The sequence below is a fragment of the Bradyrhizobium sp. 2S1 genome, from assembly GCF_011516625.5.
In the GTDB taxonomy this organism is placed as follows: domain Bacteria; phylum Pseudomonadota; class Alphaproteobacteria; order Rhizobiales; family Xanthobacteraceae; genus Bradyrhizobium; species Bradyrhizobium septentrionale.
The window spans coordinates 2,344,539-2,402,209 of the sequence record NZ_CP147717.1 but is presented as its reverse complement, the minus strand read 5'-3'; the positions used below and the strand labels follow the sequence as shown (position 1 = coordinate 2,402,209).

Annotated in this window: 51 protein-coding genes and 1 pseudogene (2 of these 52 cut by a window edge); 14 read left to right on the top strand and 38 right to left on the bottom strand. The window is 64.7% G+C overall.

Going from position 1 to position 57,671, the window contains the following annotated elements:
* Positions 1-1,658: the 3' portion of a gamma-glutamyltransferase gene (ggt, locus tag HAP54_RS11330; protein WP_166307696.1), read on the top strand. The gene continues 22 nt to the left of window position 1, outside the view; 1,658 of the gene's 1,680 nt are visible here — the last part of the coding sequence; the start codon falls outside the window, past its left edge; its stop codon occupies positions 1,656-1,658.
* 145 nt (positions 1,659-1,803) lie between these two features.
* Here ggt and HAP54_RS11325 read toward each other — a convergent pair whose 3' ends face one another.
* Positions 1,804-3,177: a serine protease gene (locus tag HAP54_RS11325; protein ID WP_166300021.1), complete on the bottom strand. Its 1,374-nt coding sequence runs from the start codon at positions 3,175-3,177 to the stop codon at positions 1,804-1,806.
* 111 nt (positions 3,178-3,288) lie between these two features.
* Here HAP54_RS11325 and HAP54_RS11320 point away from each other — a divergent pair, with 111 nt between their 5' ends.
* Positions 3,289-4,089 carry a HesA/MoeB/ThiF family protein gene (locus HAP54_RS11320; RefSeq protein WP_166300019.1) on the top strand — a complete coding sequence of 267 codons (801 nt, stop codon included), beginning with the start codon at positions 3,289-3,291 and terminating at the stop codon, positions 4,087-4,089.
* Positions 4,090-4,329: 240 nt separating this feature from the next.
* Here HAP54_RS11320 and HAP54_RS11315 read toward each other — a convergent pair whose 3' ends face one another.
* On the bottom strand, positions 4,330-5,337 hold the full coding sequence (locus HAP54_RS11315) for an aldo/keto reductase (protein ID WP_166300017.1): 1,008 nt from the start codon (positions 5,335-5,337) through the stop codon (positions 4,330-4,332).
* Between the two features lie 120 nt (positions 5,338-5,457).
* Here HAP54_RS11315 and HAP54_RS11310 point away from each other — a divergent pair, with 120 nt between their 5' ends.
* A complete protein-coding gene (locus tag HAP54_RS11310; RefSeq protein ID WP_166307693.1) occupies positions 5,458-6,378 on the top strand; it encodes a LysR family transcriptional regulator in 921 nt (306 codons plus the stop codon).
* Positions 6,379-6,823: 445 nt separating this feature from the next.
* Here HAP54_RS11310 and HAP54_RS11305 read toward each other — a convergent pair whose 3' ends face one another.
* Positions 6,824-7,858, bottom strand: a complete 1,035-nt coding sequence (locus HAP54_RS11305) for an IS110 family transposase (RefSeq protein ID WP_166294930.1) — start codon at positions 7,856-7,858, stop codon at positions 6,824-6,826.
* 449 nt (positions 7,859-8,307) lie between these two features.
* A complete protein-coding gene (locus HAP54_RS11300) occupies positions 8,308-9,312 on the bottom strand; it encodes a 2-hydroxyacid dehydrogenase (RefSeq protein WP_166300015.1) in 1,005 nt (334 codons plus the stop codon).
* A gap of 343 nt (positions 9,313-9,655) precedes the next feature.
* Between HAP54_RS11300 and HAP54_RS11295 the strand changes: the two genes are divergently transcribed.
* On the top strand, positions 9,656-10,183 hold the full coding sequence (locus tag HAP54_RS11295; protein ID WP_166307690.1) for an SH3 domain-containing protein: 528 nt from the start codon (positions 9,656-9,658) through the stop codon (positions 10,181-10,183).
* Between the two features lie 75 nt (positions 10,184-10,258).
* On the opposite strand, the gene irrA is transcribed toward HAP54_RS11295, so the two are convergent.
* Positions 10,259-10,750: an iron response transcriptional regulator IrrA gene (irrA, locus tag HAP54_RS11290; RefSeq protein WP_029082448.1), complete on the bottom strand. Its 492-nt coding sequence runs from the start codon at positions 10,748-10,750 to the stop codon at positions 10,259-10,261.
* A 331-nt stretch (positions 10,751-11,081) separates the two neighbouring features.
* Between irrA and fabA the strand changes: the two genes are divergently transcribed.
* The 3 genes from fabA to fabV all read left to right on the top strand — a co-directional run bounded on the left by fabA (position 11,082) and on the right by fabV (position 14,109).
* On the top strand, positions 11,082-11,603 hold the full coding sequence (gene fabA, locus HAP54_RS11285) for a bifunctional 3-hydroxydecanoyl-ACP dehydratase/trans-2-decenoyl-ACP isomerase (RefSeq protein ID WP_166300013.1): 522 nt from the start codon (positions 11,082-11,084) through the stop codon (positions 11,601-11,603).
* Between the two features lie 43 nt (positions 11,604-11,646).
* Positions 11,647-12,870: a beta-ketoacyl-ACP synthase I gene (gene fabB, locus HAP54_RS11280; protein WP_166300011.1), complete on the top strand. Its 1,224-nt coding sequence runs from the start codon at positions 11,647-11,649 to the stop codon at positions 12,868-12,870.
* A 66-nt stretch (positions 12,871-12,936) separates the two neighbouring features.
* On the top strand, positions 12,937-14,109 hold the full coding sequence (gene fabV / locus HAP54_RS11275; protein WP_166300009.1) for an enoyl-ACP reductase FabV: 1,173 nt from the start codon (positions 12,937-12,939) through the stop codon (positions 14,107-14,109).
* A gap of 226 nt (positions 14,110-14,335) precedes the next feature.
* Here the strand turns inward: fabV and HAP54_RS11270 are convergent, their stop codons facing one another.
* The 11 genes from HAP54_RS11270 to rimP form a co-directional block, all read right to left on the bottom strand.
* Complete coding sequence (locus tag HAP54_RS11270) at positions 14,336-14,932, bottom strand: glutathione S-transferase family protein (protein WP_166307687.1); 597 nt, start codon at positions 14,930-14,932, stop codon at positions 14,336-14,338.
* A 174-nt stretch (positions 14,933-15,106) separates the two neighbouring features.
* On the bottom strand, positions 15,107-15,559 hold the full coding sequence (locus HAP54_RS11265; RefSeq protein ID WP_166300007.1) for a GNAT family N-acetyltransferase: 453 nt from the start codon (positions 15,557-15,559) through the stop codon (positions 15,107-15,109).
* A 114-nt stretch (positions 15,560-15,673) separates the two neighbouring features.
* Positions 15,674-16,408 carry a superoxide dismutase gene (locus tag HAP54_RS11260; protein ID WP_166300005.1) on the bottom strand — a complete coding sequence of 245 codons (735 nt, stop codon included), beginning with the start codon at positions 16,406-16,408 and terminating at the stop codon, positions 15,674-15,676.
* Positions 16,409-16,610: 202 nt separating this feature from the next.
* Positions 16,611-18,767, bottom strand: a complete 2,157-nt coding sequence (gene pnp, locus HAP54_RS11255; RefSeq protein ID WP_166300003.1) for a polyribonucleotide nucleotidyltransferase — start codon at positions 18,765-18,767, stop codon at positions 16,611-16,613.
* A 317-nt stretch (positions 18,768-19,084) separates the two neighbouring features.
* Positions 19,085-19,354, bottom strand: a complete 270-nt coding sequence (rpsO, locus tag HAP54_RS11250) for a 30S ribosomal protein S15 (RefSeq protein ID WP_016844725.1) — start codon at positions 19,352-19,354, stop codon at positions 19,085-19,087.
* Positions 19,355-19,356: 2 nt separating this feature from the next.
* Positions 19,357-20,466: a tRNA pseudouridine(55) synthase TruB gene (truB, locus tag HAP54_RS11245; protein ID WP_166300001.1), complete on the bottom strand. Its 1,110-nt coding sequence runs from the start codon at positions 20,464-20,466 to the stop codon at positions 19,357-19,359.
* Positions 20,466-20,876, bottom strand: coding sequence for a 30S ribosome-binding factor RbfA (gene rbfA, locus HAP54_RS11240; protein WP_029082439.1), 411 nt, complete (start codon positions 20,874-20,876; stop codon positions 20,466-20,468). Before rbfA ends, truB begins: the two co-directional genes overlap by 1 nt.
* A gap of 174 nt (positions 20,877-21,050) precedes the next feature.
* Positions 21,051-23,744, bottom strand: a complete 2,694-nt coding sequence (gene infB / locus HAP54_RS11235; protein WP_166299999.1) for a translation initiation factor IF-2 — start codon at positions 23,742-23,744, stop codon at positions 21,051-21,053.
* A 106-nt stretch (positions 23,745-23,850) separates the two neighbouring features.
* Positions 23,851-24,537 (bottom strand): RNA-binding protein, encoded by a 687-nt coding sequence (locus HAP54_RS11230; protein WP_166299997.1) that lies wholly within the window; start codon positions 24,535-24,537, stop codon positions 23,851-23,853.
* A gap of 15 nt (positions 24,538-24,552) precedes the next feature.
* Positions 24,553-26,169: a transcription termination factor NusA gene (nusA, locus tag HAP54_RS11225; RefSeq protein ID WP_166299995.1), complete on the bottom strand. Its 1,617-nt coding sequence runs from the start codon at positions 26,167-26,169 to the stop codon at positions 24,553-24,555.
* A gap of 3 nt (positions 26,170-26,172) precedes the next feature.
* Complete coding sequence (gene rimP / locus HAP54_RS11220) at positions 26,173-26,949, bottom strand: ribosome maturation factor RimP (protein ID WP_166299993.1); 777 nt, start codon at positions 26,947-26,949, stop codon at positions 26,173-26,175.
* 347 nt (positions 26,950-27,296) lie between these two features.
* On the opposite strand from rimP, the gene HAP54_RS11215 reads away from it, so the two are divergent.
* On the top strand, positions 27,297-28,367 hold the full coding sequence (locus HAP54_RS11215) for a DUF2336 domain-containing protein (protein ID WP_166299991.1): 1,071 nt from the start codon (positions 27,297-27,299) through the stop codon (positions 28,365-28,367).
* 239 nt (positions 28,368-28,606) lie between these two features.
* Positions 28,607-29,446, top strand: coding sequence for a phytanoyl-CoA dioxygenase family protein (locus tag HAP54_RS11210; RefSeq protein ID WP_166299989.1), 840 nt, complete (start codon positions 28,607-28,609; stop codon positions 29,444-29,446).
* 6 nt (positions 29,447-29,452) lie between these two features.
* Here the strand turns inward: HAP54_RS11210 and HAP54_RS11205 are convergent, their stop codons facing one another.
* The 18 genes from HAP54_RS11205 to murJ form a co-directional block, all read right to left on the bottom strand.
* Complete coding sequence (locus HAP54_RS11205; RefSeq protein ID WP_166299987.1) at positions 29,453-30,187, bottom strand: tRNA (guanine(46)-N(7))-methyltransferase TrmB; 735 nt, start codon at positions 30,185-30,187, stop codon at positions 29,453-29,455.
* Positions 30,184-31,305, bottom strand: a complete 1,122-nt coding sequence (locus HAP54_RS11200) for a M20 family metallopeptidase (RefSeq protein ID WP_166299985.1) — start codon at positions 31,303-31,305, stop codon at positions 30,184-30,186. Before HAP54_RS11200 ends, HAP54_RS11205 begins: the two co-directional genes overlap by 4 nt.
* Before the next feature lie 189 nt (positions 31,306-31,494).
* On the bottom strand, positions 31,495-31,911 hold the full coding sequence (locus HAP54_RS11195) for a helix-turn-helix domain-containing protein (RefSeq protein WP_029082430.1): 417 nt from the start codon (positions 31,909-31,911) through the stop codon (positions 31,495-31,497).
* Between the two features lie 261 nt (positions 31,912-32,172).
* Entirely contained in the window at positions 32,173-33,786 is a 1,614-nt protein-coding gene (lnt, locus tag HAP54_RS11190) for an apolipoprotein N-acyltransferase (RefSeq protein ID WP_166299983.1), read from the bottom strand.
* Positions 33,783-34,895, bottom strand: a complete 1,113-nt coding sequence (locus HAP54_RS11185; RefSeq protein WP_166299981.1) for a hemolysin family protein — start codon at positions 34,893-34,895, stop codon at positions 33,783-33,785. The genes lnt and HAP54_RS11185 overlap by 4 nt, the downstream gene beginning before the upstream one ends.
* Before the next feature lies 1 nt (position 34,896).
* A complete protein-coding gene (gene ybeY / locus HAP54_RS11180) occupies positions 34,897-35,394 on the bottom strand; it encodes an rRNA maturation RNase YbeY (RefSeq protein ID WP_029082427.1) in 498 nt (165 codons plus the stop codon).
* 68 nt (positions 35,395-35,462) lie between these two features.
* On the bottom strand, positions 35,463-36,458 hold the full coding sequence (locus HAP54_RS11175) for a PhoH family protein (protein WP_224741298.1): 996 nt from the start codon (positions 36,456-36,458) through the stop codon (positions 35,463-35,465).
* Between the two features lie 65 nt (positions 36,459-36,523).
* Positions 36,524-37,912, bottom strand: coding sequence for a tRNA (N6-isopentenyl adenosine(37)-C2)-methylthiotransferase MiaB (gene miaB / locus HAP54_RS11170; RefSeq protein ID WP_166299977.1), 1,389 nt, complete (start codon positions 37,910-37,912; stop codon positions 36,524-36,526).
* A 180-nt stretch (positions 37,913-38,092) separates the two neighbouring features.
* Positions 38,093-38,776 (bottom strand): HAD family hydrolase, encoded by a 684-nt coding sequence (locus HAP54_RS11165; RefSeq protein ID WP_166299975.1) that lies wholly within the window; start codon positions 38,774-38,776, stop codon positions 38,093-38,095.
* A 5-nt stretch (positions 38,777-38,781) separates the two neighbouring features.
* A complete protein-coding gene (locus HAP54_RS11160; RefSeq protein ID WP_029082423.1) occupies positions 38,782-39,234 on the bottom strand; it encodes a Fur family transcriptional regulator in 453 nt (150 codons plus the stop codon).
* A gap of 66 nt (positions 39,235-39,300) precedes the next feature.
* Complete coding sequence (gene rimI, locus HAP54_RS11155) at positions 39,301-39,786, bottom strand: ribosomal protein S18-alanine N-acetyltransferase (protein ID WP_166299973.1); 486 nt, start codon at positions 39,784-39,786, stop codon at positions 39,301-39,303.
* A complete protein-coding gene (gene tsaB / locus HAP54_RS11150; RefSeq protein ID WP_166299971.1) occupies positions 39,783-40,478 on the bottom strand; it encodes a tRNA (adenosine(37)-N6)-threonylcarbamoyltransferase complex dimerization subunit type 1 TsaB in 696 nt (231 codons plus the stop codon). The genes rimI and tsaB overlap by 4 nt, the downstream gene beginning before the upstream one ends.
* A gap of 88 nt (positions 40,479-40,566) precedes the next feature.
* Positions 40,567-41,136, bottom strand: a complete 570-nt coding sequence (locus HAP54_RS11145; RefSeq protein WP_092120642.1) for a NifU family protein — start codon at positions 41,134-41,136, stop codon at positions 40,567-40,569.
* Positions 41,137-41,337: 201 nt separating this feature from the next.
* The gene (locus HAP54_RS11140) at positions 41,338-41,832 is read right to left on the bottom strand and encodes a universal stress protein (protein ID WP_166299970.1); all 495 of its coding nucleotides are present in this window, start codon (positions 41,830-41,832) and stop codon (positions 41,338-41,340) included.
* 329 nt (positions 41,833-42,161) lie between these two features.
* On the bottom strand, positions 42,162-43,505 hold the full coding sequence (locus HAP54_RS11135) for an IS1380-like element ISBdi2 family transposase (protein ID WP_166204320.1): 1,344 nt from the start codon (positions 43,503-43,505) through the stop codon (positions 42,162-42,164).
* A 121-nt stretch (positions 43,506-43,626) separates the two neighbouring features.
* A complete protein-coding gene (locus tag HAP54_RS11130) occupies positions 43,627-44,022 on the bottom strand; it encodes a DUF2314 domain-containing protein (protein WP_175619411.1) in 396 nt (131 codons plus the stop codon).
* A 29-nt stretch (positions 44,023-44,051) separates the two neighbouring features.
* Positions 44,052-45,104 (bottom strand): tryptophan--tRNA ligase, encoded by a 1,053-nt coding sequence (gene trpS / locus HAP54_RS11125; protein WP_166299969.1) that lies wholly within the window; start codon positions 45,102-45,104, stop codon positions 44,052-44,054.
* Between the two features lie 66 nt (positions 45,105-45,170).
* The gene (gene murJ / locus HAP54_RS11120) at positions 45,171-46,706 is read right to left on the bottom strand and encodes a murein biosynthesis integral membrane protein MurJ (protein WP_166299968.1); all 1,536 of its coding nucleotides are present in this window, start codon (positions 46,704-46,706) and stop codon (positions 45,171-45,173) included.
* Positions 46,707-46,948: 242 nt separating this feature from the next.
* Here murJ and HAP54_RS11115 point away from each other — a divergent pair, with 242 nt between their 5' ends.
* Positions 46,949-47,950, top strand: coding sequence for an adenosine kinase (locus HAP54_RS11115; protein WP_166299967.1), 1,002 nt, complete (start codon positions 46,949-46,951; stop codon positions 47,948-47,950).
* A gap of 168 nt (positions 47,951-48,118) precedes the next feature.
* Here the strand turns inward: HAP54_RS11115 and HAP54_RS11110 are convergent, their stop codons facing one another.
* The 3 genes and pseudogenes from HAP54_RS11110 to HAP54_RS11100 form a co-directional block, all read right to left on the bottom strand.
* Positions 48,119-49,813 (bottom strand): AMP-binding protein, encoded by a 1,695-nt coding sequence (locus tag HAP54_RS11110; protein ID WP_166307684.1) that lies wholly within the window; start codon positions 49,811-49,813, stop codon positions 48,119-48,121.
* Positions 49,814-49,970: 157 nt separating this feature from the next.
* Positions 49,971-51,163: pseudogene (locus tag HAP54_RS11105) on the bottom strand (serine hydrolase domain-containing protein).
* Positions 51,164-51,507: 344 nt separating this feature from the next.
* Entirely contained in the window at positions 51,508-52,851 is a 1,344-nt protein-coding gene (locus HAP54_RS11100; RefSeq protein ID WP_166299966.1) for an IS1380-like element ISBdi2 family transposase, read from the bottom strand.
* A 396-nt stretch (positions 52,852-53,247) separates the two neighbouring features.
* Here HAP54_RS11100 and HAP54_RS11095 point away from each other — a divergent pair, with 396 nt between their 5' ends.
* Positions 53,248-53,571: a hypothetical protein gene (locus HAP54_RS11095; RefSeq protein ID WP_166299965.1), complete on the top strand. Its 324-nt coding sequence runs from the start codon at positions 53,248-53,250 to the stop codon at positions 53,569-53,571.
* A gap of 170 nt (positions 53,572-53,741) precedes the next feature.
* Positions 53,742-55,235, top strand: a complete 1,494-nt coding sequence (locus HAP54_RS11090; protein ID WP_166299964.1) for an NAD-dependent succinate-semialdehyde dehydrogenase — start codon at positions 53,742-53,744, stop codon at positions 55,233-55,235.
* A gap of 123 nt (positions 55,236-55,358) precedes the next feature.
* On the opposite strand, the gene HAP54_RS11085 is transcribed toward HAP54_RS11090, so the two are convergent.
* Positions 55,359-56,174 (bottom strand): AraC family transcriptional regulator, encoded by an 816-nt coding sequence (locus HAP54_RS11085; RefSeq protein ID WP_166299963.1) that lies wholly within the window; start codon positions 56,172-56,174, stop codon positions 55,359-55,361.
* Positions 56,175-56,244: 70 nt separating this feature from the next.
* Here HAP54_RS11085 and HAP54_RS11080 point away from each other — a divergent pair, with 70 nt between their 5' ends.
* Positions 56,245-56,670, top strand: coding sequence for a cupin domain-containing protein (locus tag HAP54_RS11080; protein WP_166299962.1), 426 nt, complete (start codon positions 56,245-56,247; stop codon positions 56,668-56,670).
* A gap of 159 nt (positions 56,671-56,829) precedes the next feature.
* Positions 56,830-57,671: the 5' portion of an MFS transporter gene (locus HAP54_RS11075; RefSeq protein ID WP_224741944.1), read on the top strand. 424 nt of this gene lie beyond the right edge of the window; 842 of the gene's 1,266 nt are visible here — the first part of the coding sequence; it begins with the start codon at positions 56,830-56,832; its stop codon lies beyond the right edge, outside the window.

Below are 57,671 nucleotides of genomic sequence, written 5' to 3'. Positions count from 1 at the left end.
GCGCCGCGACGAGTTTTCAATGTCAGAAGCAGCCGGCCAACGGCAGCCGCGGCATGGTGGTGAGCAATCATCCGCTGGCGTCGAGTGCGGGTGCCGAGATGCTCGCGGCCGGCGGCAATGCGATCGATGCGGCGATTGCCACGCTGTTCACGCTGACCGTGGTCGAGCCGATGATGGTCGGCATCATCGGCGGCGGCATGGCGCATATTCGTCTCGCCGACGGCAGCCATCGCTTCATCGACGGCCAGAGCACGGTGCCGAAGGCGGTGAAGCCGGATACCTACACCTCGAAGCCCGGTTCGGCGCATGACGTGTTCGACACCGTCGGCAACGAGAATTTGAACGGGCCGAAGGCGGTCGCGGTGCCGGGCTCGCTGAAGGCGTGGTGCGAAACGCTGCGCCGCTTCGGCACCATGAGCCTGGCCGACGTGATGCAGCCCGCGATCAAACATGCCGAACGCGGCTATGCGGCGACGCCTTATCTGCACGAATGCATCACCGACGGCGCCGCGGAGATGCTGAAGGACAAGCCGATCTCCGCGATCTATCTGCCGGGCGGCGCGCCGCTGAAGCCGGGCGAGCGCGTGGTGCAGGCGGAGTATGCCGAGACGCTGAAATACATCGCCGATCATGGCGACAACGCGCTCTACCAGGGGCCGCTCGGCGACATCCTGGTCGACTACATGAAGAAGCACGGCGGCTTCATCGCGCAGGAGGATCTCGCAACCTACAAGACTGTCGAGCGCCAGCAGATCCGCTGCGACTATCGCGGCTGGGAAATCCTTGGGCCCCCGCCGCCCGCGGCGTCCGGCGTGCACATCACGCAGATGCTCAATATCCTCGAAGGCTACGACATCGCAGGCCTCGGCTTCGGCACGACCGAGACGATCCATTATCTCGCCGAGGTGCTGAAGATCGCCTTTGCCGATCGCGCGGCCGCCAGCGGCGATCCCGCCTATATCAACGTCCCGGTGGAGCGGCTGACCTCGAAGGCCTATGCCGGGGAGCGCCGCCGCGCGATCGATCCCGACCGCGCGCAGGCCTGGAGCGCCGGTGTCACGCAGCTCGAAAGCGCACACACCACGCACATGACCGCGGCCGATGCGATGGGCAATGTGGTCGCGACCACCCAGACCATCAACAATCTGTTCGGGGCCAAGATCCTGATCCCGGGCCTCGGCACCGTGCCGAACAACTATATGAACCTGTTCGATCCGCGGCCGGGGCACGCGCTGTCACTCGCCGCAGGCAAGCGCGTCACCACTTCGATGTCGCCGATGATGGTGCTGCGCGATCGCAAGCTCGCTTACGCACTCGGCCTGCCCGGCGGCAAGCGCATCTTCCCGAGCGCGATGCAGGCGCTGATCAACTTGATCGACCACGGCATGAGCCTGCAGGAAGCGGTCGAGGCGCCGCGGGTCTGGACCGAAGGCAATGCGTTGGAAGTCGAGCGAGCGGTGCCGGAGACCGTCCGCGCCGCGCTGTCAGCGAAAGGCCACAGGGTGCAGGTGGTGCCGACGGTGGCCGGCGGCATGAACGCGATCCAGTTCCACGCTGACGGCACCATGTCGGGCGCGGCCTGCTGGCGCGCCGATGGCACCCCGGTCGGCATCGCCGGCGGCCTCGCCCGCCCAGGGGTGCGGTTTGCGTTGGAGTGAGGGTTTCTCGTGCCCCGGACGCGGCGCAGCACGAAGTGGTGCGCTGCTGAGCCCGGGCCCAATTCTAGACGCGCAATTTGCGGAAATGGGTCCCGGCTCTGCGGAGCAGCGTTGCACGCTGCACCGCGTCCGGGACACCCGAACTCTATTTCCTGACGCAGATCACGCGGACGACGGCGGCCTTGGCGTCCGCCGATTCGCCCGACGCGTTGACGCCGTGCGACTTCAGGAAGTTGCGCACCGTGTCGGCCGGCACCAATGTTGCCTGCGCCGGCGGCGCCGCGTTCGCCGGGCCCGCGACGATGACCGGCTTCAGCACCGCGATGCCGGCAAACTTGCCGCTGCCGTCGAGCGCTGCCGCGCCGGAGAACCCGAGCGCGGGCGGCGGTGACAGCGCGGCATCGCCGCCGCCGAGTTGTGCGACCGAAGCCTTGACGCTGCTCGTCGCCGCGCCGCCTCCCTGGCTTTGCGGATCGGCGATGCCGGTGATGTCGAGGGCGGTCTGCGTCGCCTGGCCTGCGATGTTGAGCGGCTTCAGCCCGTGCGCGCCGTAGATGCGCAGCAATGCGAGATCATGATCCTTGTCCTCGGCGACCCGATCGGCATTGCCGAAACCCGGGATCGTCAGCGCGATGCAGTCGTCGGTTGCCACGCGGTCGGTGACAACAGCGCCGTCGTCGCTGACCACGACGCCGGTGCCATACTCCACGGTCTTGCGCGGCGGCGGGCCGGCCTGCACGCCTGACGGAAATGCGTTGAAAGCACTCGACATCGCGATCACCACCGGCTCGACGGTGGCTTGCGTCGCCTGATCATAGAGGATGGTGAGGATGCGGACCTCGTCGCCCTTGAAGGTGCCACGCAGATAAAACTTCTTCAGCCCCTGCATGCCCGACAGCACGAAGAAGTCCGGCTTCACCACGGTGTAGTCGATGGTGCGGCCGGCCGGCTCCTTCTTTTCCAGTTCGGCAAGCTTGGTGGTGGCCGGGTTGGCTTCCTTGCGCCGGGTCAGCAGCACCTGGACGGTGCCGGTGGGCGAGGTCCATTTGGCACCGGAGGCATCGCTGGTGAGCTGCGGCACCAGCTTGGTGGGAACGCCGAGCCGCGCCCCGGTGGCGGGCTCGGTGACGATCCTCCAGCCGACGCTCTCCTGCTTCCGCCGCGCGGTGTCGGCGAGCGCGCCGCGCTCCTGCGGGTTCAGCACGCCGGTCGGCTTGCCGCCCTGCTTCTTTTGGAATTCCTTGATCGCATTGACCATGCGCTCGCTGACGTCGCCGGATATCGCGCCGTTATATTCGCCGACCCAGGCAAGGTCCGATTGCAGCGCCAGCCGCTCGGCCTGCGCCATCGCGCTGGCGGTATCCTCCGGCTTCTGCAGCGCAGGGCGTATCGGCACGGTTGTCACGGTCTTCGGCTTGGCGCCTGCGGTCGACGGCGGTGTCAGCTGGGCCTGCGCCGCGCCCACGCCTGCGACCATCACGCCTGCGACCATCAATGTTGCCGAAAGCACCGATCTCATGACAAATCCGCCGGGAATGACCGAAACCATTGACGTCCACGCAATTAAGCACATCTGCTTGGTCGGCAACAACCGCGCTCCGGTTCAGGGTGCAGCGCGCAGGAAGTCATCATGCTGAGTGCCGACGAACTCGAACGCTATGCCCGCCACATCGTGCTCCGCGAGGTGGGCGGCCCCGGCCAGAATGCGCTGAAGCAGGCGTCCGTGCTGGTGATCGGCGCCGGCGGTCTCGGCGCGCCGGTGCTGATGTATCTGGCCGCTGCCGGCGTCGGCCGGCTCGGCGTGATCGACGACGATATTGTCTCGCTTTCCAATTTGCAGCGCCAGATCATCCATGCGACGCCTGACATCGGCAAGCGCAAGGTCGACAGCGCGGCGGCGCAGATCCATGCGCTCAATCCGCATGTGAAATTCGAGGCCCATCCGGTGCGGCTTACCGCCGACAATGCGATGGCGCTGATCGGAAATTACGATCTCGTGCTCGACGGCTCCGACAATTTCGAGACCCGTTATCTCGTCGCCGATGCCTGCTTCCTCGCGAAGCGGCCCCTGATCACGGCGGCGCTCGGGCAGTTCGACGGTTCGCTGACCACGATCCGCGCACACGAGAAGAATGCCGATGGCGTGTTCAACCCGACCTATCGCTGCCTGTTTCCGGAGCCGCCGCCGCCGGGCACGGTGCCGGCCTGCGCCGAAGCCGGCGTGATGGGTGCGCTCGCCGGCGTGATGGGTTCGATGATGGCGCTGGAGGCGATCCGCGAGATCGTCGGCTTCGGCGAGGGGCTGGTCGGCCGCCTCCTGATGGTGGACGCGCGCGCGATGCGATTCGAAACCTTGCGCTATGTGCGCGATCCGCAGAACCCGCTCAACGGTGATGCGCCTGGCATCGCCGATCTGGGCGGGCATCGCTGATCTAGAGCTTGATGCGATTGGGTTGAATCGGCTTACTGCGATTTCGGTCCACCTCTCCCCGACGGGGAGAGGTCGGATTGCGCTCGGCGATGCGAAGCATCGTCCGGTGCAATCCGGGTGAGGGCTCTTGCACTCTCGATAGACCGCAACCCCTCACCCGATTTGCTGCGCAAATCGACCTCTCCCAACGGAGAGGTGAACCTTCGATGCCGCCCCAGCTCAACCTAATCTCATCATGCTTCAGGACGCTGCAGCGGGCTTCTCGCTGTCCATGTGGCGGAGGTGCTCCTCCGGATAGCGTCCGCCGGCGGCAGCACCAGGCGGAAATGCGTCGGCCAATGCGGCAAGATGCGCCGCGGTCAACGTCACATCGAGCGCGCCGAGCGCTTCGCTCAACCGTTCGCGCCGCCGCGCGCCGACCAGCGGCACAATGTCGTTACCCTGCGCCGCGACCCAGGCAATCGCGACCTGCGCCGGAGAGGCGCCGATCTCGGCAGCAATGACACGCAGCCGGTCCGCGAGTGCGAGGTTGGCGTCGATGTTGCCGGCCTGGAAGCGCGGGCTCAGCAAGCGGAAATCCTTCGCGCCTGCGCGGTCCTTCGACCAATGGCCGCTGATCAACCCGCGCGCCAGCACGCCATAGGCTGATATGCCGATGCCGAGCTCGCGGCAGGTCGCCAGGATGTCGCTCTCGATGCCGCGCGACACCAGCGAGTATTCGATCTGCAAATCGGCGATCGGATGCACCTTGTGGGCGCGGCGGATGGTGTCGGAGCCAACTTCGGAGAGGCCGATATGGCTGATCCAGCCGGCCTTGATCATGTCGGCCATCGCGCCGACCGTATCCTCGATCGGCACGTTGGGATCGAGCCGTGCCGGGCGGTAGATGTCGATATGGTCGACGCCGAGCCGCTGCAGCGAATAGGCAGCGAAATTCTTCACCGCGGCGGGACGGCTGTCATAACCGAGAAAGCCGTGGTTGCGATCGCGCAGCGCGCCGAACTTGACGCTGATCTGCAGATTGTCACGGCTGCGGCTTTTCAGGGCCTCGCCGATCAGCATCTCGTTATGGCCCATGCCGTAGAAGTCGCCGGTGTCGAGCAGCGTGATGCCGGCTTCGAGCGCGGCGTGGATGGTCGCGATGCTCTCGCTGCGATCGGTGGGGCCGTAGAAGTCGGACATGCCCATGCAGCCGAGGCCGATCGGCGAGACGGTGGGGCCGGTAGAACCGAGTTTGCGTGTGTCCATGGTAGAGCTCCTCGAACAACGCGGCGGGTGATCCGCCGCCAATGCCGCGGCTGATATGGGCCGGCTTGAGTCCGCCGATAAGCTGGACAATCCCGAATGGCTTGTTCACTATATCGAACAATGCAGGATTTCGACCTCCGCGACCTCGACGCCTTCGTGGCGGTGGCGCGCACGCGCAACTTCCGGCGCGCCGCGCTCGAGCAGCGCGTCTCGGTTTCGAGTATCAGCCAGCGTCTGCGCGACATGGAGGAGCGGCTCGGCGTCCGCCTGATGAACCGCACCACGCGGAGCGTCTCGCTGACCGAGGCCGGCGAGCTGCTGCTTGCCCGCGTCGCACCGGCGATCGCCGATGTCGGCGACGCCATCACAGAGGTGCGCGGCCTGCGCGCCGAGCCGTCGGGGCGGCTCCGCATCAACGCGCCGCCGCCCGCGGTCGATCTGGTGCTGGCGCCGATGATTGCGCCGTTCCTCGCCAAATATCCGCAAATCGATCTCGATATCGTCGCCGAGAGTGCGTTCGTCGACATCGTCGCGCAGGGCTTCGACGCCGGCGTGCGCTATGGCGAGCATCTGGCGCAGGACATGGTGGCGGTCCCGCTCGGCGCGCAAGAGCGCTACGCCGTCGTGGCGTCGAGCGATTATGTCGCCAGGCATGGCCGGCCGATGCATCCGAAGGATCTGCTGAAGCACGCCTGCATCCGCACTCGCTTCGGCAGCGGCGCGATCTTCGATTGGGAGTTCGAGAAGAACGGCCGCGTGGTGAAGGTCTCGCCGCCGGCCAGGCTGATCGCGACCTATCTCGGCCTCGCGCTGCGCGCAGTTCATGACGGCGTCGGTTACTGGGCGACGTTCGAGGGCTACGTCCACTACGGCGTCAAATCCGGCGCGCTGGTCAGCGTGCTCGACGACTGGTGTCCGCCGTTTGACGGACCGTTTCTTTATTATCCGAGCCGGCGCCAGCCGCCGCCCGCGCTCGCCGCGTTCGTGTCGTTCGTCGCCGACTGGCGCAAGCAGGCGCGGCGGAAGCCAAAGTCCAGCTAGAGCCACATTGTCGTCCCGGCGAAAGCCGGGACCCATAATCACAGCTGTCTATTTGTGCGCGATGTCGGAACGACGAATCCCTTCAACAACAATCGCCGCGGCGTATGGGTCCCGGCCCCCGTGCGCAATTGCGCACTAGGCCGGGACGGCGCCGAATGTTGGTCTCAGAGCCCCGATGGCTTCATCCGGGCTTCTGTAACGGGCCTTTGTAAGTCAATCCCTTTTTGCGTGATCCACTCGCCGGGCACTTGCTTCTGTACGGGATCGGCGCGAAGGCCGTCGCCTGATGGGGTGCATTGAGGAGCCGGCCGGCCAATCTACGGAAGCGTGGTTGTGAGCCACTTCCCGGATGGCGGCCTGACCGGATCCATCGTCCCGGCGCAGGGACCTCGCTCAGGGAGAGCCTGGTGTCGTGGCCCGCCCAGAACCGATTGCTGCTCCTTGCTTAGGTTGCCGAGGCCTTGGCCATCGGGTTGAACGGTTTGGCGTCGGCGAGCATGCGATGCAGAACGACGGCGAGCTTGCGTGCGAGCGCCACCTTGGCCTTGCGCAGGCCTGCGCGCCGGGCGATCCGCATCGCCCAGCCTTTCAGCGCCGAGCAGTTCCTGACCGGCTTGGTCAGCATGACGTGAGCCGCTTGATAGAGCGCCTCGCGCACGGAGGCATCGCCGATCTTGCTGATGCGGCCGGTATAGTCGGTTTCGCCCGATTGGTACTTCTTCGGGGTGAGGCCAAAATGCGCTCCCGTCGCCTTCGAGGACCGGAAGCGCTTCGGGTCGTCGACCGCCGAGGCGTAGGTAAGCGCCACGATCGGGCCGACGGACGGTGTCGTCATCAGGAGGCGGGCTTGAGGGTGCGACCTGGCGAGCTTTTGGGTGTGCTTATCCAGGCCATTGAACTCGCGCCGCAGCACGGCGTGGGCTTCGAGCAGCGCCTGTGCCACGATCTCAAGTCCGGGATGGCCCGCTACGAGCTCCCGGATGCGTTCGGCGAACGTGCGCTCGGTGGTCGTGCCGACCTTCAGACCGAAGCCGCGGAGCACGCCGCGCAGGCTGTTCTCGATGTCGCGCAGCTTGGACTGCAGCAGCTTGCGTGCCGTCAGAACCGCCCGCGTCTCTTGCGCTTCGATCGACTTGCAGTGCACCGGCCGGAACCAGCCCAGCCGCATCAGTTGCGCGATCCCGCGGGCATCGTTGCGGTCCGACTTCACCGGCATCGCCTTGAAGGCATCGCGGACGTGCCGCGTCTCCAACAGTTCGACTGCCAGGCCCGCATCCCGCATCGCTGCGTAGAGCCATTGCGACAGCGGACCAGCCTCCAGCCCGATCCGTTCCAGCACCAACCCCAGCGACCGCAACCAGGTGATCAAGGCCTCCGGCTCACTCGCAACCCTCGCCTCGCGCAAAATCTTACCTGTCCCATCGACAAGGCAGACGCTCGAGCATTCCAAAGACACGTCGATTCCTGCATAGTGGTACATGGTCGTCCCTTAATGATGCTTGGAGCGGGCTTGCCCGACTCCGTTTATTGACACCATCAGTTTGAGGGACGACCGCCTTCCAACCAACAGGCCGCTCGCGAGCGCGCTTCCAAATCGCGCCGTAGCGAGCGGGCGGCCGGCCCGTTACCCCATCTACATTTGCCCGACGTGTCAAGTTGCCTGCTCGAGCGCCGGCCGCACCGGCTACTTTGCATGGGGTTGTTTTCGATATTTTGGCAGCTCGCCCCTCATCCGGGCTACGGATTCTCTCTTCTCCTTCCCCCTGAAAGGGGGAAGGTCGGGATGGGGGTCAGCCGCGGGCAACGGTGCCTGCGGAGAGAGGAGATCCCCACCCGCTTTGCTCTCCCGAGCAAAGCGACCTCCCCTTTTCAAGGGGAGCTTGGAGCTGCGCGGCTTGGATGGAGCGCGGCGTAGTCCCGGCGACGAAATCACAGCATGCTCGGTAGCACGCGATCCGGCGGCTTGTGGGCGTCGAGGAAGGTTCGGATGTTGATGATCACCTTCTCGCCCATCTCGACGCGCCCTTCGATGGTGGCCGAGCCCATGTGCGGCAGCAGCGTCACCTTGCCGGCCCTGGCGAGCCGCACCAGCTTCGGGTTCACCGCCGGTTCGTGCTCATAGACGTCGAGGCCTGCGCCGCCGATATCGCCGGCTTCGATCAGCTTGATCAGCGTGTCCTCGTCGATCACCTCGCCGCGCGCGGTGTTGACGATGTAGGCCTCTTTGCGGATCAGCTTGAGCCGCCGCGCCGAGAGCAGATGGAAGGTGGCCGGCGTGTGCGGGCAGTTCACCGAGATGATGTCCATCCGCGCCAGCATCTGATCGAGGCTTTCCCAATAGGTCGCCCCGAGCTCTTCGGCGATCATAGGCGCCACCGGACGGCGGTTGTGATAGTGGATCTGCAGGCCGAAGGCGCGGGCACGGCGCGCCACCGCCTGGCCGATGCGGCCCATGCCGACGATGCCGAGCCGTTTGCCCCCGATGCGGTGGCCGAGCATCCAGGTCGGCGACCACCCCGCCCAATGCTGCTTGCCTTCGGTCAGGATCGAGGCGCCCTCGATCAGGCGCCGCGGCACCGCAAGGATCAGCGCCATGGTCATGTCGGCGGTGTCCTCGGTCAACACCTTCGGGGTGTTGGTCACCGTGATACCGCGCGCATGCGCCGCCGTGACGTCGATATTGTCGACGCCGTTGCCGAAATTGGCGATCAGCTTCAGCTTGCAGTCGGGCTGATTGATCACGTCCTCGCGGATCATGTCGGTCACGGTCGGCACCAGCACGTCGGCGGTCCTTGCCGCCTCGGCGATCTGTTCCGGCGTCATCGGCGTGTCGTCGAGATTCAATCTGGCGTCGAACAGCTCGCGCATCCGGGTCTCGATCGAGTCCGGCAGCTTGCGGGTGACGACGACGAGAGGCTTTTTCTTCACCGACATGTCCTGCTTTCATGAGGCGCGCGGCTTGCCAAAAAACAAACCGTTGAGGCCTCATTAACCCGGTTGTTCGACACTGCTGATAGCCGCGCTGTCCCGGCGTTTCCTTCGCGTTTCCTAGGGTTCCCCGATACTTACCCCGGCTTTCGTCAGGGGAAATTCGGGTGTTCTGGCTCTTAAGGCCTTCCGTTCTCTCTAGCAGAAGGCCGGGCCAAGACAAGAACCCCTCGGACGTGGGGTGCGGGAGCGAACGGCGCAGGCGCAGGGGGCCTGAGTTTTTGGGCGTTTGGATCGGTTGCAACTCGCCGAATGCGGGTTGGGCATCTCGGCAGGAGACGAGTTGATGGTGGCGTTCTGGCGTTTCGGTTCGTTGGTGGCGCTGGTCGGCAGCATGCTGAGTGGGTCGGTCATGCCTGGACATTCCGCCAAGGATACCAACCCGACCACCAGCGGATTGCCGATCCCGCGCTATGTCAGCCTGAAATCAGATCATGTGAACGTCAGGGCCGGCCCGACCAAGGACAATGACGTCGCCTGGGTCTACACGAGGTCGGGACTGCCGGTCGAAATCACCGCCGAGTTCGAGAACTGGCGCCGGGTCCGCGATTCCGAGGGCGCCGAAGGCTGGGTCTATCATTCCTTGTTGTCCGGCCGCCGCACCGCCGTCGTCACGATGAAGAACAAGGACGATTTGGCCTCGCTGTACGACCGCCCCGACGCCACCAGTGCGATTGCGGCCCGCCTGCAGGCCGGCGTCGTCGCGCAGGTCAAGAAATGCTCCAACAACTGGTGCCGCGTCACCGGCAACGGGTTCGACGGCTGGATCGAGCAGCAGCGCCTCTGGGGCGTCTATGCCGACGAGAAGGTGGACTGACCTTCATCGTCCCCAAACGACAATGGCCGGGACGAGCCCGGCCATCACAACTCACATCCGTCGGTAAGAGACGCCTCAGCGCTTCTTGCGCAGGCGCACAACCATATCGACGCGGGAAATCTCGAAGCCTTCCGGGACGTCCGGCATCTTCGTGAGCATCAGGTTCGGGTCGGGAATGTCGACCAGCTCGTGGTTGTGCTCGAGATAGAAGTGGTGGTGTGTCGACACGTTGGTGTCGAAATAGGTCTTGGTGCCGTCGACGCTGACCTGGCGCAGCAGGCCGGCATCGGTGAGCTGGTTGAGCGTGTTGTAGACGGTTGCCAGCGACACCGGAACCTTGGCCAGCGTCGCTTCCTCGTACAGCATTTCAGCTGTCAGGTGGCGGGCACCCTTGCCGAACAGCAGCCAGCCCAGCGCCATACGCTGGCGCGTCGGCCGGAGACCGGCAGACTGCAACATCTCGTTGACGTCATGCCACGGGCAGCCGGTCAGGGCAGGGTGGTGCCCAGTGCCCCGCGCAGCCGGGTGCACGGCGTCATCGTTCACAGCCGGTACTTCTTCGTTCATATCCACTCTATGCACCCAACTCAGGCAATATTCCTCATAAATATAAAAAGGATGCCTATCAGATGCAAGTTTTTCGCAACTAGAACGAATCCAAGCTGCGGTAGAAACCGAAGGAGAAGCGGTAATTTATCATCGGAATGCCGCTTTGCCGCCCAGTTAGCCCTATGTTAGAGAGCGCGCGGACCACATATGCGCTTTCGGCAGAGATAACAGGTCGGAAGCGTGCCCAGGTAGCGCCAAGATACGGGACAGGATATTTCCGGTTCCCGTGGGTAGATTTAAGGTCCGACCGGGCAAAAGCGCTTCATCGGGACATGAGAGGTGGAAGAGGATGCTGGATCGGCGCGGCGGTTACGAATACGAGGATTTGCTGGCTTGCGGGCGGGGCGAGCTTTTCGGTCCCGGCAACGCCCAGTTGCCGCTGCCGCCGATGCTGATGTTCGACCGCATCAGCGATATCTCGCAAACCGGCGGTGAGTACGGCAAGGGGCTGGTGCGCGCCGAGCTCGAAGTGAAACCGGATCTCTGGTTCTTCGGCTGCCATTTCAAGAACGATCCGGTAATGCCGGGCTGCCTCGGCCTTGATGCCATGTGGCAAATGGTCGGCTTTTACCTCGGCTGGATCGGTGGCGAAGGTCGTGGCCGCGCGCTCGGCCTCGGCGAGCTGAAGTTCTCCGGACAGGTCCTGCCGCAAGCGCGCAAGGTTGTGTACAACATCGACATCAAGCGCGTGATGCGGTCAAAGCTCGTGCTTGGAATTGCCGACGGGTGGCTTTCCATGGACGACGAGATTATCTATCGCGCCAAGGACTTGAAGGTCGGGTTGTTCAAGCAGGGCACGGCGCCATCTTGAGCAGGATCATCATGCGGCAACATAAAGGCAGGGCGAGGCGAACATGAGGCGGGTTGTCATCACGGGGATGGGGATTGTCTCATCCATCGGTAACAACACCCAGGAAGTGCTTGTGAGCCTCTACGAGGCAAAGTCGGGCATTTCGCGTGCGGAGAAGGCCGCGGAGCTCGGCTTCCGTTCGCAGGTGCACGGTGCGCCGACACTTAATCCCGCAGAGGTGATCGATCGCCGCGCGATGCGGTTCCTTGCCGAAGGTGCGGCCTGGAATCACGTCGCGATGGAGCAGGCGATCCGGGACGCCGGCCTCGAGGAGAACCAAGTCTCGAACATCCGCACCGGCATCATCATGGGATCCGGTGGGCCGTCGACACGCACGCTGGTGGAAGCCGCCGATATCGCGCGCGCCAAGGGCCCGAAGCGCGTCGGACCGTTTGCGGTGCCGAAGGGCATGTCCTCGACCGCGTCGGCGACGCTCGCGACCTGGTTCAAGATCAAGGGCGTGAACTACTCGATCTCCTCGGCCTGCGCGACGTCGAACCATTGCATCGGCAACGCCTATGAGACGATCCAGATCGGCAAGCAAGACATCATCTTCGCCGGCGGCTGCGAGGAACTCGACTGGACGCTGTCGGTGCTGTTCGACGCCATGGGCGCGATGTCCTCGAAATACAACGACACGCCGGCTACCGCGTCGCGTCCCTACGACATCAGCCGCGACGGTTTCGTGATCGCCGGCGGCGCCGGCGTCGTGGTGCTGGAAGAGCTCGAGCACGCCAAGGCGCGCGGCGCGCGGATCTATGGTGAGGTCGTCGGCTACGGCGCGACCTCGGACGGTTACGACATGGTCGCGCCGTCGGGCGAGGGCGCCGAGCGCTGCATGCGCATGGCGATGTCGACGGTGGAAACGCCGGTCGATTACATCAATCCGCACGCCACCTCGACGCCGGCCGGCGATCCGCCGGAGATCGAGGCGATCCGCAAGGTGTTCGGCAGCGGCGACAAGTGCCCGCCGATCTCGGCGACCAAGGCGCTGACCGGGCACTCGCTCGGTGCTACCGGCGTGCAGGAAGCGATCTACTCGCTGCTGATGCTGAACAACGGCTTCATCTGCGAAAGCGCGCACATCACCGAGCTCGATCCGGTGTTCGCCGACATGCCGATCGTGCGCAAGCGCATCGACAACGCCAAGCTCACAACCGTGCTGTCGAATTCGTTCGGCTTCGGCGGCACCAACGCCACGCTGGTGTTCAGGCGGCTTGATGCGTGATTTCGCCTCCCCTTGCTTGCTGAGGGAGCGAATGGGGACATTGCAACGATCCGGAATGGGGTGGGAATGATTATCGAACCGCGCGTGCGAGGCTTCATCTGCACGACGGCACATCCCGTCGGCTGCGCCACCAATGTTCGCGAGCAGATCGCCTATGTTCTCCGCCAGGGCCCGGTCGCGGACTGCCCCAAGCGCGTCGCCGTACTCGGCTGTTCGACCGGCTATGGCCTCGCCAGCCGCATCGTTGCGACCTTCGCGGGCGGTGCCGACACTATCGGCGTGTCGCTGGAGCGCGAGCCTTCGGAAAAGAGAACCGCCAGCGCCGGCTGGTACAACAACCGCGCCTTCGAGATCGAGGCCGAGAAGATCGGACGGTCTCCGCTCACGCTGGAGGGCGATGCCTTCTCCGACGAGCTGAAGCAGAACTTCATCGAGCGTGTGCGCGAAAAATTCGGCCAGCTCGATCTGCTGGTCTACAGCATGGCGGCTCCGGCCAGGACCGATCCCGACACCGGCAAGACCTATCGCTCGGTCATCAAGCCGCTTGGCGCCCCCGTCGAGATCAAGACCCTCGACACCGAGACCGGCGAGGTCTTCCAGACCACCCTCGAGCCGGCGAGCGAGGATCAAACCGCGGCCACGGTCGCGGTGATGGGCGGCGACGACTGGAAGCGCTGGATCGACCAGCTCGCGGATGCCGGCGTGCTGGCGCCGGGCTTCCGCACGCTCAACTACACCTATATCGGCAGCGAACTGACCTGGCCGATCTACTGGAACGGCACGCTCGGCCGCGCCAAGGTCGACCTCGACCGCAAGGCGGAAGCGATCCGGGGCCGGCTCGGTCCGGACGCGGCCCGCGTCGTCGCGCTGAAGGCCGTGGTCACCCAGGCGAGCTCGGCCATTCCGGTGGTGCCGCTCTATGGCACGGTGCTGTTCAAGGTCATGAAGCAACTCGGGCTGCATGAGGGCTGTATCGAGCAGATCGACCGCCTGTTCCGCACGCGCCTTGGCAAGGGCGTGGAGCTTGATAACGAGCAGCGCATCAGGGTCGACGACTGGGAGCTTTCGCCCGAGGTGCAGGCCGAGGTGTCGCGGCGCTGGCCGCTGCTCACCACCGAGACGCTCGGCGAACTGGCCGATCTCGGAGAATACAAGAACCAGTTCCTCCGCCTGTTCGGCTTCGGCATCGACGGCGTCGACTACACGCAGGACGTCGATCCCCGCGTCGTGCCGGGTTAGCCGTTCGGAAAACCGCGCGAGCGGCCACAGACCTGTCTTCTCCTTCCCCCTGAAAGGGGGAAGGTCGGGATGGGGGTCAGACGCAGGCGAGGCTGTCAGCGGAGAGAGCAGATCCCCACCCGCTTTGCTCTGGCGAGCAAAGCGACCTCCCCTTTCAAGGGGAGGTCGGAGCAGCGCAACTCGAACATTCGATGATCTCGTTCGTCCGGGCTATGCGACGACGTCTTCACCCCGCCGCGATCTTCTCCGCGCGCTGGAATGCCGGCCGCGCCACACAGCGATCGATATAGGCCTCGAAGGACGGCCGCGGCGGCACCATCTTGAACACGCGCACCGCGAAATTGAGCCCCGCGCCGATCGCGATGTCGGCGGCGGAGAACTGATCGCCGAGGATCCACGGTTCCTTCTGCAATTCGGCATCGAGCACGTCGAACACCTGCGCCGCGCTGCCCCACGCCGCGGTGCTGGTCGGCACCTCCAACTTGGTGAAGAGCTGGATCAGCGCCGGCTCGATGCAGCTTGGCGAGAAGAACAGCCACTGCAGATAGCGTGCGCGCTTCGGATCCGTCGTTTCCGGCGCGAGCTTTGTCTCCGGATAGCGGTCGGCGATATAGGCGCAGATCGCCGCCGCCTCGGCGAGTTGCGCGTCGCCGTCGGTCAGCGCCGGCACCTTGCCCATCGGGTTGATCTTGAGGAAGTCCGGCGACTTCTGCGCGCCGGTGCTGATATCGGTCAGCACCCGTTCGTAAGCGAGGCCGGATTCCTCCAGCAGCCAGATGGCGGAGAACGAGCGCGAGCGCGGCGACCAGTACAGCTTGATCATGGTGCTTGAGCCTTTCATCGCGTGGTCGGACAGCGGCCATTCATCGCGCGTCTGGCTCAGATTGGCAACGCACGAGACATGGGATCGATCGCGCGGCTTCTGACCAATATATTGGTCAACCTCGCTGGCTGCGACCGATTGATCGGCTCGCAGGCCGCATCAAGGTTCCGCGCACTACGCTCTCTTCCACCGATAGTGCTTCATCATGAAACCGGTCGCCGGATTGGGCTCCTCTTTCTCGAACACAAAGCCCTCGCGCTCGTACCAGCGCCAGGCCTTGTCGTTCTCGCGGACGCATTTCAGCCAGATCTCGTCGGGCAATTGCTTACGGGTGAAGACGAGCAAATGGCGTCCCAGGCTGCAGCCTTGATGGCTTGGCGCGACCATCAGCTGGTCGAGCAGCAAGGTCGGCAGATGCAGCGCCAGCATCGCGGCGATCGTGCCGCGATCGTCGGCGACGAACAGGCTCCAGCCATTGTCGATCTCGCGGCGCAGGCGCGCGCGCAGATCGCTCAACAGGCTATCGCTCCGTTGTGTGAGCCCGGTCGAGGTCCAGCTCTCCATCCAGATGCGCGCGATCTCGTCGTATTCGCCGAGGCGGCCGGGGCGGATTGTCGGCAGCGTCATCGTCGATTCCTCTGGCCGCAGAGCCGAGTCTTCCCAAGACAAGAAAGCCCCACGAGCGTCTCGCGGGGCTTTCAAATCTAGCGCGGCCGCTCGTGGCCAGCGAGCCTTACCGGCTCATACCCCCAGCGTGCCGGCCTTTGCTGCCGCATAGCGCTCGGCCACGGCCTTCCAGTTCACCGTGTTCCACCACGCCTTGAGGTAATCGGGCCGGCGGTTCTGATAGGTCAGATAATAGGCGTGCTCCCAGACGTCGTTGCCGAGCAGCGCGCGCTTGCCGTCCATGATCGGGTTGTCCTGGTTCGGCCGCGTCTCGATCGCGAGCTTGCCGTCCCTGGTCACGGTGACGAACACCCAGCCGGAGCCGAACACGCGCCCGCCCGCGGCATTGAAATCGGTCTGGAATTTCTCCATGCCGCCGAGGTCGCGGTCGATCGCGGCGAGCACTTCGCCGTCAGCCTTGCCGCCGTTCGGTCCCATGATCTGCCAGAACATCGTGTGGTTGGCGTGGCCGCCCATGTTGTTGCGGACACCGGTGCGGATCGTGTCCGGCACATTGCCGAGATTGGCGAGCACGTCGGTGAGCGGCTTCTCCGCGATCTGCAGATTGTCCTTGGCGAAATTGTTGAGGTTGGTGACGTAGGCCTGGTGATGCCGGTCGTGATGGATTTCCATCGTCCTGGCGTCGATATGCGGCTCCAGCGCATTGGTCGGGTAGGTCAGCGGATCGATCTTGAACGGCCCGCTGGGCGCTTGCGCCGCGGCCTGTGCGAACGCTGTGCGCGACGAGGCGGCGGCCGCGGCGATGCCGGTCGCTGCGATGATTAGATGGCGTCGGGACATCAAGGGCATCGTGAATCTCCGTGCTAGGAAGGCGCCCTGATATTAGGCGCAAGTTGTGAACGGGTTCCAGCAATGTCGGTCACAATGCCGGGTCAAAACCGCGCATTGCGATCAGCGGAGATTGATTTGCGTCCGACCTCCACAAACTAAAAAGGGCGGCCACCGGGCCGCCCTTTTCATCACAGTCGATTTGGTAACAATTTGCCCTGGCTTACTCGCCGGCGGCTTCGCGCGGCGCCGGTGCGTCGGGCTTCTGCTTGGCCTCGAGGTCCTCGCCGGTCTCCTGGTCGACCGCCTTCATCGACAGGCGGGTCTTGCCGCGGTCGTCGAAGCCGAGCAGCTTGACCTTGACCTTGTCGCCTTCCTTGACGACGTCCGAGGTCTTCTGCACGCGGTTGGCGGCGAGCTGGCTGATGTGGACGAGGCCGTCCTTGGCGCCGAAGAAGTTCACGAACGCGCCGAACTCCATCACCTTGACGACGGTGCCCTCGTAGATTTGGCCGATCTCCGGATCGGAGGCGATCGACTTGATCCACTTGATCGCGGCCTTCATCGCCTCGCCGTCGTTGGAGGCGACCTTCACGGTGCCGTCGTCCTCGATGTTGACCTTGGCGCCGGTCTTCTCGACGATCTCGCGGATCACCTTGCCGCCGGTGCCGATCACTTCGCGGATCTTGTCGGTGGCGATCTTGAAGGTCTCGATGCGCGGTGCGTATTCGCCGAGCTCGGCGCGCGCCGCGGTCAGGGCCTTGGCCATCTCGCCGAGGATGTGGATGCGCCCATCCTTGGCCTGGCCAAGCGCAACCTTCATGATTTCCTCAGTGATGCCCTCGATCTTGATGTCCATTTGGAGCGAGGTGATGCCCTGGTCGGTGCCGGCGACCTTGAAGTCCATGTCGCCGAGATGATCCTCGTCACCGAGGATGTCCGACAGCACCGCGAAGCGCTGACCTTCGAGGATCAGGCCCATGGCGATACCGGCCGTCGGCCGCTTCAGCGGCACGCCGGCGTCCATCAGCGACAGCGAGGCGCCGCAAACCGAGGCCATCGAGGACGAGCCGTTCGATTCGGTGATCTCGGAGACCACGCGGATCGTGTACGGGAACTCGTGATGCGGCGGCAGCACCGGGTGGATCGCGCGCCAGGCGAGCTTGCCGTGGCCGATCTCGCGGCGCTTGGTGCCGCCGAGGCGACCGGTTTCACCGACCGAGTAGGGCGGGAAATTGTAGTGCAGCAGGAACGTTTCCTTGTACGTCCCCGACAGCGCGTCGATGTACTGCTCGTCCTCGCCGGTGCCGAGCGTGGTCACGACCATCGCCTGGGTCTCACCGCGGGTGAACAGCGCCGAGCCGTGGGCGCGCGGCAGCACGCCGGCTTCGGCAACGATGTTGCGCACGGTCTTGGCGTCGCGGCCGTCGATGCGCTTGCCGGTGTCGAGGATGTTCCAGCGGACGATCTTGGCTTCCAGTTCCTTGAAGACGCCGGCGACGCGGAGCTTGTCGTATTTCGGCTCCTGGCCTTCCGGGAAGAAGTGCGCCAGCACCTTCTCCTTGACGGCGCCAACTGCGGCATAGCGTTCCTGCTTGACCGGGATCGCATAGGCCTTGCGCAGCTCCTGCTCGGCAATGCCGAGCATTTCCTTCTCGATCTCCGAATTGTCGATCGTGGTGACTTCGCGCGGCTCCTTGGCGGCCTTCTCGGCGAGCTCGATGATCGCGTTGATCACGGGCTGGAAGTGGCGGTGGCCGAACATGACCGCGCCGAGCATCACGTCTTCGTTGAGCTCTTTGGCTTCCGATTCCACCATCAGCACGGCGTCGGCGGTGCCCGCGACGACCAGGTCGAGCTGGGTCTCGGTCATCTCGTCGAGCGTCGGGTTGAGCACGTATTCGTCATTGGCGAAGCCGACGCGCGCGGCGCCGATCGGGCCCTTGAACGGCGCGCCCGACAGCGTCAGGGCGGCGGAGGCAGCCACCAGCGACACGATGTCCGGATCGTTCTCCATGTCGTGCGACAGGACGGTGACGATCACCTGGGTCTCGTTGCGCCAGCCGTCGACGAACAGCGGGCGGATCGGGCGGTCGATCAGGCGGGAGACCAGGGTCTCCTTCTCGGTCGGACGGCCCTCGCGCTTGAAATAGCCGCCGGGAATGCGGCCTGCGGCGTAGGTCTTCTCCTGATAGTCGACGGTGAGCGGCAGGAAGTCGACGCCTTCGCGCGGCGACTTGGCCGCGACGACGGTGGCGAGCACCACGGTCTCGCCGTAGGTGGCCAGCACGGCGCCGTCGGCCTGGCGGGCGATCTTGCCGGTTTCTAGTTTAAGGGGACGTCCACCCCAGTCGATCTCGACGGAATGCGAATTGAACATTTCGGTTTTCTTTCATGGTTTCACGAAAGCACGGCGCCCTGAAACACAAAGACCATGCCAAGACGGCGAGACACTGATGCGCTGTCGCGACCAGTATCCGGCGATCCTGCCATGGTCCGTGGATTTCGGATGGCGTCCATCCTTTCGGTCATCTGGGCATCTTGCCCGGTCCAGCGGCCGGATTGCTGCTGAACGCTAGTGTGCATGGCGCGATTGCCATGCTGGTGCGCATGATCATCTTTCGACAATTCGAAAGCCCGAGTTCACGGACGATCATGCGAAAACGCGCGCGAACCCCGCGCGCGTGCTTCTCAAAATCAACGACGGATGTTGTGCTTCTCAAGCAGCGCCTTGTAGCGCGCCTCGTCCTTGCGCTTGATGTAGTCGAGCAGGGAGCGACGCGTCGACACGAGCTTCAGGAGGCCGCGGCGTGAATGGTTGTCCTTCACATGGCTCTTGAAGTGCTCGGTGAGGTTATTGATGCGTTCCGACAGGATCGCGACCTGAACCTCGGGCGAGCCGGTGTCGCCGGCTTTGTTGGCATTCGTCTTGATGACTTCCGCTTTGCGTTCCGCGGTAATCGACATCGTCAGTCACTTTCATTGTTGCGAGCCGGACTGGCGGTCAGTCCGTTCAGGTTGAACACGCGCTTGGGGATGAGTTCGCCATTGCCAATTTCGGCAAGCGCGAGAAGTCGGCCTGCCACCGTGACATAGACTGTGCCGCTAGTATTGGGCGCATCCCGTCCGCGCAACAAAACGGCCTGGCCCCTGTGGAGCCTTGCCGCATCAGCCCGTGTGACGGCCAGTGCCGGGATGTCGTCCAGCGCGGTCTCAACGGGCAAAAGCGCGTCGGCGAGGCTGCCCTCGCCAGACGCGGCTCTATTGCACAAAGCCTCCAACTGTTCCAGCGGAATCATGTCCGCTTCGGTAAACGGACCGACCAGGGTCCGCCGCAGCGCGCAGATATGGCCGAAACAGCCCAGAATCCGGCCCATATCGCGGGCCAGGGCCCGGACATAGGTTCCCTTGCCGCACTCGGCCTCGAACACGGACTGGCCGTTATCTCCATGTTCCACAAGGGTTAATTCGTGAATCTCGACCGGGCGGGGCTTCAGGTCCACGGTCTCGCCGTCGCGCGCCAGATCATAGGCGCGCTCGCCCTGCACCTTGATCGCCGAATATTGCGGCGGGATCTGCTCGATCACCCCGGTGAAGCGCGGCAGCAGGTTCCGGATCGAATCGGCAGTCGGCCGGCTCTCGCTGGTCCTGACGGCTCGTCCCTCGGTGTCGTCGGTGTCGCGTTCCTCGCCCCAGCACACCGTAAAGCGGTAGCGCTTGCGGCCGTCCATCACGAACGGCACGGTCTTGGTGGCCTCGCCGAGCGCGATCGGCAGCCCGCCGGAGGCGAGCGGGTCGAGCGTGCCGGCATGGCCGGCGCGCTTGGCCTGGAACAGGCGCTTGAGCACGGCGACCGCCTGCGTCGAGGTCATGCCGATCGGCTTGTCGAGCACCACCCAGCCATGGACGTCGCGCTTGTCGCGGCGCGGCTGCTGGTTCTGCTTGCCCTGCCTCTGGCGCGGGTCGTTGTTGGTGCGGCGCGGCTCGTCGTTGCGCTGCCCGGCAAAACCATCCCGCTCAGCGTCGCGCGCGTCGGAATCCTTCGCGTCGGCAACGCTGTTGGTCGTCATCACAGTCATCACTCGTCGTCCGAATCGGGTGCAAGGTCTCGCTGCACCGCAGGTGTTCGCAATAGTTTCTCGATGCGTTCCGCCTCGTCGAACCGCTCATCGACGCGGAAGCGAATGTCGGGTGAAAATTTCAGGTTGACGCGATGCGCGATCTCGCCGCGCAGGAACTTCTTGTTGCGCTCGAGCGCGGCGATCACCGTGTCGGTGTCGCGACCGCCGAGCGGCATCACGTAGATCGTCGCGAGCTTCAGATCCGGCGACATTCGCACCTCGGGAACGGTGATGATGTGGCCTTCGAGATCGGGATCGTGAACCTCACCCTGCGACAGAATCTCGGCAACCGCATGGCGAACCGTTTCGCCGACGCGCAGTTGACGTTGTGAGCCGCCGGGGCTGGAACTCTTCTTTTGACGGGGCATGACCTTCTTCCAAAACCGTCGCGCCCGCAGGCCGTGGCCGCGGGCATCAATGTCTTAGTTTTGCTTTCAATCAGACAATGCGCGGGTGGCCGGACTAAAGTCCGGCCACGTCGTCGCATTTTCAGTTAAATGGACCCAACGCTTAGTAAGATCTGCGCTTCGTAAGATTTGGAATTACAGAGAGCGCTGGATCGTCTCGACGCGGTAACACTCGATCACGTCGCCGACACGCATGTCGCCGTAGTTCTCGAACGCCATGCCACATTCCTGGCCGGCGACCACTTCCTTCACTTCATCCTTGAAGCGCTTCAGCGTCGACAGTTTGCCTTCGTGCACCACGACGTTGTCGCGGATCAGGCGCACATTGGCGCCGCGTTCCACGGTGCCGTCGGTGACGCGGCAACCTGCGACCTTGCCGACCTTGGAAATGTTGAACACTTCCAGGATCTGCGCGTTGCCCAGCATGGTTTCGCGCAGCGTGGGCGCGAGCAGGCCGGACATCGCCTTTTTGATGTCATCCACGAGGTCGTAGATGATGTTGTAGTAGCGGATCTCGATGCCGTTGCGCTTGGCCGCGGCTGCCGCTTCCTTGTTGGCGCGGACCGAGAAGCCGATGATCGCGGCGTTGAAGCCTTCCGCCAGCGTGACGTCGGACTCCGAGATGCCGCCGACGCCGGCATGCAGGATGCGGGCGGCGACTTCGTCGGTGCCGAGCTTTTCCAGCGAGCCCAGGATCGCTTCCAGCGAGCCCTGCACGTCGGCCTTGACGATCAGCGGGAACTCCTTGCGGCCCGCGGTCTTGAGCTGCGACATCATCTGCTCGAGCGAGCCGCGCATGCCGGAGATCGAGGCCGCCGCATTCTCGCGCTTCTGGTGCGCGCGATAGCTCGTGACCTGGCGGGCGCGGGCTTCGTTCTCGACAACGGCGAGACGGTCGCCGGCTTCCGGCGGCCCGTTGAAGCCGAGCACCTCGACCGGCACGGACGGCCCGGCCTCGTCGAGATTCTCGCCCTGGTCGGAGATCAGTGCGCGGACGCGGCCCATTTCGGCGCCGGCCACGATGATGTCGCCGATGCGCAGCGTGCCGCGCTGCACCAGCACGGTTGCGACCGGACCACGGCCGCGATCGAGCTTGGCTTCGATCACGGTGCCTTCCGCCGGACGCTCCGAATTCGTCTTCAGGTCGAGGATTTCGGCCTGCAGCGCGATCATCTCGAGCAGCCGGTCGAGATTGGTCTTGTTCTTGGCCGAGACCTCGACGTCGACGACATCGCCGCCGAGCGATTCGACCTGCACTTCATATTGCAGCAACTCGGTGCGGACGCGCTCGGGCCGTGCATCGGGCTTGTCGATCTTGTTGATAGCCACGATCATCGGCACCTTGGCCGCCTTGGCGTGGTTGATCGCCTCGATCGTCTGCGGCATCACGCCGTCATCGGCGGCGACCACCAGCACGACGATGTCGGTGACCTTGGCGCCGCGGGCGCGCATCGCGGTGAACGCGGCGTGGCCGGGCGTATCGATGAAGGTGATCTTCTTGCCGCTTTCCGGCGAAGTCACCTGATAGGCGCCGATATGCTGGGTGATGCCGCCGGCTTCGCCGGACACCACGTTGGCGTGGCGCAGCGCATCGAGCAGCGAGGTCTTGCCGTGGTCGACGTGGCCCATGACCGTGACCACGGGCGAACGCGGCTCGGTGTCGGTGGAATCGTCGACAACGTCGAACAGGCCTTCCTCGACGTCGGAGGCAGCGACGCGCTTGACGCTATGGCCGAGCTCCTCGGCAATCAGCTGCGCGGTGTCGGCATCGATCACGTCGGTGATCTTGTGCATCGCGCCCTGCTTCATCAGCATGCGGATGACGTCGACTGCGCGCTCCGACATCCGGTTGGCGAGTTCCTGAATCGCGATGGCTTCCGGGATAATGACTTCGCGGATCAGCTTTTCCTTCGGCTCGTTGGACGCGTGCCCCTTCAGACGCTGGGTACGGCGGCGGAACGAGGCGATCGAGCGCTCGCGCACGTCGTCGGCGTTGAGCGCGGTGGTCAAGGTGAGGCGGCCGCGCTCCTTCTGCGGAGCGGGTTTATGGGTCGTTTTCGGCGCGGCGACCGGACGCACGGCACCGCCGGGGCGGCGCACCATGCGCGGAGCTTCGTCTTCGTCCGCCTCGGCGGCAACCGCCGGGGGTCTCGGCGCGGAGGCAGGGGTACGCGTGGTCGTCGTGGTCGCCGGGCGGGCTGCCGGTGTCCGGGCTGCCGGCGCAGAAGACGCAGGTGCGGCTGCGGCGGGCCGGGCCGGAGCTGCGGCTGGCGCCGCGCCGGGCTTGGCCTCGCCCTCGCCGAAGCGGCGCTTGGCCTCGACTTCGGCCTTGCGCTTGGCCTCTTCCTCGTGGCGGTGGCGCTCCTCTTCCGCCTTGCGGCGGGCCTCGGCGGCTTCGCGCTCCGTCTTCTCGGCAGCCTCGCGGATGGCGCGGCGCTTGGCTTCCTCTTCGGCCTGGCGGCGCTCCTCGACATCGCGCTGCCGGGCGTCGGCAAGCGCATTGGCGCGCGCGGAACGCTCGTCCTCGGTCAGGGTCGGCAGCACGACGCCGGAGCGGGTGTTACGCTGCGGCGGGGCCGCGGGGCGGCCGAGCGGCGGCTTGGCGACAGGGGGCGCCGCAGGCTTTGCAACCACGGGTTCCGGCGCATGCGCCTCGCCCGGGCCGTCGCCACCGACGCGGCGCTTGCCGCGCTTCTCGACCACGACCTGCTTGGTCCGGCCGTGGCTGAAGCTCTGGCGCACGGTGCCCGTCTCGACGCGCGGCTTCAGCGACAACGTCTTGCTCGGGACACTCAGAGTCTTGTCGCCAGGGGTCTTGGTATCAACCATTCAGCAGTCCTAATCTCGTTTCGCTGTGCGTGTGCCGCACAAATACTTCAACGTCGTCTTTTGCTGAGCATGATCCGGTCGGAAAGACGGCGTCCGCCTTCCCGGATCACGCTCTGGAATTTCTGGCCGCTTCGGCGGTCTTGTCGTCGTCGGCCATCCGGTATCGGACCAGCATCTGGCAGCGCGACAGGAACGTCTTGCTCGCCGGGCCCGCGAGCAGCGCAGCATGTATCACATTTGACCGCCCAAGTGCCAAATCCAATTCTTCCGACGTCAAAACATTGACGACGGGGATTACCGGCGATTCACCACGTTTTTCGCCCCTTTGCCGGACGATCGCGTCCAATTTGCGGATTCCGTCCGCGGCGCCGTCCGAAGCGTGGATCAGGGCTGCAGTTTCGTTCCGGTTGAGTGCGTCCTCGACCTTGCCGAAGCCCGAAACGACCTGACCGGCCTTGGCGGCCATCGCCAGGGCCTCGGTAACGCTGCGCACCAGGAGTGCATCGATGTCGGTGGGAAGGGTCGGCGCAACGCGGACGTCGCGCTTGAATCCCTTGCTAAATTGGTGACGACGGACCGCTTCCGCAACGCTGCGCCGCGATGCGGACACCCACAATCCGCGGCCGGGCAGCTTGCGCTTGAGGTCCGGGATCACCTCGCCGGTGGGGGCGATGACGAACCGGATCAGCTCGTCGATCGGACGCACCTCGCGGCTGACCGCGCACATCCGTGTGGTCGCGGACTTCTGCGTCCGCGGTCCATCGTCGAGATCGGGGTCAGGCTGAGCGAGCATCCGTGGGCCATCTCCTTAGGTCGCCGCTTCTGCTTCGGCGGCCTCGGCCTCCTCAGCAGCAGGCTTGGCGAGGTCGGCCTCGGTGATCCAGCCGGCCTTCACGCGAGCCTGCATGATCATGGCCTCGGCCTCGTCGCGCGAGACCTCGATGCCATCGAGGAACCCGGCATGCTTGGTCGGCTCGCCGCCTTCCTTGCGCTCGGTCCAGCCGACCAGATCGTCGGTGGCGCAGCCGGCGAGGTCCTCGACGGTCTTCACGTCGTTCTCGCCGAGCTTCACGAGCATCTTCCCGGTCACGCCCGGCACGTCCTTCATGGCGTCCTCGACGCCGAGTTCCTTGCGCTTGGCTTCCAGTTCGGCCTCAAGCTGTTCCAGATATTCGCGGGCGCGGGTCTGCAACTCGGTGGCGGTCTCCTCGTCGAAACCTTCGATGCCGGCGAGTTCCTTGACGTCGACCAGCGCGAGTTCCTCGACCGAGGTGAAGCCTTCTGAAGCGAGCAGCTGGCCGACCACTTCGTCGACATTGAGCGCTTCCATGAACACGCGGGTCGAGTTCTCGAAGTCGGCCTGGCGGCGCTCCGACTCTTCCTGCTCGGTCAGGATGTCGATGTCCCAGCCGGTCAGCTGCGAGGCGAGGCGGACGTTCTGGCCGCGGCGGCCGATCGCCAGCGACAGCTGGTTGTTGGTGTCGGGAACCACGACCTCGATGCGCTCGCGGTCCTCGTCGATCACGACCTTGGCGACTTCGGCCGGCGCCAGCGCGTTGACCACGAAGGTCGCGATGTCGGGCGACCACGGGATGATGTCGATCTTCTCGCCCTGCAGCTCGTTCACCACGGCCTGCACGCGCGAGCCGCGCATGCCGACGCAGGCGCCGACCGGGTCGACCGAGGAATCGCGCGAGATCACGCCGATCTTGGCGCGCGAGCCCGGATCGCGGGCAACCGCCTTGATCTCGACGATGCCGTCATAGATTTCCGGCACTTCCTGCGCGAACAGCTTCGCCATGAACTGCGGATGGGTGCGCGACAGGAAGATCTGCGGACCGCGGGTCTCGCGTCGGACGTCGAAGATATAGGCGCGGACGCGGTCGCCGTTGCGGAACACTTCGCGCGGCAGCATCTCGTCGCGGCGCACGATCGCTTCGCCGCGGCCGAGATCGACGATCACGCTGCCATATTCGACGCGCTTGACGATGCCGTTGACGATGTCGCCGATGCGGTCCTTGAATTCCTGGTACTGCCGGTCACGCTCGGCCTCGCGCACCTTCTGCACGATCACCTGCTTGGCGGACTGCGCGGCGATGCGGCCATATTCCAGCGGCGGCAGCGTATCGGCGATGGTGTCGCCGACCTGGGCGCCCGGATTGGCGCGCTGCGCGTCGGCCAGCGAAATCTGGTTGGAGGAGTTTTCGACGATTTCGACCACCAGCATGTGGCGGGTCAGGCGAAGCTCGCCCTTCTTGGCGTCGATCTCGGCATGGACGTCGGTCTCGCTGCCGTAGCGGGCACGCGCGGCCTTGGCGATGGCGTCTTCCATCGCCGCGATCACGATGGAGCGGTCGATCGACTTTTCGCGCGCAACTGCGTCTGCGATCTGCAGCAGTTCGAGTTTGTTGGCGCTGACTGCCATGGCTTAGTCTCCTTCGGATGGATCGATCTCGCCACGGCGCGCGCGTTCGGCGGCGAGGCGGTGCTTTTTGGTGTTGGTCGGAGCCGGCTTCGTGCCGGGCTTGTTACCAGGCTTGGGTTTCGGCTTCTGACTCTTCGCGGGATCGCTCTTCCTGGCGTGGGCCGGCTGCGGCGGCGCCAGGCCAAGCTCGCGGCGCAGCTCGCGCTCGGCGGCCTTGCCGCGGCGCATCGATTCCTCGATCAGCTCGTCGGTCAGCACCAGTCGCGCGTCAGAGATGTCTTCCATCACCAGCAGGACCTCGGCGTCCTCGCCGGGGCGCGGATCGTCGCGCTTGATGCGTACCGCATTGCCCTCGACGCCGGCGAGCAGGCCGCGGAACCGCTTGCGGCCCTGATGCGCCACCGCCATCTCGATCTTCACGAGATGACCGGTGTAGCGCTCGAAGTCGGAACGGCGCACCAGCGGGCGGTCGATGCCGGGCGACGAGATCTCCAGCCGGTAGGCGCGCTCGATCGGGTCGGCGACATCGAGCACCGGCGATAGCGCGCGCGAGATCGCCTCGCAATCCTCGAGCTGTATCGTGCCGTCGGGCCGTTCCGCCATGATCTGCACCGTGCAGCCGGCGTCGCCCGAGACCTTGATGCGCACCAGGCGATAGCCCATGCCCTGCAGTACCGGGACCGCGACCGCAGCGACGCGCGCCGCGACCCCGGGCTCGACGACGAGCCGCGGCTCGGCGAGCAGTTCGGTGTCCACGGACGTGGCGGTCGGTTCGGTCATATCCAGTGTCAAAGGCTGTCTGAGGTCCAAAGGCTGCTGAGGTCTGTTGTGTTGTTCAAATGGCCTTAAGTGGCCGCTAACGCTACCCAAACCGAACCCGGCCTCGCTGGGTCCCGTCAGGTAATAAAAAAGAGCGGGTCCCGGGGGGCCCACTCTCCTACGCGATCGTATGAGATACCATAAGTTGCGGTGGATATAGCTCTTTTGCCCGGGGCCGGCAAGGCCTCCGTTTCGGGCGGAACGCGATTTTGCCGCTCCGCGGGGGCAGATTCGACCTAACCCTCCGTTTACGAACGGGACCATAGATTGCCGAAAACCGGCAGAAGCCGCCGGTTTGGACAAGGCTCATGACGACAGCCCCTGCGCTGATCCCGGAACTCGACGACATCGTTCGCCGCGGCGACCCCAAGCGCCGCGCCGAGGCCGCACGGCGGCTCGGCGAGCTGTTCCTGCAGGGCGCCGGGAGCTTTCGCCCCGACCATATCGACCTGTTCGACGGGGTGCTGACCAGCCTGGTCCCGCATGCAGAGTTCGCGGCACGGATCGATCTCGCCGAACGGCTCGCGCCCCTCGCCAATGCGCCGCGGCACCTGGTCGGGCAACTCGCCCGTGAGGATGACGTCGCGATCGCAGGCCCGCTGCTGCGCAAATCACCCGTCATCGACGATTCCGTGCTGGTCGAGATCGCCAATGCCAAGGGCCAGGGTCATCTGCTTGCGATGGCCGAGCGGTCAAGGCTTTCGACCGCACTGACCGATGTCATCATCCGTCGCGGCGATCGCGACGTGATCCGATGCGCCGCCGGCAATGCCGGCGCCGCGTTCTCCGACGATTCCTTTGCGACGCTGGTGCGTCGCGCCGGCCAGGACGGCGTGCTGACGCTGAGGATCGGACGCCGCGACGATCTTCCGCCCGAACATTTGAAGAGCCTGCTGGCCGGCTCGATCGACGTGATCCGCCGTCGGTTGCATAGCGTCGCCAAGCCGGAGCGGCAGGCCGAGATCAAGCTGGCGATGAACGAGATCGAAGGTGTCGTCGCTGAGGTCGTCGGCCGCGATTTCGCAGCCGCGCAGCGCGCGATCCTGGCGCTGCATCGCGCCGGCGAATTGAACGAGGCCGCGGTGGCAGGCTTCGCAAAGGCGTTCAAATACGAGGAATGCGTGGCGGCGCTCGCCGCGATGACCGGCGTGAAGATCGTCACGCTCGACCGCCTGATCTCCGGCGATCGCTACGATCCGATCCTGATCGCCGGCAAGACGGTCGGCTTCGAATGGCCGACCGTGCGCGCCCTGATCCTGATGCGGCTCGGGCCCAACCGTGTGCCGTCGCCTGCCGATATCGAAGGTGCGCGCGTGAATTTCGTTCGCCTGATGCCGTCGACCGCGCAGCGCGTCGTGGATTTCTGGAAGTCGCGGTAGACACCCCAACAAGCTCTTGATTCCGTCATCCCCGCGCAACGGCTTTGCCGTTGTCGTTGGAGGAGCGCGCTTTTGCGCGCGTCTCGAAGGATGCACGGCCACAGTCGGGCCGTCGACCCATCGAGACGGCCGCGTTGCGGCCTCCTCAGGGTGACGGTACCAGCAAAACACCTCGCAAACGCAAAGCGTTCCGCTATGCTTTCGGCAAGGCGCGACACAGTGCCAATTGGGAGATCGCCATGCTGACGGACGCCGACATCCAATCGCACGCCGCGCGGATCCGCGACGACGGATACACGGTGATCGAGCGCGCCGCCTCGCCGGAGCTGGTCGAGGGATTGAAAGCGGCGGTGCTGCGGATCGAGAGCGAGCACAATCTCGCACCCGCCAGGACGTCGTTCGAGGGCTTCAAGACGCTGCGCATCAACAACCTCCTGACCTATGACGATCTGTTCTGGGAGGTGCCGCTGCATGAGAACGTGCTGCCGGTGGTCGAACGCGTGCTGGACAAGGAATGCCTGCTGTCGTCGTTCTGCTCGCTGGTGCTCGGTCCGGGCCAGGAGGCGCAGCCGATTCATGAAGACACCCAGTTGATCCCGCTGCCGCGGCCGCACATTCCGATCACGATCAATGCGATCTGGGCACTGTCGGATTTCCGCGATGACAACGGCGCGACGCGGATCGTTCCGCGCAGCCACACATTCGATTCGTCGCCGGAATACGGCAAGGATTACGACGCCGTCACCGCGACGATGCCTGAAGGCAGCGTAATGCTGTTCGACAGCGCGCTGTGGCACGGCGGCGGCGCCAACGCCAGCGACGCCAGGCGCTTTGCGTTCTCCTGCGCCTATTGCTGGGGCTGGATGCGGCAGCAGGAAAATTTGCAGCTCGGGATTCCGCGCGAGACCGCGGCGCGCTTTCCGCGCCGCCTGCAGGAATTGTGCGGCTACAGCGTCTACAAGGGCCAGTTCGGCCACATCGACAATCACGATCCGATCGAGCTGCTCGGTCGCGAGCGCGGCAAGCGCATGGTGTGGGAGGCGACCGACGTCAGGAAGGCGCGGCTGGCCAACCAATAGTCCGCGTCAGAGTCTGCGAAATCGCAGATACGCCGCCTTGCGCCCTTCGCGCTCGGCCTTGGCGCCGTAGCGCGTCATCGTGTAGTTGGGCCAAGGCTGCTGCCAGTCGATCGCACGCTCGGCGAGCCAGGCAAAGTCGGGCGAGCGCATCAGATGTGCGAGCGTCCAGGCGCAATAATCGTCGATGTCGCTGACGAAGCGGAATTCGCCGCCCGGCGGCAGCAATCGTGTCATTGCAGCGACCGTTGCATCCTGCACGAAGCGCCGCTTCCAGTGCCGCCGCTTCGGCCAGGGATCGGGATGGATCAGGTCGATGCGCGCCAGCGCGCGTGGCGGTGCCCAGGCCAACAGCTCGGCCGCGTCGCCGGCGAACAGGCGGATGTTGCCGACATTCTGCGCCTCGATCTGGGTCAGGATCTTCGCCATGCCGTTGACATAGGGCTCGCAGCCGACGAAGCCCGTCGCCGGAAATGCCTGCGCTTCCGCGATCAGATGCTCGCCGCCGCCGAAGCCGATCTCGAGCCTGACATCCCCGATCCCGTCATCGAACAATTCGGTCAGCGTTTCAGGCGCGGGAGCCGAGATGTCGACTGCCAGATGCGGCAGTAGCGTGTCGATCAGGTCGGCCTGGTGCGCGCGCAGCTTGTGACCCTTGCGCCGCCCGAAGAACGAGCCGCGCGAATGTGCCATCGCGCCGTCGTCGGATGGATCACGATCATTGTCGTCAGGCGCAGATATCATCGCAGCGTTTGATAGAGGCGGTGGAGCAGCCGCGCGCGCGGCTCGATCGACGAGACATAGAGCTGCTCGTAGTGGATATGCGCGCCCTTGCCGTCGACGCCGAGACCGTCGAGCGTTGCGGTATGCGGCGCGGTGAAATTGCCGTCGGAGCCGCCGCCGGTGAAGACATCGAGCAGCTCGAAGCCGAGTTCGGCGGCAAGCTCCCTGGCATGTTCGTAAAGCGCGGCGCCGGCGTTGCTCTTCTCGTAGGGCGGACGGTTCAATTCGCCTGTCACCTTCACGCCGACGCCCTCGGTGCGCGAGGTGATTCCGAGGATCTTCGGCACCAGCTCGTCGGCGTCGGCGATGGTCGGCACGCGCAGATCGACTTCCGCATAGGCCTCCTCGGCGATCACGTTCGGCTTGGTGCCGCCGCGGACGACGCCGACATTGACGGTGATGCCGCGCTTGAGATCGTTCATCGCCTCCAGCGCCAGGATCACGTGGCCGAGCTCCCGGATCGCGCTGCGGCCGTCCTCGGGGCGCGTGCCGGCATGCGCCGGTGCGCCCTTGATATGCACGTCGAAGCGCGCGACGCCCTTGCGTCCGGTGACGATCTTGCCGCCGTCCCGCGCGGGCTCGGTCACCAGCACATATTTGGCCTTGCGGCCCTCGGCCTCGATCAGCGCCCGCGAGGTCGGGCTGCCGATCTCTTCGTCCGAGACGTAGAGCTGGGTGATGCCGAGCGGGCGCGCGTCAGCGGCGCAAATCTGCCGGAACGCATGATAGGCGAGATAGGCACCGCCCTTCATGTCGTAGATGCCGGGGCCGAACGCGCTGTCGCCTTCGATCTTGAATGGTAACCGGTCGATGAATCCCATCGGATGAACTGTATCGAGATGGCTCAGCACCAGAATGCCAGGTGCGTCCTGCCCCCAGGACGAGCGTGCGACCAAATGATCGCCGCAGCCGTCACGTCCGGCAATGCGCTCGACGGTGGCCGGCAGGTCGCGATATTCAGAGGCCACGAGATCAGCCAGTCTGTTGACCTGATCCGGCCGCTCCGTCGGAGACTCGATCTCGACCCAGCGGCGAATGCCGTCGAGAATCGACGTGGTTTCGAACGGGTTGCTGGACATGTTGTTGTTGCTGCCTGTGAATTCGCTTTGTCATTCAGCGCACGCGAGCATGATCCGGAAAACTGCGAAGCGGTTTTCTGAAAGACCGTGCTCAAACAACGAGCTAAGGCGCGACGACTGATCGCGCCTTAGCGTGCGCCGGAATGACATATTCCAGATTTGACGATCTCTCAAACGGATATGGCCGGATCAGGCCTGTTCGGACGCCTCGCGCGCCGCGATCTGCTCCACCAGCTCGACGATGCTGCGGCGGAGCTTGGCGTCGGCGATGCGCGTGAAGGCGCGGGTCAGGGCCAGGCCCTCTGCGGTTGCCAGAAAATCGGAGACATAGCTCGGCGAGGCGCCCTCGCTGAAGCCGTTCTCGGTCCTGACGCCACTTGGGCCGCCGTCGAACAGGAAGGAGACCGGCACCTGCAGGATTTCGGAGATCTGCTGCAGCCGGCTGGCGCCAACGCGGTTGGTGCCCTTCTCGTATTTCTGCACCTGCTGGAACGTCAGCCCTAACGCCTCGCCCAGTTTCTCCTGACTCATGCCGAGCATGATGCGTCGCATGCGGACGCGGCTGCCGACATATTTGTCAACAGGATTGGGCGCTTTGGTGGACATTTCCAACTCTCCTAAGGGATTGCGCGCCCGTGGCTGAGGCAAGTTGGAAGTGGAGTATGCCTCAGGCGCCGGTGCCGTCAAATCCTGCAAGGAGGATCGGGACGAAATGCGGACAATTTGCGCAAAGGGGCTGACTTGGCTTGTGATTTCGCGTGGACCCGTACAATGCGAAGTGCACGGTCGATCTGTCAACTGGTGGAATCGCGCTGAGGTAAATTTCGACACTTTTTCGGGTTCGGCGACAACTGCCGATATGCGTGGTCAGGCTTTTCGCCTCACAAAACGGCGCCGCAGCACGAACGCCAGCGCTGTGATCACAATCACAGCGGCGGGGGTGTTCCCGATGCGCGCATAGATCGTCGGCGGCAGGGCCGTGGGCAGGCCGGCATCGAGCACGCCTTCGATGCCGAGCCCAAGCTGCGCGACGATCCGGCCAACCGGGTCGATGATGGCCGAGACGCCCGTATTGGCGGCACGCACCATCGGCAGGCCTTCCTCGATCGAGCGCAGCCGGGCCTGCTGCAGGTGCTGATAGGGGCCGGTCGAGATTCCGAACCAGCCGTCATTTGTGACATTGACGATCCAGCCGGGACGGTCATCGCGGCTCACCACATTGCCGGGAAAGATCGCCTCGTAGCAGATCAGGGGCAAAGCGCGTGGCGCATTCGGAATGTCGAGGGTCCGGCGGATGGTGCCCGGAATGTAGCCGCCCTGCATCTTGGTCAGCTGCTCGAAGCCGAGCTTCTCCATCCAGTCCTGGAACGGCAGATATTCGCCGAACGGCACCAGATGCAGCTTGTCGTAGACCGCGAGCACGCTGCCATCATAGTCGATGACGTAGATCGAATTGTAGGCGCGCGTGACGCGGACGCCGGGCGGCAGATCGGGCGCACGCACCGAACCCGTGATCAGCACGGTTCCCTTTGGCAGCAGGTCGGCAATCTGCGCCATCGCATCGGCTTCCTTGGTCAGGAAGAACGGAAACGCGGATTCCGGCCAGATCAGGATGGTGGAATCGCTCACGCCTGTGGAGTGCGGCCCCGAGGCCCGATCCGACAGTGTGAGATATTTCTGCATCACCGCCGCCTTGGCGGAGTAGTTGAACTTGGCGTCCTGCTGCAAATCGGGCTGCATGATGCGGAGCTTGACGCCGTCGACCATCCTGGTCGGCTCCTGCGTGAGGCGGACCGCGCCGAACGCCAGCATCGCCGCCAGAACAAGCACGGCTGCGACCGGTGCGCGCCACGGCTTGCGGCCCCGTGAGGCGCCGTCGATCAGCACGGCCGGGCTTGCGAAGATTGCGACCGCCAGGAACGTCATGCCCCACAACCCGATCAGCGACGCGGTCTGGGCGAGCGCCAATGGTTCGGTCAGCGCGTAGCCGAACGCATTCCACGGAAAGCCGCTCAGGAGATGACCGCGCAGCCACTCCGATATCGTCAGGCTGATCGCGAGCGCCAGCACGCGCGAGGCGTCGCGCGGCCAGATCAGCCGCGCCAGCGCGAAACCGAAGGCGGTGAACAACGCGAGATAGGCCGGCAGGCCGAGCACGGCGAACGGCGTCAGCCAGGCGAAGGTCTGCGCATCGACGAAGAACGCATAGCCGATCCAGTACAGGCCCGGCACGAAATAGCCGAGGCCGAACCAGAAGCCGGACAGCGCCGCCGCGGGCACGCCGCGCCAGCGTCCGGCAGCAGCGCCGTCGATCAGCCAGACCGCGATGGAGAAGGTCAAAAAAAGAACCGGCCAGGCGTTGAACGGCGCCATCGCCAGCGACGACAACGCGCCGGCCGTGAGCGCGAGGACGGCGCGCTTCCACCCCCAGGTCAGGATGACCGCAAGGCCGATCGATCGGAGCCGGTCGGAGAGCCTCACTGCGGTCCGGCTCCCTCGCCGGGCGGCGGCAAATTGTCATTCGCCTGTGGCGTTCCGGAGTCCGGGGTCTGCTCGCGGCGCCGCTCGCGCTCCTTGCGCGGCGTCGGCCGCTCCTTGCGCGCGCTGATTCGCACCCGTTTGACCCGCCGCGGATCGGCGTCGAGCACCTCGACCTCGTAATTGCCGGGCCCCGAGATCACCTCGCCGCGCACCGGCAGGCGGCCGACGAACGACACCAGATAGCCGCCGAGCGTCTCGACCTCCTCGCCGGCCTCGCCGATCACGAAATCCTCGCCGATCACCGAGCGGACATCGTCGAGGCTGGCGCGCGCGTCGGCGATGAAGGAGTTGTCGGCCTGGCGAACGATCGACGGCGGCTCGTCCGAATCGTGCTCGTCGTCGATCTCGCCGACGATCTGCTCGACGATATCCTCGATCGACACCAGCCCGTCGGTGCCGCCATATTCGTCGACCACCAGCGCGAGATGGATGCGCGAGGCCTGCATCTGCGCCAAGAGGTCGATCGCGCGCATCGACGGCGGGATGTAGAGCAGCTTGCGGATGATATTGGCGTCCGCCAGCGGCAACGCGAGATCGACCGTGCGCAGGTCGAGGCCCGCCGGGAACGGCTTCTTGCGCCGCGTCTTGGTCGCATCGGTGACCCGCGCCTTCGCGGTCATGAAGGCGAGCAAATCGCGGATGTGCACCATACCCTCGGGATCGTCGAGGGTTTCGTTGTAGACGACGAGCCGCGAATGCGCCGCGCTCTCGAACAGGCTCATCAATTCGCCGAGCGGAATGTCGCGCTTGACTGCGACGATGTCGGCGCGGTGCACCATGACGTCGGCGATCCGCCGCTCGTTCAGCGACAGGATGTTGCGCAGCATCGTGCGCTCGATCGCCGAGAAGCCGACATCGTCGGGCGTCGAGGCGTCGAGCACCACCTGCAGGTCGTCGCGCACCGAGCCGGCCTTCCAGCCGAACAGCGTGCGAATCGCGCGCACCAGCCAGCCTTCGGCGGCGGGACGCTGCACCTCGCCTTCGTGCACGACGGCGGGCAGGTTGCCCACGTTGCGCGGATTGTCGTGCGTTGGTTCGGAATCCGGCATGTCAGGCGGTCCGATCCGCATAGGGGTCGGGAATGCCGAGAGAGGAGAGGATCTCGCGCTCGAGCGCCTCCATGTCCTCGGCATCGTCGTCGTTCTCGTGGTCGTAACCGATCAGATGCAGGAAGCCATGCACCGCGAGATGGCTCAAATGATGGTCGAACGGTTTCTGTTCTTCATCGGCCTCCCGCCGCGTCGTCTCGTAGGCGATCGCGATATCGCCGAGCATCCGCGGGGCATCGTCCTCGCCGCCGGCGCCTTCGGGCTGCAGCGCCGGAAACGACAGCACGTTGGTCGGCTTGTCGATGCTGCGCCAGTTGGCGTTCAGCGTGCGGATGCCGGCGTCGTCGGTCAGCATCACTGCAAGCTCGGCGTCTGCGACATCGGCATCGGCGATCGCGGCGGCAGCCTCGATCGCGCGATGGATCACCGCGTCGGCGTCGGGCTCGGCCTGCCAGCAGTCGGCGGTGACGAGAACCTCGGTTGCAGGAAGAGCAGACACGGTCGTTTCAAAATCTGCGTTATGGCCGGAACCCGCGTCGTGCGGGCTCGCGGCCGAAGCTATTGGTCTCAAGATCTGGCGTTTGCCGGCTTTTGCGGCAATCCCTCATAGGCGGCCACGATGCGCGCCACCAATTCATGGCGGATGACGTCCTCGGCCTTGAAATGCACCTGGGCAATGCCCTCGACGCCATCGAGCAGCTTCACGGCTTCCGTGAGCCCCGAAGCCTGGCCATGCGGCAGGTCGACCTGCGACGGGTCGCCGGTGACGATCATCCGGCTGTTCTCGCCAAGACGTGTCAAGAACATCTTCATCTGCATCGTCGTGGTGTTCTGCGCCTCGTCGAGGATGATGGCGGCATTGGTCAGGGTGCGGCCGCGCATGAAGGCGAGCGGCGCGATCTCGATCTCGTTGCCCTGCAGCGCGCGTTCGACCACGCGGGCATCCATCAGATCGTACAGCGCGTCGTAGATCGGGCGCAGATACGGATCGACTTTCTCCTTGAGGTCGCCGGGCAGGAAGCCGAGCCGCTCGCCGGCCTCGACCGCGGGCCGGGTCAGGATGATGCGATCGACCTCCTTGCGCTCGAACAATTGCGCCGCATGAGCGACCGCGAGCCAGGTCTTGCCGGTGCCGGCCGGACCGACGCCGAACACCAGCTCGTGCCGCTTCAGCGCGCGGATGTAGGAGTCCTGCGCCGCGGTGCGGGCGCGCACCGGACGCTTGCGCAGATTGATGGTCTCGAATGTCGGCTTGGCGGTCTTGTTGTCGAACTCGAACAACGATCCCTGTGCGATCACGGCGCGGATCGCGCCTTCGACCTCGCCCTGATCGAGATCGTGGCCCTCGACGGCCTGCGCATAGAGCGTCTCGAGCACGCGCCGCGCGGCGTCGCAGCCGTCGCGGGAGCCTGCGATGGTGAGGTGATTGCCGCGGGAATCGACCACGACGCCGAGCCGCCGCTCGATCAGCGCCAGATTCTGTCCGTAGGGGCCGACCAGTCCGGATGCGGCGCGGTTGTCGTCGAAATCGATGACGACCTGGGTCTCAGGTGGAATTTGCATGTCGCGGTCAGGTTTGCGGCTGGGAGCAAGCGAAGGCGAATCCGATGCGCTTTTGGGCAAGGATTTCAGGCTCCAATGGTCTGCGAAATGAAATTTGGTGCGGCTGTCGTCGCCAGCTCGCCGATCAGGCTGTAACGCTCGAGGCTGTCGATCCTCACGGAGCGGACCTGGCCGATAATGTCGGGCGATGCCATCACGTGGGCGGGCTGCAAATAGGCGGTACGGCCGACGATCTGGCCCGGATTGCGCGCGGCGCGCTCGAACAGCACTTCCACCGTCGTGCCGATCGCGGCCCGGTTGAAGGCCGACTGCTGGCTGTCGATCAGTTCCTGAAGCCGCCCCAAGCGTTCGTCCATCTCGGCTGCTGACACCGTCTCCCGCATCTCCGCCGCCGGCGTGCCCGGCCGTGGCGAATACTTGAATGAATATGCCGCAGCGTACCCGATTTGCGTGACAAGCGCGAGAGTGGCGGAAAATTCTTCCTCAGTCTCTCCGGGGAAGCCCACGATAAAATCTGATGAAAAAGCAATGTCTTGCCGCGCGGCACGGAACCGGTCGATGACACGCCGGTAGTCATCGGCGGTATGTTTGCGGTTCATGGCCGCGAGGATACGGTCCGCCCCCGATTGCACCGGCAGGTGCACGAACGGCATCAGCTCGGGCAAATCGCGATGTGCCGCGATCAGTTCGTCGTCGACGTCGCGGGGATGGCTGGTCGAATAGCGCAGCCGTGTGACGCCGGGAATGGTGGCGAGCCGCTGCAACAATTTGCCGAGCGGCCAGACGCGGCCATCGGGACCCTCGCCGTGATAGGCGTTGACGTTTTGTCCGATCAGCGTGAATTCGCGCACGCCGTTGTCGGCGAGCTGCTTGACGTCGTCGATGATCCTGGCGACCGGACGCGAGACTTCCGCGCCGCGCGTATAGGGCACCACGCAGAAGGTGCAGAACTTGTCGCAACCTTCCTGCACCGTGACGAAGGCGGAGATGCCGCGGGCGCGGATCGCCTCCGGCTTCGGCTGCGGCAGGAAGCCGAACTTGTCCTCGACCGGGAATTCGGTTTCCAGCGCGCGGCCGTTTTGTTTGGCGCGCTTCAGCAGTGCGGGCAGATGATGATAGCTCTGCGGCCCGACCACGATGTCGACGGTCGGCGCACGATGGATGATCTCGGCGCCCTCGGCCTGCGCGACGCAGCCGGCAACCGCGATCTTCATCTCGCGGCCCTGGCGCGCGGCCTCATCCTTGGCGACCCTGAGCCGCCCAAGCTCGGAATAGACCTTCTCCGACGCCTTCTCGCGAATGTGGCAGGTGTTGAGGATCACGAGGTCGGCGTCGTCAGCGCTCGCGGTCTCGACAAAGCCCTCGCTGGCCAGCGTGTCCACCATGCGCTGCGCATCGTAGACGTTCATCTGGCAGCCATAGGACTTGATGTGCAGCTTGCGCGGCGTCGTCATGGAACCCTGAATGCGGAAAGGAAACGGCGCCGTCGGGGCGCCGGGGCTGAAATATAGCCTAAACCGGCGAAAAGCCAGCGGTCCAACCCGTCATTCCGGGATGGTCCGAAGGACCAGACCCGGAATCTCGAGATTCCGGGTTCGCTCCCTACGGTCGCGCCCCGGAATGACGGAGTGGGCTCAGCCGGCGATCTGGACTTCAGCCCCGATTCTAGCGATCAAATCGGGCAATTGGCGCATATCGGCGAATGTGACGGCGGCGCCGGCCTGACGCAGCAGGTCCTCATGATCAGCCGTGCAATGGCTGCCGCCGTGGAAACCGAGCACGGTCATCCCGGCGGCGCGGGCGCCGGTGACGCCGGCCACGCTGTCCTCGATCACGACGCAGCGCGAAGGGCTCGCGCCCATCTGGGCGGCCGCGAACAGGAAGAGATCGGGCGCTGGCTTGCCGCGTTTGACCTGCGTGGCGGAGAAGATATGCGGCGCGAGCTGGTCGTAGAGCCCGGCGCAGGTCAGGCCGTGATGGATCTTTTCCGGCGTGCCGCTCGACGCCACGCATTTCGGCAAATCGAGCGCGGCGATCGCGTCGCCGACATGCGCGATGGCGCTGAGATCGTCGGCATAGAGACTGAGTGTCGCATGCTTGACCTCGGCCTCGAAGGTGTCGGGCAACGCACGGCCGATTTCACTCTCCACGATCCGCCGTGCCTCGCGGTCGGAGACGCCGAGGAAACGCTTCAGCACGCCATCCGGCGTGATCGGAAAGCCGTGACGGGTCAGCGTTTCCGCATGCGCACGACAGGAGATCACCTCGCTGTCGACCAGCACGCCGTCGCAATCGAAGATGACGAGATCGAAGCCCACCCGGTTTACGACTTGCTGTCTTCGTCGAGCGGGACGCAATAAAGCTCGAGACGGTGATCGACCAGCTTGTAGCCGAGCTTGCGCGCGATCTCGGCCTGCAGCTTCTCGATTTCCTCGGAGGTGAACTCGATCACCTTGCCGTCGCGCAGGTTGATCAGGTGGTCGTGATGGCTCTCGGGCATCTGCTCGTAGCGCGCGCGGCCCTCGCGGAAGTCGTGACGCTCGATGATGCCGGCGTCCTCGAACAGCTTGACGGTGCGATAGACCGTCGAGATCGAGATCTTGTCGTCGACCGCGACGCAGCGACGGTACAGCTCCTCGACATCAGGGTGATCCATGGCCTCCGCCAGCACCCGCGCAATCACGCGGCGCTGTTCGGTCATGCGCATACCGGTCGCGGCGCAGCGCGCCTCGATGCCGGTATTTTTATGCGCGGGCGGGATTTTCACCGTGGTCATGGGTTTCGGCCGTATTCTTCAAACCTTGGGTGGCAGAGCGGGGCCTTTTCTGCCATCGCGCGGATGTTACGACAAGTCGCGCCGCATCAGAAGCGCGTTCAAATGTTCCCCGCCGGGCTGCTTGTAATAGCGTTCGCGGCGGCCGATCACGCCGAATCCGGCCCTTTCATAGAGCCGCCGCGCCGGCTGATTGTTCTCTTCCACCTCGAGGAAGATGGTGCGGATGCCGCGGCCGGCAAGGTGGCCGAGATGGGTCAAGAGCAGGTCGCGCGACAGGCCGCGCCCGCGCTGATTGGAATCGATCGCAATCGACAGGATTTCCGCTTCGTCCGCCGCCATCCGCGACACGGCAAAGCCGATCACCTTGCGCCCCTGCCGCAGCCGGTGCACCAGCGTGTTGCGCTCGGTCAGCATCGCCTCGAATTCGCCTTCGCCCCAGCCGCGGTGAAACGACGCGCCGTGCAATTGCGCGAGCCGCGCCGCGTCACGCAGGGATGCGGGCTCGACCGCGGGCGTGCCGCCGCCCCACCATCGTGACAGCCAGCCGGTCATGTCGATGGCGGCGTGCTGACTTCGAGGCGATCCTTCGGCGGCTTCGCGTCGGGTGCGCGCAGATAGAACGGCCGCGGTGGTGCAGTGTCGGGATCGACGGCCGCGCCGACCCAGGCAACCCAGGTAATGTCAGGCGCTGGCTGCCTGTCGACCTTGACCGGCGGCGTGGCGTCCGCAGGCCAGCGCTCGGCAAGGATATTGGCGGCGTTGCCGACCAGATGCAGCGCGCCGAACTGTGCGGCCTCGAGCGCTTCCGCGATCGGCGCAACCTTTGGCTTGAGCATCAAGCTGCCGTCGCCGCCCACCAGCTGGAAATAGACGTGGTCGTGCCGCGCATCGATCGCCGACAGGATCGCGTGCTCGCCATTCTCGGCAACCACGGGCGCGGCGTAGGCCGCGAGCGTCGACAGCCCGACCGCCGGCTTTTCCGCTGACAGCGCGAGGCCACGCGCTGCCGAGAGGCCGACGCGGAGGCCTGTGAAACTGCCGGGGCCGGTGGTGACGGCGATGCGGTCAAGCCCTGCAAAGCCGATGCCGCTCTCTTTCATCACCCGAGCGATCAGCGGCATCAGCGCCTCGGCATGGCCGCGCTGCATCGCCTGGGATTCGATGGCGATGGTATTGCCTGAGGTGGTGTCGAGCACCGCCGCGGAGCAGGCGTCGAGCGCGGTATCGATCGCGAGAATCATCATGGGAGGGCGAATAGCGAATAGGGAATGGCGAATTGGCAATTACAGGAGAACGCTATTTGCCATTCGCAACGCGCCATTCGCCGCTCCATCACATCGGCCGGACTTCCTGCACGTCGGGCACGAAGTGCCGGAGCAGGTTCTGGATGCCGTGTTGCAGGGTTGCGGTCGATGAGGGGCAGCCGGCGCAGGAGCCCTTCATGTTGAGATAGACGATGCCGTCCTTGAAGCCGCGGAAGGTGATGTCGCCGCCGTCATTGGCGACCGCGGGACGCACGCGGGTCTCGATCAGGTCCTTGATCTGCTCGACGGTCTCGGCGTCTGCCTCGTCGAAGAACTCGTCTTCCTCGTCGCGCGCGTCGTCGCTGCCAGCGGTGCCGTCGGCGAGCAGCGGCGCGCCGGACATGTAGTGCTCCATGATGGCGCCGAGGATCGCGGGCTTGAGGTGCTGCCAGTCGCCGTCCGCCTTCGTCACGGTGACGAAGTCGGCGCCGTAGAACACGCCGGTGACGCCGGAAACGGCGAACAGCCGTTCGGCGAGCGGCGAGCGCGCGGCGGATTCCGGCGATGAGAATTCCATGGTGCCGCTGTCGAGCACCGTGCGGCCCGGAATGAACTTCAGGGTGGCGGGATTGGGCGTGGCTTCGGTCTGGATGAACATTTGCTGTCTCCGGCGTCGCCGGTTCAAGGCCGGCGCGTTGGGTTCCGTTATAGCGTTTTCGAGCGAATTGGTACCGGTTCGCGTGAAGAAAACGCGTCAAATCAAGGAGTCAGATGGCAATTAAAAAGCCCGCGATCAAGCCGCAAAACCGCGGTTCCGGGCCCGCATCCATGCTCTGGAGCGGTTTCGGGTCCGATAACGCTAGGACAGGGCGTCGATCTCGGCGTCGGTCAGGCCGCCGGGCACGATGGTCACCGGGATCGGGAACGCTCCCATGGTCTTGGCCATGGTGGTGATGATCGGCCCGGGCCCCTCGGCGCCCGGATTGGCCGCCAGCACCAGCATCGCGATATCGACGTCCTTGTCGATCACGTCGAGGATCTGCTCGGTCGGGTCGCCCTCCCGAATCACCCGCTCCGGGGTGATCGCGGCGATCCCGTTGGCGCGGCCGGCGGCGCGGTCGAGCGCCTCGTTGGCGGCCTCCTCGGCCTCCGCGCGCATGATGTCCGCCACCCCGAGCCATTGCTGGTTCTGGTCCTCGGTCTCGATCACCCGCAGCATCAGGACGCTGCCGCCGACCCGGATGGCCCACCGGCTGGCGTAATAGACCGCGCGATCCCATTCCGCCGTGTCGTCAACGATGACGAGGCATTTCGGCTTGTGACCTGTCTCGTAGCTTCGTCGCTGGGTGGTCATGCATCTCCCGGTGCTGGCCACGAGCATGATCCGGAGCCGGAGGCCGCGTCAGCGAAAAGTGTGAAGCGGTTTTCCGAACCAGATCATGCTCAAACAAGGCCCATGGTGCCACGGCGCGGCCGTTTCCGACAAGCGGCGTTGCAGCGTCGGAGCGCGTTCTAGCCCGTCCTATTCGTGAGAGTGCTTTTTTTAGTCCGATTGATGTGGCCGCACATCTGCTCTGACGAGGCGCGCGGGATTGCCTTCGGCTTTTCACCGCCTGACCGACCCGTACTTTGCAACGCGCTTGAGGTGTAGGTTGGGCGAACGGGGGGCGGACGCCCCGCCGGTCAAGGACCGAGAGGCAGCAGCGCGCCTGGCAAGCCGCGGATCAGGTCGGCTTCGGGACATGCCGCGGCAAACGCAAGGCGAATGCGGCTCGTGGTCTCGACGACACGGGCAGCGAGTTTCAAGAGACGAAGACGCAGCGTCGCGAACTCGGCTGTGGCCAATTCCCGGGCTTTGGGAATCGCGTCGCGCACGGTCAGCATCAGCCAATAAGCGGCGGTGTGGAGAACGAGGCGGACTTGATTGGCGAGCGCCGAACGGCAGCTGGTGCGATCGGAGGCGAGCTGTGTCTTATGCAGCTTGATCAGATTCTCGGCTTGGCCGCGCGCGCAATACAGGCTGTCGTAGATCCACTCGGCCGAGCCGACATCGAGGCTGGTGACGACGAAACGGATGTCGAGGCCGAGCATCGTCGCCTCAATACGGGCGACGGTACGCCGTTCGCGATCCCAGGACTTGGCCTTGTGGCGCGTCTCGGTATAGCCACGCAGAACCGGCAGGTTCTCGATGGCGCGTCGCGTGCGGATGTCGTCGGCGGCCTCGTCGAGTTTTCTGGCGAGCGGCTTGGTGCCGGACAGACCGAAGATGTAGTCGATGCCGTTGGTCTCGCACCACGCCATTGCCTCCGGCCGGGCATAGTGCCCGTCGCCACGGAACGTAATTCGCGTGTTGTGCCACCGCGTCCGGATATGCCGTATCAGGCGGCGCAGATGGGCACGCACCTCGACGCCGCCCGGCGTCTTGCCGGGCCGCAACACGACCGCCACGGGCCGGCTCTTCTCCGTGTCGTAGACGTGGATCGGCAGGAAGCAGCGTTCGTCATAATGAGCGTTGAACAGCGAGAGCTGCTGATGGCCGTGGACGACATCGCAGGTATCATCGATGTCGAGCGTGACGGATGCCGGCTCGCGCGGGTAGCTATCCATCCATGCGTCGACCAAAGTGTAGGTCAGTCGGATCACGTCGCGCAGGCGCGGAGCATTCTCCAGCCGCGACAGCGTCGGTTGGGAACACAGATCGCGACCCGTGTCCGGCAGCCGTCCGCAGGCCAGCTTGAATGCGGGATCGGACCGCAGATGATCGAGGTCGTCGGCGTCCTCGTAGCCGCAACAGATCGCGAACATGCGCGCGCGGAACATATCGACAAGGCTGTGCACGACCCGCGTCGGATCGCGCCGATCCGGGAACACCCGGGCCAAATTGTCGGCCAAGCCGAGACGCCGCTCGGCCATCGCCAGAAGCATCACGCCCCCGTTCGAGGTCAGCCGACCGCCATCGAAGGCAGCTGTGACTTTCTTGGCGTGAACGGCTGGAAACGAGAAGGGCAGAATCGTATCATCGGTCATGGCGGGCCTGGCGTTCGCGGTTGAGGTGATGGGGTTGGCTTTGCAACCGAATCCTACGCCGCATCAGCGCTTTACACCACGCTCGCCAGCCTCTCAGGCGCACTCTGACGAATAAGACGGGCTAGCTTGCGCGATCCCACGGGATAGGAGCGGGCGCCTTCGCAAGTGCGACACTGGCATCATCGGCGTGGGCGACCGCAATGATGTGCCGATACTCGAACGGCAACTCGGTTCCGAGCCAGAATTGATCGTTTTCTGCGATCGAGTTGGGCTGGTTGTCCAGCATCCCGATATAGCCGGTCGGGGTACGTTCGCGGACGATCACCCACATTCGCTCCACGGCCCCGTGTTCGTCACCCTCGACGGCGATCTTGAAGATCAACTTGGCGAGGTCGCCAGGCTGGAGAAGGCGCCGCAGCGCCAGATCCGGGATGTGAAAGGTTGCCGGAGCCGCGCGATGGTATTCCTCGCCATCTTCAAGACACCAGCCGTCTCTGACGTAATCGGGTGTCCTCACGAACCTACAGCGTTCGTTGAACGCTCTCCCTAGCGCGGACGGATGAAGCCGACGATGTCCTTGGTGATGCGCATCGTCTCGTCGGCGATGCCGCGGGCGCGGTTGGCGCCGTCGGCCAGCACCGCGTCGACATGGCCGGGATCGGCCACCAGCTTCTTCATCTCGGAGGCGATCGGCGCCAGTTTTGCGACGCACACCTCGACCAGCGCGTTCTTGAAGCTGGAGAATTGCCCGCCGCCGAACTGCGTCAGCACCTCCTGCTTGGAGACGCCGGCGAGCGCGGCATAAATGCCGACCAGATTGTCGGCCTCGGGCCGCGGCTCCAGGCCCTTTTCCTCCGACGGCAGCGGCTCCGGATCGGTCTTCGCCTTGCGGATCTTCTGCGCGATGGTATCGGCGTCGTCGGTGAGGTTGATGCGCGAATTGTCCGAGGCGTCCGATTTCGACATCTTCTTGGTGCCGTCGCGCAGGCTCATCACCCGCGTCGCTGGCCCCGTGATCAGCGGCTCGGGCTGCGGGAAGAGCAGGCCGTCGGCAAAGCCGTGGCCGCGGATCGAATCCGCGAAGTCGTTGTTGAATTTCTGCGCGATATCCCGCGACAGCTCCAGATGCTGCTTCTGGTCTTCGCCGACCGGCACATGGGTCGCGCGGTACAGCAGGATGTCGGCGGCCATCAGCACCGGATAATCGTAGAGGCCGATGGAGGCGTTCTCGCGGTCCTTGCCGGCCTTCTCCTTGAACTGCGTCATGCGGTTCAGCCAGCCGATCCGGGCGACGCAGTTGAAGATCCAGGTGAGCTCGGCATGGCCGGCGATCTGGCTCTGGTTGAACACGATGTGCTTCTTGGCATCGATACCCGAGGCGATGAAGGCCGCGGTCACCTCGCGGGTGTTGCGCGCGAGCTCGGCCGGGCCGCCCCAGACCTCGACGCCCTGCGTGATCGCATGCATGTCGACGACGCAATAGATGCAGTTATGGGTCTGCTGCATCTTCACGAAGTTGACGATGGCGCCGAGATAGTTGCCGAGGTGCAGATTGCCCGTCGGCTGGACGCCTGAGAAAACCCGTTCAACGAACGCCATGGTCTCGATTCCCGGAAATGGTCGGCTTTGCGGCGTCGTTTGCCATTTAAGCCCCGCGTGCGCAAGTCAGGCGGGACGCCTTTGCCTGACGGCGTTAACCGCCTCGCGCCAGCCGGTGACGCCGAAAAGCTGCAAGAACAGCCCGTAACCGGCGATGCCGGCCGCGATCAGGGTGAGGAGGGTGGCCGCCTGCACCAAACCGTGGCTGCCCGCCGGCAGGGCACCCGCCGCGAGCCACAGCAGCACGCCCATCGCAAGCGCCGCGCCCAGGATGCGCGGCAGCCGGCGGCGCGCATCGGCGTCGATCGAGAAGCCGAAGCTCGCGGCGCCCTTGCGGATCAGCGCCAGCGCATTGCTCCAGGCGCCGAGCGCAATGCCCGCGGCAATTCCGCTCGCCCCGAAGATATGGCCGAACAGGAAGGCGGCCGCGATCGCGACCACGATGGCCTTCAGCGTCGCCAACAGCGGCGTCAGCGTGTCCTCGCGCGCAAAGAACGCCGGCGACAGCGCCTTCACCAGCACGTGCGCCGGCAGTGCGAGCGTCAGCCAGATCAGGGCCTGCGCGGTGGCCGCGGTATCCTCTGCGGTGAATGCGCCATGCTCGAACAGCATCCGCACGATCGGGCCGCTCAGCACCGTCAGGCCGAGCGTCGCCGGCAGCGCCAGCCCGGCCGCAAGCTCGAGCGCGCGCGATTCGGCATGCGCGATTGCGATGGGTTCGCCGCTGCGCACGGCGCGCGTCATCTCCGGGATCAGCACGCTGCCCATGGCGACGCCGACAATGCCGAGCGGCAGCTCGAGCAGGCGGTTGGCGAAATAGAGCCAGGACACCGCCGACGGCGAGGTCGATGCGATCACAGCGCCGGCCACCATGAGCCATTGCGGCGCGCTGCTCGCGACCATGCCGGGGATCGCGCGGCCGAGAAAGCCGCGCATGTCGGGATCGAAGGAGATGCGGAGCGGCGAGGCGAGTTTTGCGCCGCGCAGCGCCAGCATCGAGAGCTGCAGGAAGCCGGCGACGCCGATGGTTGCCGCCATCACCAGCGCGGCCTGCACCGGCTCCTGTTGCCGCACCAGCAGCACGGCCATCACTGAAATCAGCGCGATGTTGAACAACAGCGGCGAGAACGCGGTCAGCGCAAAGCGCCCCTGCGCGTTGAGCAGCGCCATCATCACGGTGACCGGGCCGGCGAAGGCGAGATAGGGCAGCATCAGCCTGGCGGCGTCGACGGCCAATTGCAGCGTGTCGCGGCCGACAAATCCGGGCGCGATCGCCGCGATCACAAGCGGCATCACGACGCCGATCACCAGCGCGGCCGCGATCACCGCGGCGCTGATCGTGCCGAGCACGCGGTCGGCAAAGGCGCGCGCCATCGCGTCACCATCGCTATCGCGAACCTTGAGCCAGGCCGGCACCAGCGCAGCATTCAGCCCACCCTCGGACAACAGCCGCCGCACCACATTGACGAGCTGAAACGCCGCCAGGAACGCATCCGCCACCGGACCCGCGCCAAGCAGTGCCGCGATCACGGAATCGCGCACGAAGCCGAGCAGCCGTGACGCCAGCGTTCCCGAGGAGACGGTGAGGAAGGAGCGGAACATCGCGCATCTATATCAGTCGCGGGCCCTGCTGCCAGCGGCACTCTACCAACCCCGTCATCCTGAGGTGCGAGAGTAGCGAGCCTCGAAGGATGCACGGCCCCACTCTGGCCGATTCATCCTTCGAGGCTCGCCGAAGAGGCTCGCACCTCAGGATGACGGAACATCGAGCCCTGCTTGCTGCCCCAAGGCCTAACGTGATAGGTCGCGGCTCTTGTTGGGTGGCGTTAACACAGGGCAGGTCTATGGCTGACGCAAAATATGACGTTCTCGGGATCGGCAATGCGATCTTCGACGTGCTGGTGCAGACCGACGAGGCATTCCTTGCCCGTCACGGCATGACCAAGGGCTCGATGCAGCTGATCGACGAAGCGCGCGCCACCGCGATCTACGGCGATATGGGCGTGGCGACCGAGATGTCGGGCGGCTCGGCTGCCAACACCATCGTCGGCGTCGGCAATCTCGGCGCCCGCGCCGCCTATGTCGGCAAGGTCAAGGACGATCAGATCGGCCGGCTCTATGTCCACGATATCCGCGCCGCCGGCGTCACTTTCGACACCACGCCGGCCAAGACCGGCCCGGCCACCGGCTGCTCCTACATCCTGGTGACGCCGGACGGCGAGCGCACCATGAACACCTATCTCGGCGCCGCGCAGGACCTGACGCCTGACGACATCGATCCGGCGCAGATCGCGGCCGCCGGCATCATCTATCTCGAAGGCTATCTCTGGGATCCGAAGAACGCCAAGGACGCCTTCGTGAAGGCGGCAACGATCGCGCATGGCGCCGGCCGCCAGGTCGCGCTGACGCTGTCGGATTCGTTCTGCGTCGACCGCTACCGCGACGAATTCCTCGACCTGATGCGCAAGGGCATTGTCGACCTGGTGTTCTCCAACGAGTCCGAGTTGCACTCGCTGTACCAGACCGCGGACTTCGACACCGCGCTGAAACAGTTCGGCAAGGACACCAAGCTCGGTGTCGTGACCCGCAGCGAGAAGGGCTGCGTTGTCGTGTCGAAGGATGGCGTCGTGTCAGCGCCGGCTTATCCGATCGACAGACTGGTCGACACCACCGGCGCCGGCGACCTGTTCGCCGCCGGCTTCCTGGTCGGTCTCGTGCGCAATGTCGGCCATGAGAACGCCGGCCGTCTCGGCGCGCTCGCGGCGGCCGAAGTGATCCAGCACATCGGCGCCCGGCCGCTGGTGTCGCTGAAGGATCTGGCGAAGGGGAAGGGGCTGCTGGTTTAAGCGCCGATCTTTTCTTGCCTCGCCCCGCTTGCGGGGAGAGGCCGGAACGCATCGCATGATGCGTTCCGGGTGAGGGGGGCTTCCGCGTACTCATTGCCTACGAATTTGCGGAGGCGGCCCCTCACCCCAACCCTCTCCCCGCAAGAGCGGGGCGAGGGAGAAGAGACATCACGCCGTCTTCGCCGCCTTCAGCCCGAGCCGCTTCTCCACCGCATCGCGCATCACGAATTTCTGGATCTTCCCGGTCACCGTCATCGGGAATTCCTCGACGAATTCGACATAGCGCGGGATCTTGTTGTGGGCGATCTGGCCCTGGCAGAAGGCGCGGACTTCGTCGGCAGTCAGCGTCTCGCCTTGGCGGACCCTGACCCAGGCACACAATTCCTCGCCGTAGCGCTGGTCGGCGACGCCGAAAATCTGCACGTCCTGGATCTTCGGGTGACGGTAGAGGAATTCCTCGATCTCGCGCGGATAGAGGTTCTCGCCGCCTCTGATAACCATGTCCTTGATTCGGCCGACGATGTTGCAATAGCCCTCGTCGTCGATCACGGCGAGGTCGCCGGTGTGCATCCAGCCATTGGCGTCGAGCACGTCTGAGGTCTTCTCCTTCTCGTCCCAATAGCCGAGCATGATGCTGTAGCCGCGGGTGCAGAGCTCGCCGCGTCCGCCGCGCGGCACCACCTTGCCGTCGAGGTCGACGACCTTGACCTCGACATGCGGATGGATGCGGCCGACGGTGGAGACGCGGCGCTCCAGGGGATCGTCGGTCGCGCTCTGGAAACTCACCGGGCTGGTTTCGGTCATGCCGTAGGCGATCGTCACCTCGCGCATGTTCATCTCGGTGTTGACGCGCTTCATCACCTCGATCGGGCAGGGCGCGCCGGCCATGATGCCGGTGCGCAGCGACGACAGATCGAAGCGCGCGAAGTCCGGATGGTCGAGCTCGGCGATGAACATGGTCGGCACGCCGTACAGCGTGGTGCATTTCTCCTGCGCGACCGTCGCAAGCGTCGCCAGCGGATCAAAACCTTCGCCGGGGTAGACCATGGTGGTGCCGAGCGTGACCGAGGCGAGATTGCCCATCACCATGCCGAAGCAGTGATAGAGCGGCACCGGAATGCAGATGCGGTCCTGCTCGGTCAGGCGCATGGCGCGGCCGGTGAAATAGCCGTTGTTGAGGATGTTGTGGTGGGTCAGCGTCACGCCCTTCGGTGAGCCCGTGGTGCCGCTGGTGAATTGAATGTTGACCGGATCGTCGAACTGCAGGCTGTCGCCGAGCGCCGCAAGCTGCTCGCGATGGCGCTCGCCGCCCATCTGTGACACCTGCTCGAACGGAATGGTGCCTGGTGCCGCCGGGCCGCCGATCTGGATCACGGCGCGCAATTGCGGCAGCCGCACCGATCGCAACTGGCCGGGCTCCCATGACGCAAGCTCGGGCAGCAGCGTGTTCAGCATCTCCATATAGGCAGAGGTCTTGAACGCTGTCGCCGTCACGATCGCGGCGCAGCCGACCTTGCCGAGCGCGAATTCGAGCTCACTCAGCCGATAGGCCGGATTGATGGTGACGAGGATCAGTCCGGCTTTCGCGGCGGCGAATTGCGTCAGCGTCCATTCCGGCCGGTTCAGCGACCAGATGCCGATCCGCTCGCCGCGTGTCAGCCCGAGCGCAAGGAAGCCTGCCGCCAGTGCCTCGACGTGACAGGCGAATTCGTTCCAGGTCCAGCGCACATTGTGGCTGGGCGAGACCAGCGCCTCGCGGTCGCCCCAGCGCACCCGTGCGCGGTCGAGGCTGCGGCCGATGGTTTCACCGAGCAGCGGCGTATCGGAAATGCCGCAGACATAGCTGTCTGCTTTGGGTGCCAGGGTCCCGGGTGCCAAGATCGTCCTCCTCGTGTTCGTGTAGCCGCACTTTTTTGTGCAATCTTAGTCGTTTGGCGCCGACAGGACAGGCCCGACCTATGGCGGGCATGAAAAATCCCTCCCCGCGAGGGGAGGGATTTTCCGCTGCTTGATCGGAACCTCAGGCCGCCCGCTGTCCGCTGCCGGCGTCGAGCCCGGCATAGATGCCCTTCTCGAAGCCTGCGAAGGCCTCCAGGCTGTGCTTGTCGGCGAACGGCAGCAGCTGGGTCAGGATCACGCCGCAGACGTCGCGCGACGGATCGATCCAGTAATAGGTGTTGGCAAGGCCCGCCCAGGCGAGGCTGCCGGGGCTGCGGCCTTCCGGCGTCTTGGCGGTGTTGATCAGGAAGCTCAGCCCCCACTTCTTCACCTGATCGGGATAGAGGTCGACGTCGTTGGTGTAGGGCGGTGCCGCCGTCGTCATCTTGACGACATTGATGTCGCCCATCTGGTTCTGCCCCATGGCCGCGATAGTCTCGGCCTTCAGCAGCTGGTTGCCGTTGCCTTTGCCCTTGTTGAGGATCATCTGGCAGAACTTGATGTAGTCGGCCGCGGTCGAATACAGGCCGCCGCCACCCATGTGGAATTCAGGGTTCTGCTCGAGCTCGAACGGGATTGCCGCCAGCGCGCCGTCCTCGCCGCGCGCATGCATGCCGACCAGCCGCTTGCGCATGTCGTCGGAAATCTTGAAGCCGGTCTCGCTCATGCCGAGCGGCGCGAACATGTTGTCACGCAAATACGCATCGAGCTTCTTGCCGCTCGCCGCCTCCACGGCCTTGCCGACGAAGTCGATATTGATGCCATATTCCCAGCGTGTGCCGGGCTCGTTGGCGAGCGGCGTCTTCAGCGCGGCATTGAGGCACGAGATGATCCCGGGCGTGCCGGTCTTTTCCATGTATTGCCCATGTCGGCGTTCCACAGGTCGTAGCAGAAGCCGGCGGTGTGGGTCATGAGTTGGCGCAGCGTGATCGGCGTTTTCGCCGGCCGCAGCTTTGGCTCGCCCTTGGCGTCGAAGCCTTCCAGCACCTGCGGTGCGGCGAGATCGGGCAGCAGCTTGCCGATCGGCTCATCGAGCGAGAGTTTGCCCTGCTCGACCAGTTGCATCGCGCCCGCGCAGGTCACCGCCTTGGTCATCGAGGCGATCCAGAACACGCTGTCCGCCGTCATCGGATCGCTCTTGGAGAGGTCGCGGTTGCCGAACGCGCCCTGGTAGATCACGTCCTTGCCGGTGGCCGCGATTGCGACGACGCCGGGAATCTCCTTTGCCTCGCTCTTCTGACGCAATACCTGATCGATCTGAGCCTTGCTTTGCATTGGGGGCTTCCTCCGGTGGGGTTTATTGTTTTGAAGTGGGCGGATCATCCTCCCGCTTTTCCGCTCCCGCAAGGCGGGCGCGCTGCGATGATGTCGCGATGTCGTGAAGGCAGGAGCCGCGACGGGCGGCCTTGCCTTGAGCCTTTTCCGTTCCGATTGCATCGGAACGGGGCTCTAGCCCGTCCTATTCGTGAGAGTGCTTTTTTTAGTCCGATTGATGTGGCCGCACATCTGCTCTGACGAGGCGCGCGGGATTGCCTTCGGCTTTTCACCGCCTGACGACCCGTACTTTGCAACGCGCTTGAGGGATGGGTTGGGCGAACGGGGGGCGGACGCCCCGCCGGTCAAGGACCGAGCGGCAGCAGCGCGCCTGGCAAGCCGCGGATCAGGTCGGCTTCGGGACAGGCCGCGGCAAACGCAAGGCGAATGCGGCTCGTGGTCTCGACGACACGGGCAGCGAGTTTCAAGAGACGAAGACGCAGCGTCGCGAACTCGGCTGTGGCCAATTCCCGGGCTTTGGGAATCGCGTCGCGCACGGTCAGCATCAGCCAATAAGCGGCGGTGTGGAGAACGAGGCGGACTTGATTGGCGAGCGCCGAACGGCAGCTGGTGCGATCGGAGGCGAGCTGTGTCTTATGCAGCTTGATCAGATTCTTGGCTTGGCCGCGCGCGCAATACAGGCTGTCGTAGATCCACTCGGCCGAGCCGACATCGAGGCTGGTGACGACGAAACGGATGTCGAGGCCGAGCATCGTCGCCTCAATACGGGCGACGGTACGCCGTTCGCGATCCCAGGACTTGGCCTTGTGGCGCGTCTCGGTATAGCCACGCAGAACCGGCAGGTTCTCGATGGCGCGTCGCGTGCGGATGTCGTCGGCGGCCTCGTCGAGTTTTCTGGCGAGCGGCTTGGTGCCGGACAGACCGAAGATGTAGTCGATGCCGTTGGTCTCGCACCACGCCATTGCCTCCGGCCGGGCATAGTGCCCGTCGCCACGGAACGTAATTCGCGTGTTGTGCCACCGCGTCCGGATATGCCGTATCAGGCGGCGCAGATGGGCACGCACCTCGACGCCGCCCGGCGTCTTGCCGGGCCGCAACACGACCGCCACGGGCCGGCTCTTCTCCGTGTCGTAGACGTGGATCGGCAGGAAGCAGCGTTCGTCATAATGAGCGTTGAACAGCGAGAGCTGCTGATGGCCGTGGACGACATCGCAGGTATCATCGATGTCGAGCGTGACGGATGCCGGCTCGCGCGGGTAGCTATCCATCCATGCGTCGACCAAAGTGTAGGTCAGTCGGATCACGTCGCGCAGGCGCGGAGCATTCTCCAGCCGCGACAGCGTCGGTTGGGAACACAGATCGCGACCCGTGTCCGGCAGCCGTCCGCAGGCCAGCTTGAATGCGGGATCGGACCGCAGATGATCGAGGTCGTCGGCGTCCTCGTAGCCGCAGCAGATCGCGAACATGCGCGCGCGGAACATATCGACAAGGCTGTGCACGACCCGCGTCGGATCGCGCCGATCCGGGAACACCCGGGCCAAATTGTCGGCCAAGCCGAGACGCCGCTCGGCCATCGCCAGAAGCATCACGCCCCCGTTCGAGGTCAGCCGACCGCCATCGAAGGCAGCTGTGACTTTCTTGGCGTGAACGGCTGGAAACGAGAAGGGCAGAATCGTATCATCGGTCATGGCGGGCCTGGCGTTCGCGGTTGAGGTGATGGGGTTGGCTTTGCAACCGAATCCTACGCCGCATCAGCGCTTTACACCACGCTCGCCAGCCTCTCAGGCGCACTCTGACGAATAAGACGGGCTAGATTTTTGTTTTGACGCGTTTTCTTCACGCGAACCGGTGTCCACTTCGCTCGAAAACGCTAACGGATGTTCACCACGCGCGCAGATTTTGTGGTGGACTCCGCGCAAGTCCGGGTGACCTCTGGGGCGGGCCACGGTAACGTGATCGGCAAATTGATTTTCGCACGTGATTTTTTGCAATAACGCATTCAGATCGTTGCACAAACGGTGCGGCGGATTGGGATGGATTTGACGAAAAGATTCGTCATTTCCCGCCTTGCGGGGACGCAACAAATGATTTCGACATGGAGTGAATGGAAGCGCTACCCGCGGCCGGGCCGCGGCGAGAATATCGAGGCGCCGATCAGCCCGGGTCTTTACGAAGTCCGCTACGCAGGTACCGGTGCACTGCACTCGTTCGAGGCAGTCGATAATGTCGCACAGGCGGTGGCGCTGCTGCAGACCGGCGCCAAATCCTGGTTCGGCCGCCGCGATGCGCGGGCGCAGGCCGACCTCGAATACCGCACCTGCGCGACGTCGACCAAGGCGAATGCCAAGGCCGCCGCCGAGCGCATGATCGGCCGCCGCGAAACCTATATGTCCGGCGGCGCGCTCTGACCGCGCGCAACGCCGCGTAACTCCGCGCCAGCTCTCCCTATTCCTCGACGCAGGGTCGCGCCCGCCGCCGGTGCATCGCGGCGCGTTCCAGCCTATATAGGCCGCGAATACGCCCAAGAGAAAATCCCGGGAAATTCGAGTAAATCCAAGGAAATTCGAGGAGTAACGCCATGACCCCGCCCGTTGCCGCACGCGCCACGCAATCCGCAGCCTCCCTCCAGGACCGCCTGAAAGATCCGTCGCTGCTGCGCGACCGCTGCTACATCGACGGCGCCTGGGTCGGCACGCCAGAATTTGCCGTCAACAATCCGGCTACCGGCGTCGAACTGATCAAGATCCCGCAGCTCAGCGCCGATGACGCGACCCGCGCCGTCGAGGCCGCCGAGCGCGCATTCCCGGCCTGGGCCAAGCTGACCGCCAAGCAGCGCTCCAACATTTTGCGCAAATGGTTCGACCTGATCATCGCCAACCGCGAGGACCTCGCGCTGATCCTGACCTCCGAGCAGGGCAAGCCGCTGGCGGAAGCGCTCGGCGAAGTCGATATCGGCGCCGCCTATGTCGAATTCTTCGCGGAGGAAGCCCGCCGCGTCTACGGCGAGACCATCCCGACCCAGCGTCCGGATGCCCGCCTGTTGGCGATCCGGCAGCCGATCGGCGTCTGCGGCGCCATCACGCCGTGGAATTTCCCGAACTCGATGATCACGCGAAGGGTCTCGCCGGCGCTGGCCGCGGGCTGCACGGTGGTGCTGAAGCCCGCCAACGAGACGCCGCTGTCGGCGCTCGCGCTCGCTGTGCTGGCCGAGAAGGCCGGCGTGCCCAAGGGTGTGCTCAACATCGTCACCGGTGATGCGCCGCCGATCGGCAAGGTGCTGTGCGAACATCCGGCGGTGCGCTTCGTCGGCTTCACCGGTTCGACCAACGTCGGCAAGATCCTGTACCGGCAGGCGTCGGTCGGCGTGAAGAAGCTCGGCCTCGAGCTCGGCGGCAACGCGCCCTTCGTGGTGTTCGACGATGCCGATATCGATGCCGCCGTCGAAGGCGCCATCGTCTCGAAGTATCGCAACATGGGTCAGACCTGCGTCTGCGCCAATCGCATCTATGCCCAGGACAAGATCTACGATCAGTTCGTCGCGAAGCTGTCGAAGAAGGTCGCGGAGATGAAGATCGGTGACGGCACCGAGCAAGGCGTAACCCAGGGCCCGCTGATCAACATGAAGGCGATCGAAAAGGTAGAGCGCCATATTGCCGATGCCGTGAAGGGCGGCGCCAAGATCGTGACCGGCGGCAAGCGCTCATCGCTCGGCCGCAGCTTCTTCGAGCCGACCGTGCTGTCGGATGTGCGGCCCGACGCGCTTGTTGCGCAGGAGGAAACCTTCGGTCCGCTCGCGCCGGTGATCCGCTTCAAGGAGGAAGCCGATGTGATCGCAATGTGCAACGCCTCGCCGTTCGGCCTCGCTTCCTACTTCTATTCGCGCGACATCGGCCGCGTCTGGCGCGTCGCCGAAGCGCTGGAGTCGGGCATGGTCGGCGTCAACTCCGGCCTGATCACGACCGAGGTGGCGCCGTTCGGCGGCGTCAAGGAAAGCGGTCTCGGCCGCGAAGGCTCGCGCCACGGCATGGATGAATATGTCGAGATCAAATACGTGATGATGGCGGGGGTCTGATCCGCGACATCGCATGCCGAACGAGTCGATCGCGTTGTGACACCAGTCGGCTGGTGTCGCGTCAGGGGGCGGCTGCCGATTGTGGAGCAGGCTGGAACATTGTTCTGGCCTGCCCTCCAGCTTCTATCGGGTTGGGCCAGAACGAAGCGATCGTGCTTGCCCTGGCGTTATCCCGAACAACTCGCGGAATGCAGCCCCGAAAGCAGGCACGCTGTTGAAGCCGGCGATTGCAGCGGCCCTTGCAGGATGGACGCCCAACGTCAGCGCGCTCAATGCCTCGGTCAATCGCGCCTGCTGACGCCATTGGCGGAAGCTTAGCCCGGTTTCGGCGCGAAACACTCGAGCGAGGGTTCGACTGGACGCATTGGCGACCTCGCTCCATTCTTCCAGGCTCCTCGCGTCGTGAGGATGCGAACGAAGCGCAGAGATCACGCGGCGCAAGCGCGGATCTCTTGGAAGAGGCAAGCCGAGCGGCAACGGTGTCGCTTTGGCGATCTCGTCAAGCGCGAGCTCCGCGAGATGTTGGCCTCTGCCATCCAGCGACCACTCGACCGGTTCAGCACAGGCAGCCACGATAACTTCGCGGAGCAATCCGGACACCGCGATGACTTTTGATTTCCAGCCTACGCGGGTGGCCGCGTCTTCCCGCAGAAACAGCGCGCGCATCGTGACGGGGCCGTCCATGCTGATGGCATGCTGCGCATTCGCCGGCACAAGCAGCGCTGTCGTCGGCGGCACGACATAGTTGGACTCCGGCGTCTCCACGCGCATGACGCCCGACGTCGCGTAGAGCAATTGCGCGCGTGGATGCGTGTGAAATCCGGTCGCCAGGCCCGAGGGATAATCGCAAGCGAATCCTACGATCGGCCGCGGCGCGGTCTCGAAGGGCAGGATCTCCGCTTGTCGCGTTGGCGACAGGAATTGGCAGTTTATCTGCATCCGAACAGCCTAGGCTAACTGCGGCATCTTTCAAGATGTGCATCGTCGCCAACGTCGCAAGGAAAGAACCGTGAGCACAGGCCTTTTTCAAGAGATCGGATATATCACCGCAGACAAGCTGGTTGATGGTCCATTGACCCCGGGTCAGAACCGCAAGAAAGCCCTTGAGGTTGGTGACCTGTGGGTCGGGGAGTGTCACGTGACAGCTCTCGACCAGCCCAGCCAATGGCATCACCACGAACAGTTCGACAGCGTGATGTACATGCTCTCCGGCCGGATCCGTGTCGACTTCGGCGAAAATGGTGCCCGGTCCTTCGAGATGGGCAAGGGCGATTACGCCTACTTTCCGCGCCGCGCGATCCATCGCTGTCAGATCCTCGAAGGAGGAGACGACGTTCGCTACGTATTCGTTCGCCTCGGGAAGGGCGAGACCGTCGTCAACGTTGACGGTCCCGAAGCGTCCGAACGCAAACCGATGCGGGCATTTGGCGCATAGTTTTCGGAAGCCCGAAGCGCTCCGGAAAACACCGGCATTGAAAATTGGGCCGGGTAATCGGCTGCGGCCGATTACCCCCTATTGCAGGGCAGTTGGGCCTGAAAGCCTGCGCACCGCAGGCGGTATGCGGCATATCGGATGGGGACAAGCGTGGCAGAAATGACGGCTGAACTACCGCGCGTGCAAGAGCAGGCCGGTAAGACCATCGTTGCCGCATCGCTCGGCAACATGTTCGAGTGCTTTGATCTGATTATCTACGGCACGATGGCTGGGACGATCGCAAAGCTGTTCTTTCCGGCGACCAATGACACCTCGTCGCTTCTGCTCTTTCTGGGTACGTTCGGTGTCACGTTTTTCGTGAGGCCGCTTGGCGCGGTCTATCTCGGTAATCTGGGCGACAAGATCGGTAGAAGGGAGGTGATGAGCCTTTCGCTTCTATTGATGACCGCGGGCATGCTCATCGTCGCTTTGGCGCCAAGCTACGCCTCTGCAGGAGTGCTTGCGCCAATAGCGGTTGTGGCAGGCCGGGTGTTGCAGGGCTTCTCGGCCGGAGGTGAGTTTGGCAGCGCGACTGCGCTCCTCGCCGAACACGATCCCCGTCGAAGAGGTTACGTCGCAAGCTGGCAAACAGCCACGCAAGGTTTTGCGCTCGGGCTGGCATCCGCATTCGGCGCGCTGCTTACGTGGGGTCTTTCACCCGACCAGTTCGAAACCTGGGGTTGGCGTGTGCCTTTCCTGTTCGGCGCCGCGCTTGGCCCGATAGGGATTTACATTCGCCGGGCCGTGATCGAGTCCTCTGAATTCTCTGAGCCGACGGAAGCCAAGCAGCCGATTCTGGAGATGTTTCGGTTGGAAAAGATGCGGGTTCTGGTCGCGTCCGGGCTGATCGTGCTGGCCACGATCACAATCTGGATGGCGGTCTTCATGCCCACCTATGCAACGAAGCAATTCCAGATGGAGCCGGCGACTGCCTTTGTTGGCACGGTGGTCACCGGCCTCGT

Coding starts and splice junctions, on each gene's coding strand:
- HAP54_RS11160 (WP_029082423.1), bottom strand. CDS start 39,234: ATGACCACGGTGAAAATCCCGCCCGCGCATAAAAATACCGGCATCGAG.
- HAP54_RS11310 (WP_166307693.1), top strand. CDS start 5,458: ATGCAGGATTTCGACCTCCGCGACCTCGACGCCTTCGTGGCGGTGGCG.
- HAP54_RS11115 (WP_166299967.1), top strand. CDS start 46,949: ATGGCTGACGCAAAATATGACGTTCTCGGGATCGGCAATGCGATCTTC.
- HAP54_RS11325 (WP_166300021.1), bottom strand. CDS start 3,177: ATGAGATCGGTGCTTTCGGCAACATTGATGGTCGCAGGCGTGATGGTC.
- HAP54_RS11200 (WP_166299985.1), bottom strand. CDS start 31,305: ATGTCCAGCAACCCGTTCGAAACCACGTCGATTCTCGACGGCATTCGC.
- rbfA (WP_029082439.1), bottom strand. CDS start 20,876: ATGCCCCGTCAAAAGAAGAGTTCCAGCCCCGGCGGCTCACAACGTCAA.
- HAP54_RS11315 (WP_166300017.1), bottom strand. CDS start 5,337: ATGGACACACGCAAACTCGGTTCTACCGGCCCCACCGTCTCGCCGATC.
- HAP54_RS11215 (WP_166299991.1), top strand. CDS start 27,297: ATGACGACAGCCCCTGCGCTGATCCCGGAACTCGACGACATCGTTCGC.
- HAP54_RS11300 (WP_166300015.1), bottom strand. CDS start 9,312: ATGTCGGTGAAGAAAAAGCCTCTCGTCGTCGTCACCCGCAAGCTGCCG.
- HAP54_RS11085 (WP_166299963.1), bottom strand. CDS start 56,174: ATGCAGATAAACTGCCAATTCCTGTCGCCAACGCGACAAGCGGAGATC.
- HAP54_RS11230 (WP_166299997.1), bottom strand. CDS start 24,537: ATGCTCGCTCAGCCTGACCCCGATCTCGACGATGGACCGCGGACGCAG.
- HAP54_RS11175 (WP_224741298.1), bottom strand. CDS start 36,458: ATGCAAATTCCACCTGAGACCCAGGTCGTCATCGATTTCGACGACAAC.
- rimP (WP_166299993.1), bottom strand. CDS start 26,949: ATGACCGAACCGACCGCCACGTCCGTGGACACCGAACTGCTCGCCGAG.
- nusA (WP_166299995.1), bottom strand. CDS start 26,169: ATGGCAGTCAGCGCCAACAAACTCGAACTGCTGCAGATCGCAGACGCA.
- fabV (WP_166300009.1), top strand. CDS start 12,937: ATGATTATCGAACCGCGCGTGCGAGGCTTCATCTGCACGACGGCACAT.
- rpsO (WP_016844725.1), bottom strand. CDS start 19,354: ATGTCGATTACCGCGGAACGCAAAGCGGAAGTCATCAAGACGAATGCC.
- HAP54_RS11260 (WP_166300005.1), bottom strand. CDS start 16,408: ATGCCCTTGATGTCCCGACGCCATCTAATCATCGCAGCGACCGGCATC.
- irrA (WP_029082448.1), bottom strand. CDS start 10,750: ATGAACGAAGAAGTACCGGCTGTGAACGATGACGCCGTGCACCCGGCT.
- HAP54_RS11305 (WP_166294930.1), bottom strand. CDS start 7,858: ATGTACCACTATGCAGGAATCGACGTGTCTTTGGAATGCTCGAGCGTC.
- HAP54_RS11270 (WP_166307687.1), bottom strand. CDS start 14,932: ATGATCAAGCTGTACTGGTCGCCGCGCTCGCGCTCGTTCTCCGCCATC.
- murJ (WP_166299968.1), bottom strand. CDS start 46,706: ATGTTCCGCTCCTTCCTCACCGTCTCCTCGGGAACGCTGGCGTCACGG.
- rimI (WP_166299973.1), bottom strand. CDS start 39,786: ATGACCGGCTGGCTGTCACGATGGTGGGGCGGCGGCACGCCCGCGGTC.
- HAP54_RS11100 (WP_166299966.1), bottom strand. CDS start 52,851: ATGACCGATGATACGATTCTGCCCTTCTCGTTTCCAGCCGTTCACGCC.
- trpS (WP_166299969.1), bottom strand. CDS start 45,104: ATGGCGTTCGTTGAACGGGTTTTCTCAGGCGTCCAGCCGACGGGCAAT.
- fabA (WP_166300013.1), top strand. CDS start 11,082: ATGCTGGATCGGCGCGGCGGTTACGAATACGAGGATTTGCTGGCTTGC.
- HAP54_RS11135 (WP_166204320.1), bottom strand. CDS start 43,505: ATGACCGATGATACGATTCTGCCCTTCTCGTTTCCAGCCGTTCACGCC.
- truB (WP_166300001.1), bottom strand. CDS start 20,466: ATGACTGTGATGACGACCAACAGCGTTGCCGACGCGAAGGATTCCGAC.
- HAP54_RS11185 (WP_166299981.1), bottom strand. CDS start 34,895: ATGCCGGATTCCGAACCAACGCACGACAATCCGCGCAACGTGGGCAAC.
- HAP54_RS11265 (WP_166300007.1), bottom strand. CDS start 15,559: ATGACGCTGCCGACAATCCGCCCCGGCCGCCTCGGCGAATACGACGAG.
- HAP54_RS11320 (WP_166300019.1), top strand. CDS start 3,289: ATGCTGAGTGCCGACGAACTCGAACGCTATGCCCGCCACATCGTGCTC.
- HAP54_RS11205 (WP_166299987.1), bottom strand. CDS start 30,187: ATGATATCTGCGCCTGACGACAATGATCGTGATCCATCCGACGACGGC.
- HAP54_RS11210 (WP_166299989.1), top strand. CDS start 28,607: ATGCTGACGGACGCCGACATCCAATCGCACGCCGCGCGGATCCGCGAC.
- pnp (WP_166300003.1), bottom strand. CDS start 18,767: ATGTTCAATTCGCATTCCGTCGAGATCGACTGGGGTGGACGTCCCCTT.
- HAP54_RS11090 (WP_166299964.1), top strand. CDS start 53,742: ATGACCCCGCCCGTTGCCGCACGCGCCACGCAATCCGCAGCCTCCCTC.
- miaB (WP_166299977.1), bottom strand. CDS start 37,912: ATGACGACGCCGCGCAAGCTGCACATCAAGTCCTATGGCTGCCAGATG.
- tsaB (WP_166299971.1), bottom strand. CDS start 40,478: ATGATGATTCTCGCGATCGATACCGCGCTCGACGCCTGCTCCGCGGCG.
- infB (WP_166299999.1), bottom strand. CDS start 23,744: ATGGTTGATACCAAGACCCCTGGCGACAAGACTCTGAGTGTCCCGAGC.
- HAP54_RS11095 (WP_166299965.1), top strand. CDS start 53,248: ATGATTTCGACATGGAGTGAATGGAAGCGCTACCCGCGGCCGGGCCGC.
- fabB (WP_166300011.1), top strand. CDS start 11,647: ATGAGGCGGGTTGTCATCACGGGGATGGGGATTGTCTCATCCATCGGT.
- HAP54_RS11145 (WP_092120642.1), bottom strand. CDS start 41,136: ATGTTCATCCAGACCGAAGCCACGCCCAATCCCGCCACCCTGAAGTTC.
- HAP54_RS11140 (WP_166299970.1), bottom strand. CDS start 41,832: ATGACCACCCAGCGACGAAGCTACGAGACAGGTCACAAGCCGAAATGC.
- HAP54_RS11195 (WP_029082430.1), bottom strand. CDS start 31,911: ATGTCCACCAAAGCGCCCAATCCTGTTGACAAATATGTCGGCAGCCGC.